This is a genomic window from Cupriavidus sp. MPR-AND1C, from assembly GCF_058809705.1.
The window spans coordinates 1-42,477 of sequence record NZ_JBXASU010000064.1; the positions used below are offsets into that span (position 1 = coordinate 1).

The 42,477-nt window shown below is 67.0% G+C and carries 40 protein-coding genes and 2 pseudogenes; 20 read left to right on the plus strand and 22 right to left on the minus strand.

Annotation, left to right across the window (positions count from 1 at the left end):
- The first annotated feature begins 13 nt into the window (after window positions 1-13).
- The 8 genes from AC1RWI_RS27015 to AC1RWI_RS27050 all read left to right on the plus strand — a co-directional run bounded on the left by AC1RWI_RS27015 (window position 14) and on the right by AC1RWI_RS27050 (window position 10,612).
- Entirely contained in the window at window positions 14-832 is an 819-nt protein-coding gene (locus tag AC1RWI_RS27015; protein WP_492869839.1) for an ABC transporter permease, read from the plus strand.
- An 11-nt stretch (window positions 833-843) separates the two neighbouring features.
- Window positions 844-1,725: an ABC transporter permease gene (locus AC1RWI_RS27020; RefSeq protein ID WP_043354726.1), complete on the plus strand. Its 882-nt coding sequence runs from the start codon at window positions 844-846 to the stop codon at window positions 1,723-1,725.
- The gene (locus tag AC1RWI_RS27025) at window positions 1,718-2,791 is read left to right on the plus strand and encodes an ABC transporter ATP-binding protein (protein ID WP_043354725.1); all 1,074 of its coding nucleotides are present in this window, start codon (window positions 1,718-1,720) and stop codon (window positions 2,789-2,791) included. Before AC1RWI_RS27020 ends, AC1RWI_RS27025 begins: the two co-directional genes overlap by 8 nt.
- Complete coding sequence (locus tag AC1RWI_RS27030; RefSeq protein ID WP_043354723.1) at window positions 2,788-3,651, plus strand: phosphodiesterase; 864 nt, start codon at window positions 2,788-2,790, stop codon at window positions 3,649-3,651. Before AC1RWI_RS27025 ends, AC1RWI_RS27030 begins: the two co-directional genes overlap by 4 nt.
- Before the next feature lie 489 nt (window positions 3,652-4,140).
- Window positions 4,141-4,803: a response regulator gene (locus tag AC1RWI_RS27035; protein ID WP_492869840.1), complete on the plus strand. Its 663-nt coding sequence runs from the start codon at window positions 4,141-4,143 to the stop codon at window positions 4,801-4,803.
- A 3-nt stretch (window positions 4,804-4,806) separates the two neighbouring features.
- The gene (locus AC1RWI_RS27040) at window positions 4,807-6,618 is read left to right on the plus strand and encodes an ATP-binding response regulator (RefSeq protein WP_492869841.1); all 1,812 of its coding nucleotides are present in this window, start codon (window positions 4,807-4,809) and stop codon (window positions 6,616-6,618) included.
- Window positions 6,619-6,827: 209 nt separating this feature from the next.
- Entirely contained in the window at window positions 6,828-8,279 is a 1,452-nt protein-coding gene (locus AC1RWI_RS27045) for an aldehyde dehydrogenase family protein (RefSeq protein ID WP_492869842.1), read from the plus strand.
- A gap of 128 nt (window positions 8,280-8,407) precedes the next feature.
- Entirely contained in the window at window positions 8,408-10,612 is a 2,205-nt protein-coding gene (locus tag AC1RWI_RS27050) for a phosphocholine-specific phospholipase C (RefSeq protein ID WP_492869843.1), read from the plus strand.
- Window positions 10,613-10,641: 29 nt separating this feature from the next.
- Here AC1RWI_RS27050 and AC1RWI_RS27055 read toward each other — a convergent pair whose 3' ends face one another.
- Both AC1RWI_RS27055 and AC1RWI_RS27060 read right to left on the minus strand, forming a co-directional pair.
- Window positions 10,642-11,274 (minus strand): CDP-alcohol phosphatidyltransferase family protein, encoded by a 633-nt coding sequence (locus AC1RWI_RS27055; protein ID WP_492869844.1) that lies wholly within the window; start codon window positions 11,272-11,274, stop codon window positions 10,642-10,644.
- A 114-nt stretch (window positions 11,275-11,388) separates the two neighbouring features.
- Window positions 11,389-12,012 (minus strand): HAD family hydrolase, encoded by a 624-nt coding sequence (locus AC1RWI_RS27060; RefSeq protein ID WP_043354713.1) that lies wholly within the window; start codon window positions 12,010-12,012, stop codon window positions 11,389-11,391.
- Between the two features lie 162 nt (window positions 12,013-12,174).
- Between AC1RWI_RS27060 and AC1RWI_RS27065 the strand changes: the two genes are divergently transcribed.
- Complete coding sequence (locus tag AC1RWI_RS27065; protein ID WP_492869845.1) at window positions 12,175-14,310, plus strand: ExeM/NucH family extracellular endonuclease; 2,136 nt, start codon at window positions 12,175-12,177, stop codon at window positions 14,308-14,310.
- Between the two features lie 49 nt (window positions 14,311-14,359).
- Window positions 14,360-14,941, plus strand: a complete 582-nt coding sequence (gene rrtA / locus AC1RWI_RS27070) for a rhombosortase (RefSeq protein ID WP_492869846.1) — start codon at window positions 14,360-14,362, stop codon at window positions 14,939-14,941.
- On the opposite strand, the gene AC1RWI_RS27075 is transcribed toward rrtA, so the two are convergent.
- A complete protein-coding gene (locus AC1RWI_RS27075) occupies window positions 14,916-15,380 on the minus strand; it encodes a DUF2127 domain-containing protein (RefSeq protein WP_043354711.1) in 465 nt (154 codons plus the stop codon). The two genes, rrtA and AC1RWI_RS27075, sit on opposite strands and share 26 nt — an antisense overlap.
- Before the next feature lie 127 nt (window positions 15,381-15,507).
- Between AC1RWI_RS27075 and AC1RWI_RS27080 the strand changes: the two genes are divergently transcribed.
- Window positions 15,508-15,735 carry a DUF3820 family protein gene (locus AC1RWI_RS27080; RefSeq protein ID WP_043354709.1) on the plus strand — a complete coding sequence of 76 codons (228 nt, stop codon included), beginning with the start codon at window positions 15,508-15,510 and terminating at the stop codon, window positions 15,733-15,735.
- 21 nt (window positions 15,736-15,756) lie between these two features.
- Here the strand turns inward: AC1RWI_RS27080 and AC1RWI_RS27085 are convergent, their stop codons facing one another.
- On the minus strand, window positions 15,757-17,250 hold the full coding sequence (locus AC1RWI_RS27085; RefSeq protein ID WP_043354707.1) for a fumarate hydratase: 1,494 nt from the start codon (window positions 17,248-17,250) through the stop codon (window positions 15,757-15,759).
- Between the two features lie 141 nt (window positions 17,251-17,391).
- A complete protein-coding gene (locus AC1RWI_RS27090) occupies window positions 17,392-18,120 on the minus strand; it encodes a GntR family transcriptional regulator (RefSeq protein ID WP_492869847.1) in 729 nt (242 codons plus the stop codon).
- 217 nt (window positions 18,121-18,337) lie between these two features.
- Between AC1RWI_RS27090 and AC1RWI_RS27095 the strand changes: the two genes are divergently transcribed.
- Together AC1RWI_RS27095 and AC1RWI_RS27100 are read left to right on the plus strand one after the other, a co-directional pair.
- A complete protein-coding gene (locus AC1RWI_RS27095) occupies window positions 18,338-19,309 on the plus strand; it encodes a tripartite tricarboxylate transporter substrate-binding protein (protein ID WP_236702211.1) in 972 nt (323 codons plus the stop codon).
- 102 nt (window positions 19,310-19,411) lie between these two features.
- Window positions 19,412-20,122, plus strand: a complete 711-nt coding sequence (locus AC1RWI_RS27100) for a GntR family transcriptional regulator (protein ID WP_043354704.1) — start codon at window positions 19,412-19,414, stop codon at window positions 20,120-20,122.
- A gap of 5 nt (window positions 20,123-20,127) precedes the next feature.
- On the opposite strand, the gene AC1RWI_RS27105 is transcribed toward AC1RWI_RS27100, so the two are convergent.
- The 12 genes from AC1RWI_RS27105 to AC1RWI_RS27160 all read right to left on the minus strand — a co-directional run bounded on the left by AC1RWI_RS27105 (window position 20,128) and on the right by AC1RWI_RS27160 (window position 33,026).
- Complete coding sequence (locus AC1RWI_RS27105) at window positions 20,128-21,468, minus strand: MFS transporter (RefSeq protein ID WP_492869848.1); 1,341 nt, start codon at window positions 21,466-21,468, stop codon at window positions 20,128-20,130.
- Window positions 21,468-22,166, minus strand: a complete 699-nt coding sequence (locus tag AC1RWI_RS27110; RefSeq protein ID WP_201777393.1) for a DUF4286 family protein — start codon at window positions 22,164-22,166, stop codon at window positions 21,468-21,470. The genes AC1RWI_RS27105 and AC1RWI_RS27110 overlap by 1 nt, the downstream gene beginning before the upstream one ends.
- A complete protein-coding gene (locus AC1RWI_RS27115) occupies window positions 22,166-22,315 on the minus strand; it encodes a hypothetical protein (protein WP_158408323.1) in 150 nt (49 codons plus the stop codon). Before AC1RWI_RS27115 ends, AC1RWI_RS27110 begins: the two co-directional genes overlap by 1 nt.
- 3 nt (window positions 22,316-22,318) lie before the next feature.
- On the minus strand, window positions 22,319-23,230 hold the full coding sequence (locus AC1RWI_RS27120) for a LysR family transcriptional regulator (protein ID WP_043354703.1): 912 nt from the start codon (window positions 23,228-23,230) through the stop codon (window positions 22,319-22,321).
- A 273-nt stretch (window positions 23,231-23,503) separates the two neighbouring features.
- Entirely contained in the window at window positions 23,504-24,364 is an 861-nt protein-coding gene (locus AC1RWI_RS27125) for an NAD-dependent protein deacetylase (RefSeq protein ID WP_043354701.1), read from the minus strand.
- Window positions 24,365-24,437: 73 nt separating this feature from the next.
- A complete protein-coding gene (locus AC1RWI_RS27130; protein WP_052495020.1) occupies window positions 24,438-24,701 on the minus strand; it encodes an oxidoreductase-like domain-containing protein in 264 nt (87 codons plus the stop codon).
- A gap of 22 nt (window positions 24,702-24,723) precedes the next feature.
- A complete protein-coding gene (locus tag AC1RWI_RS27135) occupies window positions 24,724-24,837 on the minus strand; it encodes a hypothetical protein (protein ID WP_492869849.1) in 114 nt (37 codons plus the stop codon).
- Between the two features lie 83 nt (window positions 24,838-24,920).
- Window positions 24,921-25,517 carry an SRPBCC family protein gene (locus AC1RWI_RS27140; protein ID WP_052495019.1) on the minus strand — a complete coding sequence of 199 codons (597 nt, stop codon included), beginning with the start codon at window positions 25,515-25,517 and terminating at the stop codon, window positions 24,921-24,923.
- A 187-nt stretch (window positions 25,518-25,704) separates the two neighbouring features.
- A complete protein-coding gene (locus AC1RWI_RS27145) occupies window positions 25,705-27,228 on the minus strand; it encodes an efflux transporter outer membrane subunit (RefSeq protein ID WP_043358077.1) in 1,524 nt (507 codons plus the stop codon).
- Window positions 27,229-27,263: 35 nt separating this feature from the next.
- Window positions 27,264-30,455 carry an efflux RND transporter permease subunit gene (locus AC1RWI_RS27150; protein WP_043354699.1) on the minus strand — a complete coding sequence of 1,064 codons (3,192 nt, stop codon included), beginning with the start codon at window positions 30,453-30,455 and terminating at the stop codon, window positions 27,264-27,266.
- A 223-nt stretch (window positions 30,456-30,678) separates the two neighbouring features.
- On the minus strand, window positions 30,679-31,959 hold the full coding sequence (locus AC1RWI_RS27155) for an efflux RND transporter periplasmic adaptor subunit (protein ID WP_492869850.1): 1,281 nt from the start codon (window positions 31,957-31,959) through the stop codon (window positions 30,679-30,681).
- Between the two features lie 143 nt (window positions 31,960-32,102).
- Window positions 32,103-33,026, minus strand: coding sequence for an alpha/beta hydrolase (locus tag AC1RWI_RS27160; protein WP_043354695.1), 924 nt, complete (start codon window positions 33,024-33,026; stop codon window positions 32,103-32,105).
- Window positions 33,027-33,321: 295 nt separating this feature from the next.
- On the opposite strand from AC1RWI_RS27160, the gene AC1RWI_RS27165 reads away from it, so the two are divergent.
- On the plus strand, window positions 33,322-34,278 hold the full coding sequence (locus tag AC1RWI_RS27165; RefSeq protein WP_492869851.1) for a LysR family transcriptional regulator: 957 nt from the start codon (window positions 33,322-33,324) through the stop codon (window positions 34,276-34,278).
- A 33-nt stretch (window positions 34,279-34,311) separates the two neighbouring features.
- On the opposite strand, the gene AC1RWI_RS27170 is transcribed toward AC1RWI_RS27165, so the two are convergent.
- Window positions 34,312-34,785, minus strand: coding sequence for a RidA family protein (locus AC1RWI_RS27170; RefSeq protein WP_492869852.1), 474 nt, complete (start codon window positions 34,783-34,785; stop codon window positions 34,312-34,314).
- A 160-nt stretch (window positions 34,786-34,945) separates the two neighbouring features.
- Here AC1RWI_RS27170 and AC1RWI_RS27175 point away from each other — a divergent pair, with 160 nt between their 5' ends.
- The 3 genes from AC1RWI_RS27175 to pstS all read left to right on the plus strand — a co-directional run bounded on the left by AC1RWI_RS27175 (window position 34,946) and on the right by pstS (window position 37,834).
- Entirely contained in the window at window positions 34,946-35,614 is a 669-nt protein-coding gene (locus AC1RWI_RS27175; RefSeq protein ID WP_043354690.1) for a helix-turn-helix transcriptional regulator, read from the plus strand.
- Between the two features lie 121 nt (window positions 35,615-35,735).
- Window positions 35,736-36,554 (plus strand): alpha/beta hydrolase, encoded by an 819-nt coding sequence (locus tag AC1RWI_RS27180; RefSeq protein ID WP_492869853.1) that lies wholly within the window; start codon window positions 35,736-35,738, stop codon window positions 36,552-36,554.
- 236 nt (window positions 36,555-36,790) lie between these two features.
- Entirely contained in the window at window positions 36,791-37,834 is a 1,044-nt protein-coding gene (gene pstS / locus AC1RWI_RS27185) for a phosphate ABC transporter substrate-binding protein PstS (protein WP_052495018.1), read from the plus strand.
- A 75-nt stretch (window positions 37,835-37,909) separates the two neighbouring features.
- Here the strand turns inward: pstS and AC1RWI_RS27190 are convergent, their stop codons facing one another.
- Both AC1RWI_RS27190 and AC1RWI_RS27195 read right to left on the minus strand, forming a co-directional pair.
- Window positions 37,910-38,164: a hypothetical protein gene (locus AC1RWI_RS27190; RefSeq protein ID WP_043354686.1), complete on the minus strand. Its 255-nt coding sequence runs from the start codon at window positions 38,162-38,164 to the stop codon at window positions 37,910-37,912.
- An 89-nt stretch (window positions 38,165-38,253) separates the two neighbouring features.
- Complete coding sequence (locus tag AC1RWI_RS27195) at window positions 38,254-39,030, minus strand: CDP-diacylglycerol diphosphatase (RefSeq protein WP_492869854.1); 777 nt, start codon at window positions 39,028-39,030, stop codon at window positions 38,254-38,256.
- A 462-nt stretch (window positions 39,031-39,492) separates the two neighbouring features.
- On the opposite strand from AC1RWI_RS27195, the gene AC1RWI_RS27200 reads away from it, so the two are divergent.
- Window positions 39,493-39,714 (plus strand): DUF3562 domain-containing protein, encoded by a 222-nt coding sequence (locus AC1RWI_RS27200; RefSeq protein ID WP_043354684.1) that lies wholly within the window; start codon window positions 39,493-39,495, stop codon window positions 39,712-39,714.
- Window positions 39,715-39,944: 230 nt separating this feature from the next.
- Window positions 39,945-40,073 carry a hypothetical protein gene (locus tag AC1RWI_RS27205; protein WP_269083432.1) on the plus strand — a complete coding sequence of 43 codons (129 nt, stop codon included), beginning with the start codon at window positions 39,945-39,947 and terminating at the stop codon, window positions 40,071-40,073.
- 95 nt (window positions 40,074-40,168) lie between these two features.
- Here AC1RWI_RS27205 and AC1RWI_RS27210 read toward each other — a convergent pair whose 3' ends face one another.
- Together AC1RWI_RS27210 and AC1RWI_RS27215 are read right to left on the minus strand one after the other, a co-directional pair.
- The gene (locus AC1RWI_RS27210; RefSeq protein ID WP_492869855.1) at window positions 40,169-41,197 is read right to left on the minus strand and encodes an SGNH/GDSL hydrolase family protein; all 1,029 of its coding nucleotides are present in this window, start codon (window positions 41,195-41,197) and stop codon (window positions 40,169-40,171) included.
- A 329-nt stretch (window positions 41,198-41,526) separates the two neighbouring features.
- Window positions 41,527-41,896 (minus strand): annotated as a pseudogene (locus AC1RWI_RS27215) (hypothetical protein).
- A 70-nt stretch (window positions 41,897-41,966) separates the two neighbouring features.
- Here AC1RWI_RS27215 and AC1RWI_RS27220 point away from each other — a divergent pair.
- A pseudogene (locus AC1RWI_RS27220) lies at window positions 41,967-42,404 on the plus strand (sugar phosphate isomerase/epimerase family protein); the annotation flags it as partial.
- Between the last annotated feature and the right edge of the window lie 73 nt (window positions 42,405-42,477).

The window sequence follows — 42,477 nt, forward strand, 5'->3', positions numbered from 1 at the left end:
AAACAAACCCATCATGCCTAAACGAAGCCCCCCACTCCTCCTCTTCGCCCTCCCGGCCCTGATCGTCTTCTTTGCCTTCTTCTGTCTGCCCATGGCGAAGCTGCTGGCGATCAGCGTCACGGGTGAAAAAGGCGCGAGCGTCTACTGGACCGTCATCTCAAGCGAGCGCTATCTGCACAGCCTGATGGTCACCGTGCTGCTATCGGCAACGGTCACGCTGGCCACCCTGATCATCGCCGGCATCACCGGCACCTTCCTGGAGCGCAACGCGGTGCCCGGAAAGGCGCTGCTGGTCGCCATGCTGACGTTCCCGCTCGCCTTCCCCGGCGTCGTCATCGGCTTCATGGTCATCATGCTGGGCGGGCGCAACGGCCTGCTCGCCATGGTGAGCGACTGGCTGGTGGGAGACCGCTGGACCTTTGCCTACGGCCTGGCCGGCCTGTTCGTCGGCTACCTGTACTTCTCCATCCCGCGCGTGATCCTGACGGTGATGGCAGCCGTTGCCAAGCTCGACACGTCGCTGGAAGAAGCCGCCCGCTCGCTCGGCGCGGGCCGCTGGCGCGTGGTGCGCGACGTGATGTTGCCCGCGCTGATGCCGGCCATGATTTCCAGCGGCGCGATCTGCTTCGCCACCAGCATGGGCGCCTTCGGCACCGCCTTCACGCTGGCCACGCAGCTCGATGTCTTGCCGCTGACCATCTACAACGAGTTCACCAACTACGCCAACTTCGGCATGGCCGCCGCGCTGTCCGTGCTGCTCGGCACGGTCACCTGGGCCCTGCTGGCGGTGGCGCGCTGGTTCTCGGGCGACGCCGTCGCCGCTACTGCCTGAGGCTACCCATGATGACGTCTTCCCGCCGCGGCAATGCCTACTGGCTGCAGCTCGCGCTTACCCTTCTGGTGTGCCTGTTCATGGTGGTGCCGGTGGTGCTGTCCGTGCTCGCCGGCCTCACCAACAACATCTTTGTCGGCGTGTCCAGCGGCCTCACCACGCGCTGGCTGGTAGAGGTGTGGGCGCTCTACCGCAACACCATCTTCCTGTCGCTGGGCATTGCCCTGGCGTGCCTGGCTTGCACCCTGGTGCTGGGCGTGCCCGCGGCCTACTACATGGCGCTGCGGCGCGGGCGCGTGACGCGCCTGATCGAGGAGCTGCTGATGCTGCCGGTGGCGGTGCCCGGGCTGGCCACCGCGCTTGGGCTGATCCTGCTCTATGGCGGCTGGCAGGCATTTCGCACGAGCTGGCTGTTTATCCTCGTGGGCCACGTGCTGTTTACGTTGCCGTTCATGGTGCGCTCGGTACTGGCCATCATGTCGGCCATCGATATCCGCACGCTGGAGGACGCTGCCGCCAGCCTGGGCGCAAACCGCATGCAGCGCTTCTTTACCGTGGTGCTGCCGAACTGCCGCCAGGGCATCCTGGCCGGGGCGCTGATGGTGGTAACGCTGTCGGTGGGGGAGTTCAACCTGACCTGGATGCTGCATACACCCACCACGCAGACGCTGCCCGTGGGGCTGGCCGACAGCTACGCCTCGATGCGCCTGGAGATCGGCTCGGCCTACACCATCGTGTTTTTCTTCATGATCATCCCGCTGCTGGTGCTGATGCAGGGCTTGTCCGCGCTGGGCGCGCGCGCCCGCAAGCACCAGCCGCTTGCCGACGGCGCCGACGCCAGTACGATCCCCGGCACCGATCCGCTCTCCACTTCCGAGGCCCGCCATGCATGAACCGACCACCATCACGCTGCGCCACTGCGGCAAGACCTTCGCCGACGGCACGCTGGCGCTGCAACCGCTCGACCTCGACATCGGCGCAGGCGAAACCGTGGTGCTGCTCGGCCCCTCGGGCTGCGGCAAGACCACCACACTGCGCATCATCGCCGGGCTGGAGTTCCCCGACGCCGGCGGCGTAGTCATGTTTGGCGATAATGATGTGACGCCGCTGCCGATCGAGCAGCGCGGCGTGGGCATGGTGTTCCAGAGCTACGCACTGTTCCCCAACATGACCGTGGCGGAGAACATCGCCTACGGCCTGCGCGTGCGCCGCATCGACGCGGCCGCGCGCCGCCGCCGGGTGGACGAGATGCTCGCCATGATGCACCTGGGGCCGTTTGCCGAGCGGCGCATCGACCAGCTCTCCGGCGGCCAGCGCCAGCGCGTGGCGCTGGCCCGCGCCATTGCCGTGCAGCCGCGCGTGCTGCTGCTCGATGAGCCGCTGACCGCGCTGGACGCAAAGCTGCGCGACGCCTTGCGCGCCGACATCAACCAGTTGCTGCGCAGCCTGCATATCACCGCCGTCTACGTCACCCACGACCAGGCCGAGGCGATGGCGCTGGGCGACCGCATCATCGTGATGGACCGTGGCCGCATCGCGCAGACCGGCACGCCGCAGCAGATCTACCGCGCGCCGGCCAATGCCTTCGTGGCGGATTTCATCGGCACCATGAACCGCCTGCCGGCCGTGCTGGAGGCCGATGCCTGGCGCGTGCCGGGCGGCCTGGTGCCACGCCATGGCACCGCCGCAAGCCTCGCCGCCGCGCCCTCGCCGCGCGCCGAACTGCTGTTCCGCCCCGAAGACGTGGCGCTGGCACAGGCCGAGGATGCCCACCTGGGCGGCTCAGTCGTCACCGCGCTGTTCCTGGGCAACTACACACGCTTGCTGGTCGACGTGGGCGCGCCGGCGCCGCTTGTCGTCGACACCACCCGGCGCGATGGCTGGCTCGCGGGCGACCGCGTGGGCCTGCGCCTCGATACCGGCCACCTGATCACGCTCCCCGAAGCGCTCGCCGCATGAACACCACCAACGACAACCCGGCCGGCACCTACCTGCTGGCCCACATCACCGACCTGCACATCAAGGCCGGCGGCAAGCTGTCCTACCGCATGGTAGACACCGCAGGCGCGCTGCGGCGCTGCATCGCGTCGCTGCTGGCGGCGCCGCAGCAGCCCGACTCCGTCGTCATCACCGGCGACCTGGTGGACTTCGGCACCGAGGAGGAATACCGCTTCCTGCGCGGCATCCTGCAAACGCTGCCGATGCCGGTGCGGCTCTTGCCCGGCAACCATGATCACCGCGCCACGCTGCGCCGCGTGTTTGCCGATCACGATTACCTGTTCGCCAACGGCGACGGCGACGCGCCGGTTCACTACAGTGTGGAGGCCGGGCCACTACGCCTGGTGGCCTTCGACTGCACGGTGCCGGGAAAGCCGGGCGGCCAGGTCGATCCCGCCGCGCTGCCGTGGCTAGAGGCCACGCTCGCGGCCGAGCCTGGCAGGCCCACGCTGCTGATGCTCCACCACCCGCCCTTTCACACCGGCATCGGCCACATGGACCGGCAGGGCCTGGCGGATGCCGCGCTGCTGGAGGCGGTGGTGCGCAGGCACCCGACGGTCGAGCGCGTGCTGTGCGGCCACCTGCACCGGCACATCACGCACCGCTTTGGCGGCACCATCGCCATGACGGCGCCGGGTCCCGCGCATCAGGTCACGCTCGATCTCGATCCGCAGGCGGCCTCGCGGTTTCGCATGGAGCCGCCCGGCTACCTGCTGCATCAGTGGGATCCCGCCCATGGGCTGGTCAGCCACGCGGCGGTGATCGGTGACTTTGGCGCAGACCATCCTTTCTTCGATGCCGCGGGCAAGCTGATCGACTGACCGGCCGGTCGACCAAGAAGGCAGTGGCACGTCGGCCAGCAACAGGTTGCATCCCCCAGCGGCCAGCCCATCCGGCAACACGAAACCGTGGCCGAAAAAAAACCCACTGCCGGGTGGTAGTGGGTAACAAAAGTGGTATGGGCGAGTCGCGGAAATCACCCATGCCTGCATGGTGACACCAGACGCCCGCAAACAAAATAATCCTTCCGGACTAGTGACCATCCCCGCGCCAAGCCTCCGGCGCCTGCATGCGGCAGGGCCATCTCCCCCGAGCGCCAGCGCACAGGCCATCTGCGGGGCGGTACCCTGCCAGATGCCACTGCGCCCCACCCATTCTTTCCCCTCTTTAGTGGGGAAATGGACAAGCCCACCATAATCGAGTCCAATTTGCCCTGGCGCTCGCGTAGACCGGAGCACAGCGCGTCACATTTTTCTCCACTTGTTCCATCGGCCGCAGCCTGCGCGCCGTGCGCCGGCCACCCCCAATCCATGCTCAACGCCCACCTGCTGCTCATCGACGACCACACCCTGTTCCGCACCGGCCTGCGCCTAGTGCTGGCGGACAGCCCAAGCGTGGCGAGCATCATCGAGGCGGGCTCCGTCATGGGCGCGGTGGAGGCACACCGTGCCGCCAGCGTGGATATCATCCTGCTGGACATCCAGATGCCCGGCCTCAACGGGATCGAGGGCATCAAGGTCTTGCGCCGCCACTTCTGCGCAGCACGCATCCTGATCGTGTCGGGCACCTCCGGACTGGAAACCATTCCCGCCGCCGCGCGCAAGGAAATTGCCGGCTTCCTGCCAAAATCCGCGAGCAGCGTCGAGATCGAAGACGCCATCGCCTCTTGCCTTCGCGGTGACACTTACTTCAACGCCGTCCCTGCCGGCGCCCGCTGCGGCAACCCGGATGGCCATGCCTGCGGCAATCCCTGCCAGGGCTACCAGGCCAGCTCGCTCACGCCGCGCCAGCTCGAAGTGCTGGACCAGCTCAGCCAGGGCCGCTCCAACAAGATCATTGCCCACCATCTGGGACTTTCCGAAAACACGGTGCGCGTGCACGTGGCGGCCATTCTCGATTACCTAGGCGTGGTCAGCCGGGTCGAGGCGGTGCTGGAAGCCCAGCGCCGCGGCCTGGTGCAGACGGGCAGGTAAGCCATGGCGCTTCTCCTCCCCCGCTTTGACGAACCGCGGCTGCTGGCCGCGCAAATGGAACTGATCGACCAGAGCTTCGGCATCGCCATGCTGGGCTGCGCGCTGGCGGCGTTCATCCTGGCCCTTGGACTGGTCCTCGGCGGCGGGCATCCGGGTGCGCTGCCCTGGGCGCTGACAATGGGGCTGGCCTGCGCCGCGGGACATTTCGGGCGGCGCCTGATACCCGAACGCACGGCCGAAGCCCATGCCGGGCGCTACGCGCGCGGCATGACATTGCTGCTGACGCTGATCGGCGCGCTCTGGGGGCTGGCGGCGTGGCTTTACATGGATGTGAAGACGCCCGCGACGGTGATCTGCATCCTGTCGCTGATCGCGGGCATGAGCGCGGCCGCGCTGGCGGTCTTCTCCGCCTGCCTGCCGGTTGCCGTGGGCTTCTTCATCCCGGCCATCGTGCCGGTCTGGGCAGTCTTCATCGTCACCGGCGACGTCGCTTACCTGCCCATGTTCCTCGGCGCGCCGCTTTATCTCATCGTGCTGATGATCTTTGCGCGCAACTATGCGCGCGTGGCACGGCACGGCATTGCGCTGCGCTTTGCCAACGTGGAGCTGATCTCGCAGTTGCGCGAGCAGACGGCCCGCGCGGAATATGCCCAACGCGAGGCCGAGGAAGCCAACCGCGCCAAATCGGTGTTCCTCGCCTCGGCCAGCCACGACCTGCGCCAGCCCCTGCATGCGCTCGGCTTGTTCGTGGTCACGCTGAGCCGCTCCGACCTCACCGACAAGCAGCGCCAGTTGCTCACGCACATCGAGGCTGCTTCCGGGGCCGCGCGCGAAATGCTCAACACGCTGCTGGACTTCTCCAAGGTGGACGCGGGCGTGATCACCGCCCGGCCGCGCGCCTTCCGCCTGCAGCCCTTGCTCTACAAGCTGGAGAACGAGTTTGCGCCGCAGGCCGATGGCCGCGGCCTGTTCTACCGGACCCGGGATACCACCGCCACAGTGTTCGCCGACCCGACGCTGGTCGAGCTGATCCTGCGCAACCTGATCGCCAATGCCATCCGCTACACCACCCAGGGCGGCGTGCTGGTGGCGTGCCGCCGCCGCGGCGAGCGCACCATGATCGAGGTCTGGGATACCGGGGTCGGCATTCCCATGACCCAGCATCGCGCGATCTTCAAGGAGTTCCACCAGCTGGGCAATCCGGAGCGGGACCAGCGCAAGGGCCTCGGGCTGGGCCTTGCCATCGTGGAAGGGCTGGCGCGCACCATTTCCACCCGCATCCTGCTGAACTCCCGGCCTGGTCGCGGCTCGGTCTTCCGCTTTGCCCTGCCCCTGACCGAGGACCGCGGCGAAACCCAGAGCGCCGGCCTGCATCACAAGCCAAGCCTGAAGGGGCTGCGCGTGCTGGTGATCGACGACGACCAGGAAATCCGGGTCGCCATGGCGGCGCTGCTGGAGAGCTGGCAATCGGTGTGCCTGGCCGTGGAGTCCGAGGAAGACGCGCTGGCCGCGCTTGGCAACTTCCAGCCCGACTTGCTGCTGGCCGACTATCGCCTGCGCGGCGAACGCACCGGCCAGCAAGCCATGATGGCGATCCGCGAGCGGCTAGGACAAGCCATTCCCACCGTCATCATCACCGGCGACACCGCCCCGGACCGGCTACGCAGTGTCCATGCCGGGGGCGCCGCGCTGTTGCACAAGCCAGTTGTGGCGCATCAGTTGCACACAGCCATGACGGCGCTGCTGCGCGATGCCGGCTGGCGACCGGACATTCCCCGGGGTGCCGCGGACCGGACAACATGCGCCGAAGGCTGACGGATGCGTCTGCCCACGCTTTTATCCCATCTGTATTCATGCTTTTTTCGTATTAATCAATCCGTCCTATTAATTGGACTTAGTGCCAACGCCCACCCACACTGCTTCGTGACAGCAGGCACGGGCGTCACCGGCAAGCCGTATTGCTTGCGCTAACGTGCCGCGAGGTTCACCGCCCCCAAGTCACCGACCCCAAGCGAGGAGCAACCATGAGCACGCAGCCCCAACTGCCAAGACACGACCTGCTGATCGACGGCAAGCGCCTGCCACCCGGCACCGGGGAGTATTCCACCGACATCAATCCGGCCACGGAGCTCCCGATCGCCCTGGTCGCGCAAGGCAGCGCGGCCGACGTCGACCTGGCCGTGAGCGCCGCGCGCGCCGCGCTCAAGGTCTGGTGCGGCCTGCGCGCGGCCGAGCGTGGCCGCATCCTGTACCGCTTTGCCGACCTGCTGGAAGCGAACCAGGAAGAGCTGACCGCGCTGGAAAGCCTGGATGCCGGCAAGCCGCTGGCCGCCGTGCGGCGCCAGGACATGCCGGCGGTGATCGACACCGTGCGCTATTACGCAGGCTGGGCCGACAAGATCAACGGCCAGGTGGTGCCAACCCGCCCCGGCGCGCTGACCTACACCGTGCGCGAGCCGGTGGGCGTGGTCGCCGCCATCGTGCCGTGGAATTTCCCGCTGATGATCGGCATGTGGAAGATCGCCCCCGCGCTGGCCTGCGGCTGCACCCTCATCGTCAAACCCGCCGAGATCACGCCGCTGACCGCGCTGCGCGTGGGCGAGCTGGCACTGCAGGCCGGCTTGCCGCCCGGCGTGCTCAATATCGTCACCGGCAAAGGCAGCGTCGTGGGCAATGCGCTGGTAGCCCACCCCGGCATCGACAAGGTGACGTTCACCGGCTCGCCCGGCGTGGGGCGCGGCATCATGCAAGGCGCCGCCGCCAACTTCAAGCGCGTCACGCTGGAGCTAGGCGGCAAGTCCGCCAACCTGATCTTCGCCGACGCCAATGTGGATGCCGCGGTGCGCGCCGCCGCCTCCGGCATCTTCTTCAATGCCGGGCAAGTCTGCTCGGCCGGCTCGCGCATCCTGGCGCAGCGCGAGGTCTATGACGAAGTGGTGGAAAAGCTGGCGGCGCGCGCCGCCTCGATCCGCGTGGGAGACCCCGCCGCGCCGGACACCACCATGGGGCCGCTGGTGTCGTCCACGCAGATGAAGACCGTGCTGGACTATGTGGAAATCGGCAAGCGCGAAGGCGCCATTGCCGTGACCGGCGGCGAGCGCGTGGGCGGCAAGGGCTACTACGTGCAGCCCACCGTGTTCGCCAACGTCGGGCACGAGATGCGGGTCTCGCAGGAGGAAATCTTCGGGCCGGTCGCCAGCGTGATCCGCTTCGAGGACGAAGCCGACGCCGTGCGCATCGCCAACGGCACCGCCTTCAGCCTGGCCGCGGGCGTGTGGAGCGCCGACATCGGCCGCGTGCACCAGGTGGCCGCCGAGCTCAAGGCCGGCACCGTGTGGATCAACACCTATGGCCATACCGACGTACGCCTGCCCTGGGGCGGGGCCGGCGACTCGGGGCTGGGCCGGGAGCATGGCGACGCTGCCATCGACAACTTCACCGAGCCCAAGGCGATCTGGCTGTCGCTGCGGCAATAGTGGCCAACCTGCGGCGGGGGGGGGGGCGCGCAGCCGGCGCGCCCGCGCCGCGTTAAGATGGCGGGCATGCGATAACAAGCCGTCCCGCAGCGCGTCCGATCCGCACCCAATCCGCGCCACGCCCTTTCATGCCCGACAGACGTAGATTCCTGCGTTCGGCGGCTGGCACCGTCGCCGCCGCCAGCACGCTTGGCCTGCTGCCGCCAGCCATCCGCAAGGCACTGGCCATTCCCGCCAACCATCGCGCCGGCACCCTGCGCGACGTTGAGCATATCGTGGTGCTGATGCAGGAAAACCGCGCCTTCGACCATTATTTTGGCGCAATGCGGGGCGTGCGCGGCTTTGCCGACCGCTTCCCGGTGCCGGTGGCCGATGCCCCGGGCCTTACCGGCAAGACGGTTTGGTACCAGCGCGACGAAAGCCAGCCCGGCGCGCCTGCCACGCTGGCGCCGTTCCACCTGGACACCGGGCGCCTGTTCGAGCTGATGCGCATCACCGGCACGCCCCACACCTGGTCGAACACCCAGGACGCCTGGGGCGAAGGCTGCATGCAGCACTGGCCCACCTTCAAGAATGGCCACGCCATGGGCTACTTCAGCCAGGCCGACGTGCCCTTCCAGTACGCGCTCGCCGAGGCCTTTACCGTGGCAGACGCCTATCATGCCTCGTTTCTCGGGGGCACCAATACCAACCGCTGCTTCCTGTGGAGCGGCACCAACGACCCGCTGGGCAAGGGCAACGGCCCGGCCATCGGCAACACCTACAACAAGCTGGGCGGCGGCAAGCCCGACGGCGGCTATGCCTGGACCACCTATCCCGAGCGGCTGGAAGCCGCCGGCGTGTCCTGGCAGATCTACCAGGACATGGCGAACAACTTCGCGCTCAATGCCACCGCCGGTTTCAAGCGCTATCGTGACGCCTTTCGCGGCGCGCCTGGCGCGCAGGCCACGCTCAAGGACAAGGCGCTCTCCACGCGCAGCCTGGGCCTGTTGCGCCAGGACGTGCTCGATGGCCGCCTGCCACAGGTGTCGTGGATCTGCCCCACCCGCCAGGGATCGGAGCATCCCGGGCCGTCCAGCCCGGCCCAGGGCGCCGCCTACGTCAGCGCCGTGCTCGACGCGCTTATTGCCGACCCGGCCGTGTGGAGCAAGACCGTGCTGCTGCTGATGTTCGATGAGAACGACGGCTTCTTCGACCATGTGCCGCCGCCGGCAGCGCCGTCTTACCTCTCGTGGCATGCAGACCCGGCGCAAGCTGTGCTTGCCGGGGCCTCCACGGTCGACACCCGTGGCGAGTACCACGGCCTGATCACCGGGGTGGAAGCCGACGACCATCCGCGCTACCTCCACCGGCCCTACGGCCTGGGCATGCGCGTGCCAATGGTGGCGATCTCGCCCTGGAGCAAGGGCGGCTGGGTCAACTCCGAAGTGTTCGACCATACGTCGGTGATCCGCTTCATCGAGGCCCGCTTCGGTGTGCCCGAGCCCAACATCACGCCGTGGCGCCGCGCGGTCTGCGGCGATCTCACGTCGCTATTCGATTTCGCCACGCCAAACCACGCCAGCGTCGTGGCCTCGCTGCCGGCCACCGCCGCGCTTGCCTCCCGGGCGGGCGCGCTGCCCGGCACGCGTACGCCTGCCATCCCGGCGCTTGCCGAATTGCCCAGCCAGGCCAGCGGCACGCGCCCGTCGCGAGCCCTGCCATACGCGCTGCACGCGCAGGCCCTGGCCGATGCCGGCCATGCGGCAGTACACCTGAGCTTGGCCAGCAGCGGCCAGGCAGGGGCGGTATTCCACGTCTACGACAGGCTGCACCTGGACCGTGTGCCGCGCCGCTATACCGTCGAAGCCGGCAAGCGCCTGACTGGCACTTGGGACACGCGTGCCGACGGGGGGCGCTATGACCTTTGGGTGCTCGGCCCCAATGGCTGGCACCGGCATTTCATCGGATCGGCAGGTGGCGCCAGTATCAGTACGGGCCCGGCCCCCGAGATCGAGATCGGCTACGACGTCCCCGCGCGAAGCCTGCGCATTGGCCTGCGCAATGACGCGGACCAGCCCTGCGAGTTCGTGCTTGCCACCAACGCGTACGTGGATGGCGCGGCCAGCAACGTCACCGTGCCGGCCCGCGCCAGGCACACGCTGGCGTGGCCGGTGCATGCGTCGGGCGGCTGGTACGACTTCACCGTGACGGTGGCCGCCCTGCCCGGCTACGCGCGGCGCTGCGCCGGGCGCATGGAAACGGGTGCGCCATCGGTCAGCGATCCCGCCATGGGCGGCCGTGCCATCGGGGAGCAGTGGCGGCCGCCGGAATCCTCCAGCCAGCATGCGTGAAGCACCTGCGCAGCAATGCTCGCGCGGCGCTACATCTTCGGGATGCGCAGGGTCTTGCTGATCATCAGCGAGCCGGAGAGCACGAACAGCAGCGCGAGCGGATGCAGGTCCGCAGGGCCGATCGACCACACGCCGCCGTAGAGCGCGTCGCCCACCCGGCCCTGCCACGCGCAAAAGGCCAGCACGGCGGTCAGCAGCACGCTGGTGGGAATCGGCGTGCCCTCGAAATACGCCACCTTGTCGCTGCCCTCGGACAAGGTCTCGGCGGTGACGTTGAAGCGTGCCAGCCGGCTCACGCCGCAGCAGACGAAGTAGATCAGCGCCGCCATGTCCCAGCCGCCGCGCATGCCCGCGGCGAACGCCAGCGTGGCCGGACCGACTCCGAAGGAAATGATGTCGGCGAGCGAGTCCAGCTCGCGGCCCAGCGCGGAATGCTGGTGGCGCCAGCGCGCGATGCGCCCGTCCAGCACGTCGAAAATGAAGGCCGCAGGCGCCAGCGCTGCCGCCGCCATGAAATGCGCTGGCGAGCCCGAAGCGATGTAGAACATGGCGAAAAACACCGATGCCATGCCGCAAGCGGCGTTGCCTAGTGTGAACAGATCGGCAAGATGCAACTCGCGGATCATGGAGAAATGCTTGGGACGTTCGGGTGGGAATGCCATGGCGGCGTGCTCCTGAATCCTCTGGCGCGTAAGACGCAAGACTGTCGGAATGACGGTCGGAAAACAAGGTCTGCCCGCAAGAAGCAAACCAGGCAATCGATCTGGCTGTTCTGGCTAGAAATGCAACCCTGCCGCGCGCAGCGCGCTTGCGGTCCGCGCGGCACTGGCGTGTTGCACGGCCTGCCAGCCCAGCGCGGTTGCCGCAGCCACATTGGCCGCGTTGTCATCGATGAACAGCAGCTCTCCTGGCGCGACGCCCGGCAGGCTGGCATCGATGCGCGCCTGCATGAGCCGGTAGATGGCCGGGTCGGGCTTGGCCACGCCAACCTCGCCGGACACCAGGATATCGCGGAACCATGACAGGAAATCACCGATGCGCACGGCATGCGGATAGGTTTCGCTGGACCAGTTGGTCAGCCCGAACAGCGGCACCTGCGCATCGTGCAAGCGCTGCAGCAGCGCCACGCCATCGGCCAGCGTGCCGCGCAGCATCTGCGGCCAGCGGCCATAGAACGCGCGGATCAGGCCGGCCTGCGCGGGATGCTCGGCCACCAGGGACTCGGTGGCCTCGTGCAGCGGCCTGCCGGCATCCTGGCGGATATTCCATGCCGGCGAGCACACCTCCGACAAGAACCGGGCGCGCTCCTGCGGATCCGGAATCAATTCGCGATACAGGTATTCCGGGTTCCAGTCGAACAGCACACCACCAAAATCGAACACTACGGCACGGACAGTCACGGTATCTCGTCAGCTGCGTTGAGGACAAGGCTGCATTCTCGCAGACTCTGCGCCGCGGCCAATATGAGAATTGGCTCAATCCGCGAGCCGGCCATGGGTCCTACGCTTGGCATCGGCAGTCCATCCGGACCCACATTGCGCCGATACCCTGGAGACCCATCCATGCGCCTGTTCTTGCCAAAGCCTTTCCTCCACGGCTGCCTGCCGCGCATTCTGCCGCGCTGCCTGCCACCCTGGCTGGCCTTGCTCTGCTTTACCTTGCCCGCCCATGCCGACGCGGGCTATCGCGATCAGGCGCGGGCGCTGCTGCCCCCGCCCACCGCGCAATGCGGCGCGCCAGCCACGCCGATCGCGAACCTGCGGGACGAAAGCGAGGGCACGCCGTCGATCGGGCGAAGGGTCGCGCTGGAGGCGGTGGTCACGGCCGACTACTCGGGCGCCGACGGCCTCAGCGGCTTCTTCGTGCAGCAGGCCGACGCCCAGCGCCAGCGTCGTCCAGGCGTGTCGGAGGGCATGTTCGTCCATGCGCCGCGCGCGGCTGCGCGGGCAGGCGATCTGGTGCGCGTGCTCGGCACGGTGGAGGAGCGCGCCGGCCAGATGCGGCTAAGGCTGTCCGGCCCTGCCACGGTGTGCGCGGGGGGCCAGGCGGTCACCCCGGAAACCATCACGCTGCCCACGCCGCACACGGGTTCGCTGGCGGCCTATGAGGGCATGCTGGTGCGGCTGCCGCAGACCCTCACCGTCAGCGAGACCTTCGAACTCGGCCGCTACGGCAGCGTGGTGCTCAGCCTCGGCCGCCCGCCGCTGCCCACCAACGTGGCCTTGCCCGGGGAAGCCGCCGCCGCACAGGCTGCCGCCAATGCGCTCAATCGCCTGGTGCTGGACGACGGCTACAGCCGGCAAAACCCGCCGCGCGTCATCCATCCCGCACCGGGCCTGAGCGCATCGAACACACTGCGCAGCGGGGACACCGTCGCCAATGTGCAGGGCGTGCTGGAATGGCGCGCAAACGCCTGGCGCATCCAGCCGCTCCCCGGCGCGCCGCTACCGGCGTTCCAGCCCGCCAACCCGCGCGCCGGCGCCCCGGCACGCGCCGCCCACACCGATCTGCGCGTGGCGGCGTTCAATGTCGAGAACTACTTCAACGGCGACGGCCGCGGCGCGGGCTTCGATGACCCCGGCAATCGCGGCGCAAAGACGGCCGCTGAGTTCGCCCGCCAGGAAGCCAAGATCCTGAGCGCATTGCAAGGCCTGAACGCCGACGTGATCGGCCTGATGGAAATCGAAAACAATGGCCATGGCGAGTTGAGCGCCATCCACCGGCTCGCGGGCAAGCTCGGGCCGGACTGGCGCTTCATCCATCCTGGCCGGGAGCAACTGGGCGGCGACGTCATCAAGGTCGCACTGGTCTACAACGCCAGCAAGGTGGAACCCGTCGGCACGCCGGCCACCCTGGCGCTGGGCGCGAGAACCCGCCAGCCGCTGGCCGCCACCTTCCGCCTGCCGGGCCAGCCCGCCAAGCTCACGGTGGTGGTGAACCATTTCAAGTCCAAGCGCTGCAAGGACGCGCGCGGCGTCAATGCGGACCAGCGCGATGGCCAGAGCTGCTGGAATCCCACGCGCGTGGCGGCGGCCAGCCGCATTGCCGATTGGCTGGCCACCTCGCCCACCGGCGTGCAGGACGATGGCAAGCTCGTGATTGGCGACCTCAACAGTTACGCACAGGAAGACCCGATCCGCCTGCTGGCGGAGCGCGGCTATGCGGATATGATCGCGCGCTTCGCCGAAGCCGGCACCCCCTCCTACAGCTATGTCTTTGGCGGCGAGGCCGGCTACATCGACCACGCGCTCGCCGATGCGGGGGCGGCGAGCCGCACCCTCGCGGCGCGCCATTGGCACATCAACGCCGACGAGCCGATCTCCCTGGCCTATGCGCTGGCCCACAAGAGCGAGGCACAGCAGCAATCCTTCTATGCACCCGACGCCTATCGCTCGTCCGACCACGACCCGCTGGTGGTCGACCTTGCCATGCGCGGCGATGGCGTGGCCACGGGCGGCTCAGCGGGCTCAGCGGGCTCAGCGGGCACAGCAGGCACAGACGGCAGCGCGGAAAGTACCAGCACGCACAATGGCGCCGGCGGTGGCACCGGCGCGAATGCCAGCAAGGAATCCATCGAGAAAGCGCAAGCCGGCGCTGGCGCCACGGATCCCTGGCTGCTCTGGGCGTTGGCGGGCGCCACGGCGCTCACCGCGTGGCACTGGTTTGTGCGCCGCGTCCTGCCGCGCTGGCGGGCGTGAGCCGCGAGCTTCTCCTGGGCGGCCGGCTACATCGACCACGCGCTGGCCAATGACGCCGCGGCGCGCCGCTGGCGGGTGGCTGCTGCTGGCGCTGGCGCTGGTCGCGCTCCAGGCGGCCGGGCCTGCGCTGATGCAGGCCCTGCGCTTTGACCGCGAGGCCATGCTCGCGGGCCAGGCCTGGCGCCTGCTGAGCTGCCATTTCGTGCATCTCGGCTGGGCGCATTGCCTGCTCAACGTGGCGGGCCTGCTGATGCTGGCGGCGATCCTGCCGGCGCGCATGCGCGCATGGCGGGTGGTGCCGCCATTGGCGGCCATGACAGGATTGCTGCTGCTAGCCGGCGAGCCGGAGCTGCTCCGCTATGCGGGCTTCTCCGGCATCAACTACGGGCTTGCCATGGTCGCCCTGCTGCCCCGGGCCCGCCGCGATGGCCTCGCGGCGATGCTGCTGGTCGCGCTGACGGCGCGCGCGGGCTGGCAGATCCTGGCGGGGCCCGCCGAGGACGCAGGCGCGTGGCTGGGCGGCCCGGTCGTGGCCAGCGCCCACCTGTACGGCCTGGCGGCTGGCGCATTGCTGGCCTGGCCACGCCGGGAGGCGCCCGCGACCGCTAGGCGCCGGCCGGATTGCGCCTGATGCTGTTGGCCAGGTAGGCCACGATCAGTACATTGGCAATGGCCAGCCCGACGTGAATTGCGCTGGGACGCACCACCGCCTCGTACAGTTCCACCGGAATGTAGACCGCGCCCGACCATACGCCCAGCCATTTCGCCCACACGCGCTGACGCCACAGGCCGTAGGCCTCCGTGAGACGCATGGCTGCGTACATCGCGGCAGATCCGCCAATGGCCCACAGGCGCGCGTCGCTCGGATGGGCCATCAGCGACAGGAAAATGGTCGGGTAGCGGCTCCCCGGGTTCAGGTGCAGGCGGGCGACAATGGCCTCGGCCAGCGCCTGTGCGTCCCGGTGCAGCAGCGCCACCAGGCCCAGCCCCGCCAGGATCACCAGCAGACCCTTGGCGGCCTCGAACAGGGCGATGCTTTTCAGGCCAGCGCCTGTGCCTTGCTTTGCCATCTTGCTTGTCCTCGTCAGCGGTAAGGCCAGGATCGTACCCCGGCGCGGCCGGCGGCGGCAAACCGGGCGCGGCACGCTGGTAACATCCCCCTGCCGGCGCCATCCGAGGCCCGCCTGAGGTTGCTCCATGAATCCCGAACACCTGCCACTCCTGCTCACCCGCACCATGCCCTACGGCAAGTACAAGGGCCGCGTCATCGCCAGCCTGCCGGGCACCTACCTGAACTGGTTCGCGCGCGAAGGCTTTCCGCCGGGCGAGATCGGCCAGTTGCTGGCCCTGATGCATGAACTCGACCACAACGGCCTGACCAGCCTGCTGGATCCGCTGCGCGGGCGCTATCGGCCCCAGGCGTAGCACCTGGGAGCGCTGTGGGACTTAGCCCGCAACGATCCGATGTATCGACCGCCCTGTGGCATCCACCGCCACCGTGGCCGGCATATCCTCCACCTCAAACTCATAGATGGCCTCCATCCCCAGTTCCGCAAAGGCCAGCACGCGTGCCTTGCGGATCGCCCGGGAGATCAGGTAGGCCGCGCCACCCACCGCGATCAGGTAGGCCGCGCCGTGGCGGCGGATGGCCTCGATGGCCACTGGCCCGCGCTCGGCCTTGCCGATCATCAGCAGCAAGCCCGTCTGCTCCAGCAACTGCGGCACGAACTTGTCCATGCGCGTGGCCGTGGTAGGCCCTGCCGGCCCCACCGCTTCGTCGCCAACGGCATCGACCGGACCCACGTAATAGATCGCGCGATTGCGCAGCGGCACCGGCAGCGGCTCGCCCGCATCCAGCATGGCTACCAGCCGTTTATGCGCGGCATCGCGCGCCGTCAGCAAGCGGCCGCGCAGCCGCAAGGTCTCGCCAACCTGCCACTGCGCCACCTGCGCGGCATCCAGATTGTCCAGGTCGACCACGCGCCCCGGCTTGGCGGTCAACGCGCCGGGAATGCCATCCCAGGTGTCAGCAGGAGGTGGCTCCAGCCGCGCGGGGCCTGAGCCATCAAGCTCCACCGTGACAAAACGCGTGGCCGCGCAATTGGGAATCAGCGCCACCGGCAGCGTCGCGGCGTGACACGGCAGCGCAGCTACCTTGACATCCAGCACGGTGGCCAGCCCGCCCAGCCCCTGCGCGCCGATGCCGAGCGCGTTGATGCGCTCGAACAGTGCCAGCCGCAGCCGCTCGGTGTCGTTCGCTGGCCCCTTGTCGCGCAACGCATGAATATCGATGGGGCTGAACAACGCGCGCTTGGCCGCCAGCATGGCCTGCTCCGGCGTGCCGCCCACCCCGACGCCAAGCACGCCGGGTGGGCACCAGCCGGCGCCCATCTGCGGGATGGCAGCGAGGATCCAGTCGACCAGCGAATCGCTTGGGTTGAGCGTGGCGAACTTCGCCTTGACATCGCCGCCGCCGCCCTTGGCCACCACCGTCATCTTGATGGTGTTGCCGGGCACCAGTTCCAGTTGCAGGAATCCCGGCGTGTTGTCGCCGGTGTTACGCCGCTCGCCCAGGGCCGAGCCAACCATGGTGGCGCGCAGCGGATTGGCGCTGTGCGTGTAGCCCCGGCGCACGGCGGCGTCCACCATCTGCTGCACGGACAGCAACGCGGCTCCATCGCGCGCCGCAAAGCGCACGTCCATGCCCACGGTCATGAAAACCTGCGCCACGCCGGTGTCCTGGCAGATCGGCCTGTGCGCCTCGGCGCTCATGCGGCTGTTGACCAGCAACTGCTCGATGGCATCGCGCGCCGCGCCAGCGGGTTCGGCGGCAAAGGCGCGCTTGAGCGCCTGCACGAAATCAACGGGATGGTAGTAGCTGACGTACTGTAGCGCGTCGGCAATGCTGTCGACGACGTCTTCCTGGAAGATCACGATCATGGCGGGGTGGGCGCAGCAGGCGGGACAACGGCTGCTGCCAGTCAATTATGTCTATACATAATGACACGTTCCGCCACCGGAAAGCAATCCATTGGCCGCCGTCCCCAGACGATCTTCGGGCTGGCGACGGCTAGCGACGGCTCAAGCCTGACGCTGCAGCACAGTCGAATACGTGAAGCGATCGGCCGGATGCAAGCTCACCACCACTTCGAACAACCGGTCCGACTGGTCGAAATACCGCCGCACGAATTCCAGCGCATGCGCATCGGGCGCGGTGCCCAGCACGTCCGCGAGCGCGGCGGGCACGCCCACCGCCCGCACGGTCTGGCGTACTTCCTTGACCAGGCGTCCGGTGGTTTTGCCGACCAGTTCGCTGATCAGGCTGGGATCTGTCTTGAGCAGCTTGCGGATCTTGGCGCCGTCAGCCTCCATCACGTAGACGTCGGACCATGACAACGGATGCGATGGCGCCTCGGGGTTGGTGCGCGAGGTCTCGATATGCAGCCAGCGCGAGCCCGGCTGACAGCCCAGCCGGGTGGCCAGCTCTATATCCATCACGATTTCGCGCGCACCGTGGATCTTGCGCTGCGTGGCGGCGCCATATTGCACCAGTTCGTCGATGGTGGAGAGCTTGGGCGTGTACTCGCTGCTGCGCGGCGCGGAGGCTTCCACCCGGGTGCCTGCGCGCTTTTTACGCGAGACCAGGCCTAGCTCCTGGATGCGCATCAGCGCCACCCGCACGGTGCCCCGGCTGACGCCGTGTTTCTCGGCCAGCTCCAGTTCGCCCGGCAGGCTTGACCCGACCGGATAGACCCCGCTCGTGATGTCGTGAATAAGTGCCTTGGTCAACTCGGCGTGGCGTGGCTCCATGGGTTCCCTGAATGATCGATCGATGTGCCTGAGGCGTAGCAAATGCTAGCGCCTGGCGGCCCGTAAGCCAAGCGTAAAGGGTAAACGAGGTGCGGTGCCGGCTTGACGGTCGAGTGCCACATTCCTAGAATATGTTTAAACATATTTATTAAATGAACATATAAGCAGCACCGATCATCTCAAAACAACCGAAACCACCTTGATGATGGAGACAACAATGACCAAGAAACTGGGCGCCACCCTGGCCCTGCTAGCCCTGTCCACCGCCGCGCTGGCGCAAAACTACCCCACCCGCCCAATCACGTGGATCGTGCCCTTCGCGGCCGGCGGCCCCACCGATGCGCTTGCCCGCAATATCGCGGATCGCGTCGGGCGCGATCTGGGCCAGCCGGTACTGATCGAGAACCAGGCCGGCGCCGGCGGCACCATCGGCGCGGGCAAGGCGGCAAAGGCCGCGCCCGATGGCTATACCTTCCTGGTCGGGCATATGGGCTATATGGCCGCGGCGCCGTCGCTGTACAAGAAGCTGTCGTATGACCCGGTCAAGGACTTCGAGGGCGTGTTCCGCTTCCCCGATACGCCGCTGGTGCTGCTGGTCGGCGCGAACTCGAAGTTCAAGACCGTGCAGGACCTGGTCGCCTTTGCCAGTGCCAATCCGGGCAAGCTCAACTTCGGCAACGCGGGTGTGGGTTCCACCTCGCATCTGGTCGCCGCCATGTTCGCCCAGCAGGCCAGGATCAAGGTGACCCCGGTGTCGTACAAAGGCGCCGGCCCGGCCTTGACCGATGTCATGGGCGGGCAGGTGGATGGCATGTTCGACCAAACCAACACCGCCCTGCCGCAGGTCAAGGGCGGCAAGGTCATCGCCATCGCGCAGACAGCCAAGCAACACGTGCCGCAGTTTCCCAACGTGCCCACCGTGGCGGAAACCGTGGTGCCGAACTTCGAGGCATCCACCTGGTACGGCCTGTATGCGCCGAAGGGCACGCCCAAGGACGTCATCGCCCGCAACTACGCCGCGTTCGCCAAGGCCATCGCCGACACGGAGTTTGCAAAGAAGCTGGCCGACCAGGGCATCCAGTTGCTACCGGATGCCGCCTACAAACCCGCCGCGCTAAACCAGCACACCGCGGCCGAAGTGGCCAAGTGGAAGACCGTGATCACCGCGGCGGACATCAAGCTGGATTAGGCGTGCAGCATTGGTCCAGCGCCTCGGGCCGCGCCTGCTTTTGGTAGTACGATATCGCCCTTGCACGCGTTGCCGTGTTGTCGGGAGAGAGTTTTGCCATCAGTGGATCGCCGTAGCGCCGGCACATCGCGCGCCCGGGCCAGGACCGAAGAACCATCGCAGAATGAGCTGGCCTATACCGGCCTGCGGGAGCGGCTGACCACGCTGGTCTACCGCCCCGGCGAGCATCTCAACATCTCCACCCTGGTCGACGATCTTGACCTTGGCCGCACGCCCATCAACCAGGCCCTGCACCGGCTGGCCAACGAAGGACTGGTGCAGATCCTGCCGCGCAAGGGCGTGGTGGTCTCGCCACTGTCCATCGACGATGCGCTGCACCTGATCGACGTGCGCCTGGCCAACGAAACGCTGTGCGCCAGGCTAGCTGCCGAGCGCATCACCGCCGCCGGCCTTCACACGCTCGAACGCCTGCTGAGCCAGGTGGAAGACGCTGTGGCGCAGCGCAACCTGCCCGAGGTGACCAACCTGGACCGCCTGTTCCACGAGGAAATCGCGCAGGTCTCGGGCAACCCGATCCTCATCGAAATCCTCAAGGTGCTGCACGCGCGCTCGCAGCGCTTCTGGGCCATTTCGCTGTCATCCGAAGGGCACCTGGCCGAGGTCGGCGCCGAGCACCGCGCCATCCTGAAGGCGCTGCGCGACGGCGACGGCGCGGCAGCGGCCAGCGCGGTCACGGCCCATGTGCTTTCCTTTCGCCAGGCGCTGCTGCAGGGCCGCCGCGAAACGGTCTTCGCGACGGCGCTCGAGGGCTAGCCGGATCAGCTTTCGAGCGGCTTGTTCGCGGTTTCCCGCGCCACCAGCAGCGCCACCAGCGTCAGCGCCACGGCGGCGCTGACATACAGCGAGATCGCCAGTGTCGAGCCGTACGACTTGTACAGGCTGGCGATGATCAGCGGCGCAAAGCCGCCGCCCACGATGCCCGCCAGCGTATAGGCCAGCGATGACCCGGCGTAGCGCACCCGCGTGGGGAACTGCTCGGTCACGAAGGCCGCCTGCGGGCCGTACATCATGGCGTGGATGATCAGCCCGACCACCACCGCGGCGCAGATCTGCAGCGGCTGCGCGCTGTCCATCAGGCGGAAGAACACAAAGGCCCACACCACGGCCAGCACGGCCCCGGCGATGTATACCGGGCGGCGGCCGAGCTTGTCCGACAGGCTGCCGAACAAGGGCACCGCGATGGCGTTGCACGCCGCGCCGATCATGGTCGCGCTCAGCGCCAGCGGCCGGGACAGGTGCAGCTCGCTGGTCACGTAAGTCAGCGTGAAGACCACCACCAGCGCGTAGAGCACGTCGGAGCCGATGCGCACACCGCCGGCCACCAGCAGCCGCCGCCAGTGATCCACGAACACTTCCTTGATCGGCGTCTTGGCCGTGCTCTTGCGCGCTTCCATTTCCTTGAACAGCGGGGTTTCCTCAACGCCCTTGCGCAGCCACAGCCCGAACAGCACCAGCAGCACGCTCGACAGGAACGGAACGCGCCAGCCCCACGCCTGGAAATCTTCCGGGCTCAGCCACAGCGACACCACGGCGATAAAGCCGGTGCCCAGCAGCGTGCCGCACGACGGCCCCACCTGCGTAAACGATGCGTTGCGCCCGCGCTGGTGCTGCTCGCCATGCTCCATCGACAGCAACACCGCGCCAGCCCATTCGCCGCCGATCGCCGCGCCTTGCAGGAAGCGCAGCGCCACCAGCAGGATCGGGCTCCAGATGCCCCACGACATGTAAGTGGGCAGCACGCCCATCAGCCCGGTGGCCACGCCCATCAGGATCAGCGTGGCGACCAGCACGAAGCGCCGGCCGAGCTTGTCGCCCAGATGCCCGAACAGCACGCCGCCAAGCGGGCGCGAGACATAGCCCACCGCATAGGTGGAAAACGCCAGGATCGTGCCCGTGAGCGGATCGAACGAGGGGAAGAAAACCGCGTTGAACACCAGCGCGGCCATCAGGTTATAGACCGTGAAGTCGTACCACTCCAGCGTGGTGCCGATGGTGCTGGCCGCGGCCAGCCGGCCCATGCCGGGCTTGGCGGCATGGGTGGCCGCATCGAGCGTGCCGGCTGCGCTGCGCGCGGTGGATATCGTGTTTGCGTTGGTCATCACGCCACCTCCCCGGAGAAGAGCTTCCATTTCAATGCATAGCGTGCGGCCTGCTGCGTCGATGCGCCCAGGCGCTTTGCCGCTTCCTGCAGTGCCTGCTCGCTCGCGGCTTCGGCGCTGCTCTCGATCACCAGGATGGGCAGCAATTGCCGGTCGGTCAGGCTCTCCTTGGGCAACGGCTGGCTTAGCTCGGCATCGGGCATCAGCAGGTAGGACTGGACAAAGCCGGGCTGCGCGGACAGTTGCCCGCCAACCTCGCCCGCCAGGTCGACCAGCGCCAGCGGATCCTCCGGCTGCGCCAGCGGCAGCACGGCAAGCCAGCTGCCGCTGCCCTGCCCGACCGTGGCAGTGACTTCGCTCACGCGGCGCATCGGCTGGCGCATGCGGTCCAGGTTGGCCACCGACCACGGCGTCTGGCGGCGAAAGGCCGCCTTGTAGGCTGCGCTGGTGAATGCACCGAGCGACTCGGTGCGATACAGGCCGAGATACTTGGGGCCGCCCTGCACGGCTTCATAGCGCGCGGCAGAGATGAAGCCTTCGATGCGGGCGCGCTCTTCCACGTGCTCGCGGTCGTACCATTGATTGAAATCGGCCTCGTCGGCCGCATCCACATTCGACGCGACAAACAGCATGCCCTGCGGGGCCATGCCTGCCGCGCTCTCTGTCGCCAAACTTTCGGTCGCAAACATCTCGCTCATCAAACTCTCCGGTTGCCACGCCAATACAAAGCGGTGAGCTGATGATCGGCGCGATCGCCGCGCGCGACAAACGGGTTTTTCTTCGCGTTTCCGATCAGTTTTTCTGTTCGATCCGGCTGCGTTCGCGCACCAGCCTGGCGCGCGACCATGCTTCACTCCGGCGCAAACGGTGCAGGCAGCGAACGCACGAAGCGATCCGATTCGCGGCAGGCCAGATCCGCCACCAGGCGAATCGCCTCCGACGCCGCATGGTCGAGATGGCTCACTACCAGCCGTTGATGCGGCAGCGGCACATCGCAACAGATCACGCGCAGTTCGCCGCGCTCCACCTCTTCACGCACCGGCGCCAGCGGCATCAGCGCATTGCCAAAGCCCGCCTTCACCAGCCGCACGATGGCCGCGATGGAGCTCACGCAGTGCACCTTGCCAACGGGCAGCCCGGCCTTGCGGTACAGCTCCTTGAGCGCCACGTGCGGCTGCGATCCCGGGCTCATGGTGATGGTCGGGTACTGCAGCAACGTGGCCAGTTTCCCTTCATCGGGCTGCGCCGCGCCGGGCGGCCCGACCCACCCGATCGCCATCGGCAGGCACGGCGTGCTGGTGATGCCCTCGCCCACCGCGGGGTCCGTCTGCAAGGCGATATCGATGCCGCCGGCGCGCAGGGTCTTGTGCAGGCCCTCGGTGGTCTCGGAAGTGATCTGCACCTCGATGCCCGGATAGGACGATTGCAGGTGCCGCAGGAAGTCGACCAGCCAGGTATGCACCACGCTCTCGATGGCGCCGATGCGCACCAGCCCCAGCAACTCGTGGCCGGAGCGCCCCAGCACCATGATCTCCCGCTGCAACTCCAGCAGCCGCTCGCCGTAGCCAAGCAGGCGCAGGCCCACCGGCGTGAGCCGCAGGTCCCGCGCCTCGCGCTCGAACACGCGCGCGCCAATCTCCTGCTCCAGCGAGGCAATGCGATTGGACATGGCCGCCTGCGTGATGTGCAGCTTCTCGGCCGCCGCGCGAAAGCTGCCTAGCCTCGCTACCCACATGAAGGCTTCGACAAAGCGCGTGTTCATGGCGCCGGGCCTGCACTGGCGCCGCACCCGCAGCGCCCGCAGCACCTCACCCGTGCCCCGCCACGGTGCACCCTGCTCGTCAATTCGGCTCCCGGCCAGGGCTGGCCAGCCTCGCTACTTCCATTTTGTCCGCCTTGTGAAATTTCACAGTATTAACAGCGGATTTTTATGCAATATCCGCGCCAGTGCTGTAGTGGGATTCCCTAGCTTGCTTTCATGCCGTCCGGCTGCGGCAAGCCCCCTCTGACGACGGGTGGCGGTCGCTGAGCGGGCCTATTGAGCCACGGCACCCGCGGGCAAGTCCAGCCGCCCGGCCAGGTCCGTCAGCGTCGCCGCGCACGAGGCATCCACCTTCAACGCCAGCAGCGCATCGGCACGGGTCTGGCCAAGATTGATGGCCGCCACCGGCTTGCCCAGCTTTTGCGCCGCCAGGCAGAAACGGTAACCGGAAAACACCGTGAGCGACGAGCCGATCACCAGCAAGGCATCCGACTCATCCAGCGCCTGCAGGGACACATCCACGCGCTCGCGCGGCACCGACTCCCCGAAGAACACCACATCGGGCTTGAGCACGCCGCCGCAGTGCCCGCACGCGGGAATACGCACGGCCTCGAAGCTGGCCAGCTCCAGATGCGCATCGCCATCGGAAGCCGGCAGCGCGCGCAGTTCGGCTAGCGCCGGGTTGTCCGCCTCGAGCTGCGCCTGCAGCGAGGCGCGCGGGCGGCGCGTGCCGCATTGCAGGCAGATCACGCTGCCCACATGGCCATGCAGCTCGATCACGCCGGTGCTGCCGGCGCGCTGGTGCAGGCCGTCCACGTTCTGGGTGACAAGCTGGCGCACGTAGCCAGCCGCTTGCAGCTGAGCCAGCGCGAAGTGCGCGGCGTTAGGCTGCGCATTGGCTAGCACCGGCCAGCCCAGCATGCTGCGCGCCCAGTAGCGCTGGCGCACCGCATGCGAGCGAAAGAAATCCTGCGCCTGCACGGGCGGCGTGCGCTGCCAGTTGCCCTGCGCGTCACGGTAGCCGGGAATGCCGGAATCGGTGCTGATGCCGGCCCCCGTCAGCACCAGCAGGCGCGGATGGTCCCGCACGAACGCGTGCAGGTCGGCCAGCATGTTCCGGTCGGTGACGCTCAAGGCAGGCTCCTTGTGTGGTACTTGCTTGGTGCTTGCGTGGTACGTGTCTGGTACGCGTGGCGTGCCAGCCAGGTCAGAAGCTGGGACCGCCCGCGCCGGCTTCGGCCGTCTGGCCGGCGAGCGCCAGCCAGGCCTTGAGCTCGGCACGGTACTGCTCCATGGCCGCGGCATGCAGGTCAAAGATGCAGGGATCACAGCCATTGCCGCAGCAATCATTGATATCCGGCGTGGGCGGCGCCACGGGCTTGGGCGGCAATGCCTGCGCTGCCGGCTCCGGCGTAGCCGCCGTATCTGGGGTGCGTCCTGTGGCGGACGCCAGGTTTTCTACCGACACCATCGACTCCAATTGAATTGCGCGGTCAGTATACTGCCGGCGCGCGGACCAGGTCGCGGCGAAAGCTCGCCAGCATCTGTGGCGCCTGCGCCTCCCAGCCGGCAAAGCGCTCGTGCACGGCCGGGTCCGGAAAGATCATGCGCAGCGTATTGCGATGGCCCGGCGCGCACGCGCCAGCACATCCCAGCGCAGGTTGCGCACACAGGCAGGCAACACGGCAGATCAGCCGCCCGTACCGGACGAGGGCTTGCGGGCCTCCAGCACCGCCCGCAACCGCGTCACCGCCTCGGCTGACTCGGCCTCGATGCGCTTGCGCAGCACCAGCCAGTTGGTCAGCGCAAACAGCAGGTTCGGCGCGGGGTAGCTGAATTCGCGCCGGAAGTGCGTGCCCTCCGGCGTCTGGGCGAGCGTGTAGCGGACCGCGCCCGCTTCGCGCCCATCCATAGTGCCCTGGATCATCCAGGCCGAGGATGGGCTGCGCTCGGCCGCGGTCCACACCACCTGGCCGCGCCGCCCGGCCACCAAGAAGGTTTCGGTGACCTGCTCGCCGGGCAGGAGCGAATGCCCGGCCGATGCGCCGGTCACGGCGAGCGACGATGGATGCCAGTCGGGCCAGTTGGCGGGCGTGGAAACGTAGTCGAACACCACGGCATCGGGCTGCGCGATCGTCACCTCGTTGACGATATGCGTGACGGGGCGCCACGGCCGCGGCAAGGGGAGCAACAGGACAGTCGCCGCGCACAGAAGGATCAGTAGCGCGACGAACAGGGTCCGCCGCCGTCCATGGGTCCGCCTTCTGTGGATTCGCCGCCTGCTCATGTTGGGAGCCTGGACAATCAATGCGCCGGCGGGCTGCGGTGCGGGCTGCGGCCTGCGGCCTTTCCGGCTGGGGTGGCCGCGATGCTTTTAGTGTAGTCAGATTTTTTCGCCGCGTTGACGCGGCAACGACAAAACGCGGCAACCGCGCGAGGGCGGCTGCCGCGTTTTGGAGGCCTGGCGCCTGCGCTCAGTGGTTCACGGCCAGCGGGCCGGGGCCCGCCTGCGCCACACTGGGTGCGGCATCCGGCAACGGCCCCCACCCACCGCCCAGCCGGCGTACCAGCGCCACCGTGGCGGAAGCACGCAGCCCGGCCACCTGGTTGGCATCGCGCTGCGACTGCAGCACCGTACGATCCGCGTCGATCACCGTCAGGTAGTCCACCGCGCCCGCCTCGTAGCGGCTGCGCGAGATCTTGGCCGCGCGGCGGGCGCCGCCCAGTGCGCCGTCCAATGCGCCGGCCTGCTGGCTCAGCCAGCGCACGTCCGCCAGGCTGTCTTCCACCTCGCGCATCGCGGTCAGCACGCTCTGGCGGTAGCTCGCCACCGCCTCCTCGTGCTGCGCGCGCGCCGCCGCCAGGTTGGCCTTGTTGCGGCCCCCGTCGAGGATCGGCGCGGCGATCGTGCTGCCCACCAGCGGCCCCAGCATCCACGCGCGTGACGACCACTTGAACAGGTTCGACAGGTCGTTCGACTCAAAGCCGAACAAGCCGGTGAGCGTGATGCGCGGATAGAACGCCGCCTTCGCCACGCCGATGCGCGCGTTGGCCGCCGCCATCAGGCGCTCGGCCTGGGCGATGTCGGGGCGGCGCTCCAGCAGGTCGGAGGGCAGCCCCGCCGGCACAGCGATCTGCGCAGCGTCCAGCGGGCGCGCGGCCATTGTGAAGGCGGCCGGCGGCGCGCCCGTCAGCACCGCCAGCGCGTGCTCCTGGTTGGCGCGGCGGCGCTCGATGCCGGCGAGATCCGCGCGGGCCGTACCCAGCTCGGCTTCGGCGCGCGCGGGGTCCAGATCCGTGGTCTCGCCTTCGTCGAACCGGCGCTTGAGCAGCTTGAGCGCGTCCTCACGCAAGGTGATGGTGGCGTTGAGCAGGTCGCGCTCGCTGTCCAGCGTGCGCAGCGCGAAGTAGGCTTGCGCCACGTCCGCCTGCAGCGCCAGCAGCACCGAGCGGTACAGGTCTTCAGCGGCGTCGCCCTCCGCCCGCGCCGCCTTGACGTTGTCCGCCACGCGGCCGAACAGGTCCAGCTCATAGCTGGCGATGGCGCGCGCCTTGAGCACCGTCTGCGGCTTTACCGGCGTGCCGTCGGGCAACCCCTGCGAGGCGGCCGAGGACTGGGTGCGGGTCGGGTCCAGGCCCACGCTCAACTGCGGGTACTGGTCCGCCTCGGCCACGCCGGTGAAGGCGCGGGCCTGCTTGAGGCGCGCCGCGGCGATCGCGAGATCCTGGTTGGACTCGGTGGCCGTGGCAATCAGGCGGTCGAGATCGGCGTCACCGAAGATCTTCCACCATTCGCCGCGCTGCGCGCCTTCGGCGGGCGTGGCCACCTTCCATTGCGAGCCTTCGGCTTGCGCGGCCATCGCTTCCTTGTAGGCCGGCGTGGCGGCGGTTGCGCTTTGCGGCACCTGGTAGGTCGGCGCCAGCGAGCAGCCCGCCAGGATCAGGGCCACGGCCAGCGTGGCCAGGCGCGGCAGCGCCGCGGGCAGTATCGATGTCATCTTGGATGTCAATGTTGCGTTCATGTCGATCACCCTTACTCAGCAGAGGCGATAGCCTTGTGGCTCGCCGACGGCGCGTCCGACACCGTGCGGCGCTCGCCACGGGTCGCCAGCAGGCGCAGCGCCACGTAGAACACCGGCGTCAGGAACAGCCCGAAGAAGGTCACGCCCAGCATCCCGGCGAACACCGCCACGCCCATCGCATGGCGCATCTCGGCACCCGCGCCAGTGGACACCACCAGCGGCACCACACCCATGATGAACGCGAACGACGTCATCAAGATCGGGCGCAGGCGCAGGCGGCTGGCTTCAATGGCGGCGGCCACGATGGAGCGGCCTTCATGCTCCAGCTCCCGCGCAAACTCCACGATCAGGATCGCGTTCTTCGCTGACAGCCCCACCAGCACGATGAAACCAATCTGCGTGAAGATGTTGTTGTCGCCCTTGGTCAGCCATACGCCAGTCATGGCGGCCAGCAGGCTCAGGGGCACGATCAGGATCACGGCCAGCGGCAAGGTCAGGCTTTCGTACTGCGCGGCCAGCACCAGGAACACCAGCAGCACGCACAGCGGGAAGATCCATACCCCCGCGTTGCCGGCCAGGATGTCCTGGTAGGTCAGGTCGGTCCACTCGAACTTGATGCCCTTGGGCAGCGTCTCGGCCGCAATGCGCTCGGCCGCGGCTTGCGCCTGGCCAGAGGAGAAGCCCGGGGCCGGGCCGCCGTTCATGTCGGCCGCGGTGAAGCCGTTGTAGCGGATCACGCTGTCCGGGCCAAAGCCCTGGTTGACGGTGAGCAGCGACGACAGCGGCACCATGTCGCCCGCGCTGTTGCGCGTCTTCAGTTGCAGGATGTCCTCGGCGTGGGCGCGGAACTGCGCATCCGCCTGGACCTTGACCTGGTAGGTCCGGCCAAACTTGTTGAAGTCGTTGACATAGGCCGAGCCGAGGTAAGTCTGCAGCGTGTCGAACACATCCGTCACCGGCACGCCCAGCTGCTTGGCTTTCACCCGATCCAGCTTCACATCCAGCTGTGGCACGTTGACCTGGTAGTTGGTGAAGATACCGGCCAGCTCAGGCGTGGCACGCGCCTTGGTGGTAAAGGCGTTGGTCGCGTCGAACAGCGCGTCGTAACCCAGCGCGGCACGGTCCTCGATCATCATCTTGAAGCCGCCGATGGTACCCAGGCCCTGAACCGGCGGCGGCGGGAACACGGCGATAAAGGCGTCCTGGATCGCGGCGTACTTGCCGTTGAGCTGCGCCGCGATGGCGTTGCCCGACAGTTCCTTGGTCTTGCGTTCTTCAAACGGCTTGAGCGAGACAAAGACGATGCCGGCGCTCGGGCTGTTGGTGAAGCCATTGATCGACAGGCCCGGGAAGGCAATCGCCGATTCCACGCCCGGCTGCTTGAGCGCGATGTCGGACATCTGGCGGATCACGTCTTCGGTGCGGTCCAGCGTGGCGCCGTCAGGCAGCTTGGCAAAGCTCACCAGGTACTGCTTGTCCTGCGCCGGCACAAAGCCCTTGGGCACCAGCTGGAACACACCCCAGGTCAGCGCCAGCATCACGGCGTAGACGCCGAACACCGCCGTCTTGCGCGAGATCACGCCCTTCACACCCTTGCCGTAACGATCGGCACTGGCGCCAAAGAAACGGTTGAAGCGGCCAAAGAAGCCACCCAGCACGCGATCCATGCCGCGCGAGAGCCAGTCCTTGGGCGCATCATGGCCGCGCAGCAGCAGCGCGGACAAAGCCGGCGACAGCGTCAGCGAATTGAAGGCCGAGATGATGGTCGAGATGGCAATGGTCAGCGCGAACTGCTTGTAGAACTGACCGGTCAGGCCCGTCATGAAGGCCAGCGGCACGAACACGGCGATCAGCGTCAGCGCGATCGCGATGATCGGGCCGCTCACCTCGCGCATGGCCTTGTAGGTGGCCTCTTTCGGAGATAACCCCTCGGCGATATTGCGCTCGACGTTCTCCACCACCACGATCGCATCGTCCACCACGATCCCGATGGCGAGCACCAGCCCGAACAGTGACAACGCATTGATCGAGAAGCCAAAGGCATGCATCAGCCCGAACGTCCCCACGATCGACACCGGCACGGCCAGCAGCGGAATCACCGAGGCGCGCCACGTCTGCAGGAACAGGATCACCACCAGCACCACCAGGGCGATGGCTTCGAACAACGTATGGGTCACGGCTTCGATGCTATGGCGCACGAACTGCGTCGGGTCATAGACGATGCTGTAGTCCACGCCATCGGGGAAGTTCTGCTTGAGCTCCTCCATGGTCTTGCGCACGTCGTCCGAGATCTGGATGGCGTTGGAGCCCGGGGCCTGGAAGATCGGAATGGCCACCGCGGACTTGTTGTCCAGCAGCGAGCGCAGCGCGTACTCCGACGCGCCCAGCTCGATGCGGGACACGTCCTTCAGGTAGGTCACGCCGCCATCGGGCGAGGTCGCCACGATGATGTCGCCGAAGGCCTCCACGGTTTCCAGGCGGCCCTGCGCGTTCACGGAGAGCTGCAGGTCAGCGCCCGGCAGCGCGGGCGAGGCGCCAATCACACCAGCGGCCACCTGCACGTTCTGCTCACGGATGGCCTTGACCACGTCGGCGGCCACCAGCTTGCGCTCGGCCATCTTCTCGGGGTTCAGCCACACGCGCATGGAATAGTCACCCGAGCCGAACAGCTGCACCTGGCCCACGCCCTGGATCCGCGCCAGGCGGTCCTTGACGTTGATCACCGCGTAGTTGCGCAGGTAGGTCATGTCGTAGCGGTCGTTCGGCGAGACCAGGTGGACCACCATGGTCAGGTCGGGCGAGCTTTTCACCGTGGTGATGCCCAGGCGCCGCACGTCCTCCGGCAGGCGCGGCTCGGCCTGCGCCACGCGGTTCTGCACGAGCTGCTGGGCCTTGTCCGGATCCGTGCCGAGCTTGAAGGTGACGGTCAGCGTCAGCAGGCCATCGCTATTGGCTTGCGACGACATGTAGAGCATGTCCTCGACGCCGTTGATCTGCTCCTCCAGCGGAGACGCCACGGTCGCGGCAATCACCTTGGGGTTGGCGCCCGGATACTGCGCGCGCACCACCACGGACGGCGGCACCACCTCGGGATACTCCGAGATGGGTAGCTTGAACATCGAGATGGCGCCGATCAGGAAGATCAGCACCGATAGCACGCCGGCAAAGATAGGCCGGTCGATAAAGAATTTCGAGAGATTCATCTCAGTCTCGGCAGTCTTGGCGAAAGGGCTCCCCCTGGCGGCCTGAATGGCAGGCGCCATGTGGAGCGGGGAAGCTAAAAATGGTCTGGCCTCGGGGCAGAGGTACGTTCAAAGCCGGCGCACTGTGGATGCGCCCGCCCTCTCCCCCGTCCCTCTCCCGCCATGCGGGAGAGGGGAGCAAACCCTTGACGGATTCAGCGCATGCGGCTCATGCCGGATCGGCTCAGGTCACCGGCTTTGCGTCGGCCGCCTTATCCGTGGCTTTCTCCGTGGCCGCTTGCTTGCGGTCAGCCGATTCGCCGCGTTGATCCAGTTCGCGCTTGAACGCCATATCGACCGGCTTGGGTGCGACCGTGATGCCGGGGCGCACACGCTGCAGCCCGTTGACCACGATCTTCTCGTCGGCCTTCAAACCCTGGCGGATCACGCGCAGCCCTTCATACGACGGCCCAAGCGTGACTTCTCGATAGGCCAGCTTGTTGGCGCTATCGAGCACCAGCACAAACTTCTTGCCCTGGTCGGTGCCGATCGCGCGGTCGTTGATCAGCACCACCGGGTGCGGCGAGCCACCGCCGAGCTTGATGCGCGCATACAACCCCGGCAGCAGGCGGCCGTCCGGGTTGTCGAACACGGCGCGCACACGGATGGTGCCGCTCTTGGTGTCGAGCCGGTTGTCCAGCGACTGGATACGGCCCTCGCGCGGATAGTCCTCGTCGTTGGCCAGGCCCAGGAACACCGGGAGCTTTGACTGGCCACCTTCGCCACCGGAGGCGCCTGACGCTCCGGACGCTTTGTCCGCCGTATAGCGCAGGTAGGTCTGCTCATCGAGCTCGAAGCTGGCATACACCGGCGAGACCGATACCACGGTGGTCAGCACCGGCGTGCCGGCACCGGCCGCCACCAGGTTACCCACCGTGATCTCGGCGCGCGATACGCGCCCGCTGACCGGCGCGGTGATGCGCGTATAGGTCAGGTTGAGGCGAGCCACATCCAGCGAGGCCTGCGCGGCACGCACATTGGCGATGGCTTCGCGCGAACCGTTGTCGCGCTCATCGAACTCGCGGCGCGATACCGCGTTGTCCTGCACCAGGCGCTGCGCGCGGGCCAGCTCCGTCTGCGCGTGGCCGGCACGCACTTGCGCGGCGGCCAGCGCGGCTTCGGCGCGCGCCACCTCTGCGGCATAAGGACGCGGGTCGATGGTAAACAGCGGATCGCCCTTCTTCACCAGCGCGCCTTCACGGAAGTGCACGGCGTCGATGGTGCCGCCAACGCGGGCGCGAATCTCGACCCGGTCCACCGCTTCCAGACGGCCGGAGAACTCATCCCATTCGGTGATGGTCTTGCCAAGGGCCGCTGCCACGTCCACGGTGGCGGGTGCTGCCGGGCCAGGCACGGCCTGCGCCTCGCCAGCGTGCCAGGGCTTGAAGATCGAGGTGGCCAGGCCAGCGCCGAGCACTGCGACGATGGCCAGGGCAATCATGGTGCGTCGAGTTTGCTGATTCATTTTCTTGACTCCGTATTCCGTCTGCGGGTTTTCTTCAACTGGAAAGCAAAAATAGGACGAACGCCCCCGCCGGAGCGCGCCAAGGAGGCGCGCCCGGTACGCCTGCTGCTCGCAGGCCGGCTTGGCTTGTTGGTAACGCGGGATCAGCCGGGCGGGCTGGCTCCTGTCTGGCGTTCGGCCTTGGGTGAGGCGTCGTCGTCGCCGGCAAGATGGCCTTGCAGGTAACGCGCGCCTTCGTTTATCCACACCTGACATCGGTCGTGGGACACTTCCACGCCGGCGCCACAGGCACCGGGCATGATCTGGACCTGCGCGGGCACACTCGCCGTGCACAGGCGGCTGACAAAGGCTTCGCCTTCGGCGCGCAAGGCATCTTCTTCCGCCACCTGCACAAAGGTGGGCGGCAGGCCGGCCAGCCGCGACGCCAGCGCCGGGGCCGCGTAGGGATGCACGCTGGCGGCCGGGGTCGGCAGGTAATCGCGGTAGTAGCCCGCCAGGCGCTGGAGCATTTCCAGCGGCACGCTGCGCCCGCCCTGCCCGACCGAGCACGAGGCGTGCTGCAGGCACGGATCGGTCACCGGGCGGATCAGCCACTGCGCGCGCGGCTCGGGCAAGCCGCGGTCACGCAGCATCTGCGACAGCGCGATCGCCAGGTTGCCGCCCGCCTCTTCACCCACCAGGGCAAAGCGCAGCTTGTCCACCTTCAGGCGGCGCGCATGGCGCAGCACCCATTCGGCGGTATGAAACACGTCCTCCGGCGCCGCCGGGAACGGAAAATCGGGGGCCAGCGAATACGCCGGAGTGACCACCACCGCTGGCACGGTAACCGCCAGCGAGCGCGCCAGGCGCTGGGATTTCTCCAGGCTGCCGTCCACAAAACCGCCCGCATGCAGGTAGATCAGCCACGGCAGCAACGGCGCCGCCTTACCCTCCGGATAGCCCGGCGGGTAATTCAAGCGCACCGTGATGGTGCGCCCGCAGCTCTCCACCTCATGCTCGGTCACGCGCCCCTCGGCCAGTTCGGCTGCTAAGGCTGCTGCTGCGGCTTTCGATTGCGAGGGCGACATGTCGGTCACGTGCGGCGCGAGGGCGACGCATCCATTGCATATTGCGATGCAGCGAATTATGGTGGTTGATGAAGGTGGGATAAAGCGAGGCTTTACCAATGCACTGTTTCTCCGGTGAAATAATCGGGCATGTGGCGCCAGGGAAACCCTTTGCTGTGCAAGGTCATCCATTTTGTGCTCCACTCCCGCACCTGCGCATCCGCGCAAGCCGTCATGAGCCACGCTGGGCCGCACCCCACCCGGGTACCTGCCCCGCCAGCCAGACCTGCCTGTTTCCATACCCAGGGGAGTGAACATGGATCGTCTCGTATCAATGCAGGCCTTCACCCGCGTGGTGGATGTCGGCAGCTTTGCGCGCGCAGCCGAGGCCATGGACCTGCCCAAGGCCACGCTCACCCGGCTGATCCAGAACCTGGAAACCCATCTCGGCGTGAAGCTGCTGCACCGGACCACCCGGCGCATCAGCGTGACCACCGACGGCGCCGCTTATTACGAGCGCTGCGTGCGGATCCTGGCGGACGTGGAAGAGGCCGAGCAATCCCTCACCCACCAGAACAACACGCCGCGCGGCACGCTGTGCGTGGACACCACCGCCGGGCTGGCGCAACTGGTGCTGATCCCCAAGCTGCACGAGTTTTTTGCCGCCTACCCCGAACTCAAGATGGAACTCACCATCAACGGCAAGCCCATCGACCTGCTCAAGGAAGGCGTGGACGTGGTGCTGCGCGTGGGCGACCCGGTGGACGACACCATGGTGGCGCGCCGCATCGGCCAGCTGCGGCTGGGGCTCTACGCCTCGCCGGTCTATCTCAAGCGCAACGGCACGCCCGCCCAGCCCAGCGAACTGATGCAGCACCGGGCCGTGAACTACCTGTCCAACCGCACCGGCCGCGAAGTACCGTGGCCGCTCGGGCAAGGCGAGCAGCGCACGGAAATGCTGCTGCCCTCGTCCATTTCCACCAACGATGGCGACGTCTACCTGAGCTGCGCGCTGGAAAGCCACGGCATCGCCCGCATCGCGCGCGCCATGGCCCTGCCCTATGTGGAAAGCGGCCGGCTGGTCGAAGTCCTGCCCGACTGGCCTACGGACTCGTTGCCGATCGCCGCGATGTACCCGCAGAACCGCCACCTGTCGGCCAAGGTCCGCGTGTTCGTCAACTGGGTGGCCGAACTGTTCGCGCGCCATCCGCAGTTTGGCGAGACCCAGGCAGGACAGCCTCAGCCATCGCGGCAACCCAAACTGGCAGCCTGAGCACAACACCGGCGTACTGCGCACTGGCACCGGCTACACCGCGCCGGAGGACGCGCAGGACGCGGAAGACGTTGAGCCCTCCGCCACGGCCAGCGCCTCCACCTCGAACAACATCCCATCAAGCGCCAGCCGCGGCACCGGAATCAAGGTGCACGCCGGCTTGGGCGCGTCGCCCCAGGCCCGCTCCACCGCCGCCGCCAGCACGGCCAGGCGCGCCTCATCGTGATCCACCACCAGCACGGTCAGCTTGGCCACATGGCGCAGTTGCGCGCCCGCGGCGGCCAGCGCCACGCCCAGGTTGTCGAACGCCTGGCGCACCTGCGCCTCGAAGCTGTCCGGCAGGCTGCCATCCACGCGCTCCCCACCCTGCCCGGCCACGCAGACCAGGCCCGCGCCGGGCGCGACCATCGCCACATGGGAATAACCGTTGGCGCTGGGATCATAGAGGCCAAGCGGATTGAGCATGGTGAGCTGACGCGATGCGTGTTGGGTACGAGCGGCTTGCATGGGACGGTTTCCTTGATGGACAGCACTGAGACAGCACTGAGTCAGCACTGGGACAGCGTTGAGACAGCAATCATCGGCTTGGCCGGATGCACGACAGGCTCGACATCACCGCCCGCCTGCCCTAATATCCAAGACAGTTTTTGGATATTAGGGCGCACCCATGAATTATGCAAACAATAACTTGGATAACCCTACAGGGTCTCCGGGTGATCGCATCCTGTTCCTGCTGAAGACCAAGGGCGCGGCATCGACCACGCAAATCGCCCAGGCGCTGGGCGGCACCGTCGAGGCCGCGCGCCAGCAGGTGCAGAAGCTGCTCGCCGCCGGGCTGATCGAGGGCCGCCAGCAAGGCGCCAGCGGCGCAGGCCGGCCGCGCCAGGACTGGACCCTCACCGCCAGCGGGCACGGCCGCTTTCCCGATACCCACGCGCAACTCACCATCCAGCTGATCGGATCGGTGCGGCAGTTGTTCGGCGAGCAAGGCATGGACAAGCTCATCGGCCAGCGCGAGTCCGAAACCCGCGCCCAATATCTGGCGGCCGTCGCCGGCCAGGGCGAGTTGCCGCAGCGGCTGGCCACGCTCGCCGCGCTGCGCTGCGCCGAAGGCTACATGGCGCGCCTTGAGCAAGACGGCAACGACTGGCTGCTGATCGAAGACCATTGCCCGATCTGCGCCGCTGCGCAGACCTGCCAGGGGTTCTGCCGGGCAGAGCTGCGGATCTTCCAGGAGGTCGTCGGCGCGCAAGCCACCGTCACCCGCGAAGAACATCTGCTGAGCAACGCGCGGCGCTGCGTGTATCGGGTCAGCGCCGCAGCGCAGGCGGCATAGCCGGCAAAGCTGGTGTTTGCGTGGATTGGTCATCCCCGCCACCGGTGCTATCTTGCTGCGCAGCCACAGCCGCCGTACCCCGCCAGCCAATTCGAAGTTCTAACCCCGCTGAAGACATCCCATGCCTTGCCACCAAGCAAACACGCCGGCGCGATGGCTGCGCCAGGCCACGCTCAGCCTCACGCTGCTGCTCTGCACCCTGGCTGCGCGCGCGCAGACCGCGCCACAAGTCGTTGACATCCCGACCCGCCCGGGCGTGACGCAGCGCTTCCTGTATCTGGCGCCCGCACAGCCCACGGCCGCGGTGATCCTTTACGCGGGCGGGCATGGTGGCCTGAACATCTACCCCAACGGGGGCATTGCCTGGGGTGCCGGCAATTTCCTGGTGCGCTCGCGCCAACTCTTCGCCGACAACGGCTTCGCGGTTGCCGTCATTGATGCGCCGAGCGACCGGCTGTCCTGGCCCTACCTGAGCGGCTTCCGCCTGTCCGCCGAGCATGCCGAAGACACCAAGGCCGTGATCGCCTGGATGCGCAGCCACACCAACCTGCCCGTCTGGCTGGTCGGCACCAGCCGCGGCACCCAGTCGGTGGCGTCCACCGCGATCCGGCTAGCAGATGATGGCGGCCCCGATGGCATCGTGCTGACCGCCACCATCCTGCGCGACGATCGCGGCCAACAGGTGCCGGCGATGGCCCTCGACAAGCTCAAGATTCCCGTGCTCGTGGTTCATCACGAACAAGATGGCTGCAAGCAGTGCCCGTACGACGAGGTGCAAGGTCTGATGGACAAACTGGCCAAAGCCCCCAAGGCCGGATTGATCCATTTCGCCGGCGGCAAAAGCGTTGGAGACCCGTGCGAGGCCATGTCCTACCACGGGTTCAACGGGATCGAGCCGCAAGTGGTGAAAGCGGTGGCGGGATGGATGGCGGAAAAATAAAGACTCGGCAAGCCATCATGACAGTCCGGCAACAGCATCATGACAACGCGATGACGCACCGTTGCGCCGCCCCGTCGCACGTGCAAAATGCCTTGCCGGTAACAAGGCAGCGAGTGCTAGGATAAGCCTGTGACCTCTGCGGCGGACCGCGCCGTTGCAGCGTTACTGCAGTACGTCCAATACGCGCGTACATGCGCCAAGTGCGCCGTTCACTGACATGCCCGGGAGGTTCCAAAATGACTCCGACCCTCTCTTGGCAAAACGTGAAACGCAGCGCCACGCTCACCAGTCTGCTCATCAGCCTGTTCGCCAGCTGTGCGCCTTGCGCGCACGCGGGCGATATCACCGGCGCGGGCTCCACCTTCGTCTATCCGTTGCTGGTGAAATGGGCGGCCACCTACTACACCAAGACCGGCCAGGAGGTGAACTACCAGCCCACCGGCTCGGGCAACGGCATCCGGCAGATCAAGGCAGCCAATGTCACGTTCGGCGCCTCCGACATGCCGCTCAAGCCCGATGAATTACGCGCAGCCGGGCTGGTCCAGTTTCCGCTGGTTGTCGGTGGCGTGGTGCCGATCGTCAACCTGGATGGCGTAGCCGCGGGCCAGATCCGCTTTACCGGCCAACTGCTGGCGGATATCTACCTGGGCAAGATCGCCAACTGGGCTGACCCGGCCATCGGCGCGATCAACCCCGGCATCCACTTCCCCAATCAAAAGATCCTGGTCGTGCATCGCAGCGACAGCTCCGGCACAACCTTCAACTGGGCCGACTACCTGTCCAAGGTCAGCGACGAATGGAAAGGCAGCGTGGGCTCGGGCACCACCGTCAAATGGCCGGCAGGCGTCGGCGCCAACGGCAACGAGGGCGTGGCCACCTACATCAAGAATGTCAAAGGGGCGATCGGCTATGTCGAGCTGACTTACGCACTGCAACGCAAGCTGCCCTACACGGCCGTGCGAAACCGGGACGGTGCGTTTATCGAGCCCGCGCGGGAGAGCTTCAGCGCAGCGGTGGCGTCCGCGGACTGGAGCCAGCACCCCGACTTCTATCAGGTCATCACGGACGCGCCCGGCATGCAGGCATGGCCAATTACCGGCGCCGTGTTCGTGATCATGCCAAAGTCCCCGAAGGATCCCGCCGGCGCCAGAGCCGCGCTCGCGTTCTTCCGCTGGGCACTGAATGACGGGCAGGCCGACGCCGCGGCAGAGCACTACGTGGCGCTGCCACCCGCGCTGGTCAAGCAGATCGAAGCCTACTGGGGAGAGAACCTGAAGTGAGTGCGAGCGGTGAGTTCGGGTAGCGAGTTCGGGTAGCCCTGCGCTGCAGCGGGTTCCCGGGTTCCCGGTTTCCGCTCAGTGCTCCGTATCGCCGGCGTGGGCGCTCCAGTCGATATGGTCCGAAAGATAGTGCCTGTAGGCGTACTCGACATCGGCATCGGCGTCCTCATGGGCCTGGAGCGGATTGTCCCTGCACATGGGGCAAGTGTGGCGTGATGACGCTTGCGTCTGCGTGCCCTCGGTCATGGTCACAAACCCTCTGTAACGCCCCCAGGGCAATTCCTCAACAGAAGTGACGAGGAACAGATCGCCGCGCTGATACGTTGCCATGACTGCACTCCTGCATGCTGATCGGGGACATTCATTCTAGCAACGGCTTGCGCGAGCGCAACCCCGTTCTGGCAGCCTCGAAGCCGAGGTTACTCAAGCGCCGCTGGCGCGTCTTCTTGCACGTCCTCCTGCGCCAGTTTGCACTGGCGATCCAGGAAATCGCTGGCGTGGCCGTTGCTGCCAGCCGCACGATCGACCGGCTGGTCCACGATGACAAAGCCGCCCCTGTCCGCGGCATCCGCCACATAGGTGACAAACACGCCCCGGTCCGGCACGGCTGACGCCGCCTCGCCAAGACGGTGCTTGATGAGCAGGAATGGATTGATGGACATCGCTCCCTGCGGCGAAGGCACGAAAACCGCCTGTACCGGCTTGCCCATGAACCGCAACGCCGTCCAGGTGGTGCCGATACGCGCGCGCGCACCAGCGACAAAGTCCCTGGCATCCCGGCTGATGCAGTCCAGATGGATATGCATCTGCTCCTGGCTGCGCGCCGCCTTTGCATTGATCGCCAGCCCCAGGATGCCATCGGGCAACGGCCGTGCGCGTGCCCGCCCGACAAACCGTCTCACGTCCCAGCCGAATGCCCACGGGTTCGCCGCGCCGTCCTCCCACACGCCGCGATCCTCCACGCCAGTCACCCGATGATCCGGAATGACGAGAAAGTGCGAGCGGCCGATTGCATCCTTGTAGAGCACAAAGCCTTTGTCACGGTCCACCACCACGCAATCGGGGTGCTGCGGCGCGCCGGGCGCCAGGCAGCGCGCCTGCACGTTACGCCACAGCCCGTCCTTGGCAAACATCGCAAGCAGCCCGACGTCCGCATCGGCCCAGGCGCTCGGCGCCATGCATAGCACCAGCAGCATGGCCAATCGCCGCGCCGTGGCACCAAAAACAAAAAGAGCCATCAACCTGATGGCTCCACACCCCGCGAACAAACAAGCAAAGCACACCCCATCCCCGGCATTCCTGGACGCACGGCGAGACAACAAGGCGAGAAAGTGGCCAACCGACTCGCTACGACGATCCAGGCCTGGGGCAGTCGTGGGTATTGGCATGCAGAACTTATCCACCTGAGTCGGCATAGCGTGCATTGTGCAGGACAAACATGGCAACACGATGGCGTGTTTGGCGACGCCGCATTCCTATACTCAACAATGCGCGCCACCGATTGTCAGGCGAGTGCCTGACCAAGCCCTTTCGCCCTTTCGCTCTTTCGCCCTTTCGCCCTTTCGCCCTCAAGCGACAGGCGACAGCACAGCACCGCATCACGCACCGCCGCTTCCTGCAGGGTGGCAGGCAATATGAGAACCGAATCACAATCCTCAATGATCGCCAGGATATCCGAAGCCCTGAAAGTCCCGGTGGAGGAGGTGGAGCGCGCGTATCTCGCCGCCTGGCACGAGCTTCAGGCCGACGCCAAGATTCACGACTACCTGCCACTGTTTGCCGCCAGGCGCGTGACGGAGGCGTTTCGCAGACAGCGCCAATCCGCAGCGCTGCCACCCCCGCCTGTTCCGGCATCGGCCGTGCCGCCGCGCTACGTTTAGCAGCCGAAGGGGCCGAAGTCATCGTTGGCGCGCCGCACCTGAACTAGAGCGGCGGCAGAGCGCCTTTCCTAAGACCACCGGCTTTCTGCGTACCAAACGCCGCTTTGTGCGACCTTTTCCGCTTGTCCGCGTAGCACGGACACGGACAAGCCTCCTACGCCGCACACGCTCTCCCCCACTATCGATCAGCTTCTATCGAGAGGACTCTGGCCCCCAAGCGCAGCGGCACAATGCGCGACAGCCTGCCCGCGTTCACACTGCCCACTCAGCCGCCGGCCAGTTCAGAGTTTGCGCAGATTGCCGCACGCCAGCAGGCCTGGCTCGACGAAGCCAGCCGGCAGCTCGAGCGGCTGGCCTGAGCGCAAGCACGCCCGCGTGCTGTGGGGCCATGCCTGAAAAGAGCGAACGCGCTGGAACCCGACAATTCTGCAGGCGAGTCTATCCGTCACCAGGCTCAGCGACCAAGACCGCTCCCGGCGATCTGCCGCTCCACGAACTGGGCGAACAATGCATGCAGGCGCGTCGCCGGATGAAGGTCGTCGGCGAACATGTAGGTCTGATCGGCATTGGCCGTCACGTAGGTAGCCGGCGCGCACAGCAAGGCCGTGTCGTGAGGCGTTTTCGCGGGATCGCAGGCGACGCCGGTGTTTGACACGACAAAGCCATTGGCCTGAAAGCTCGCGATGACCTGGTTCTCCCATGCATAAGAATCGATCTGGATGACCTTGCCTTGCAGGCCATCGGCCTGCAAGGCAGCGTTCAAGCTGTTGTTGAAGATTTGCGATAGCTGGGTCAGGTTTGCCCCGCCGTCGGCCGAGGCGACGCCTTTGGGCGCCAACCCGACATTCGGGACATTGACCACGACGACATGCGTGGCGCCGTTCTGGATGATCTGTCCGACAATTTGAGCCAGGGTGCTTGCCGCCGTCTGCACGGTCTGCGCCGCGGCCGGCAGTGCCCCGGCGCGAAGCACGTCGTTCGAGCCGCCCCAGACCAGCACCAGCTGATTAGCGTTGAAGCTCCCGTGTGCGGACAAGTAGCTCGAAACCTGCTGGTTGACGGGCATTTCGACGTTGCCGATCACGTCGGTAAGAAAATCGTTCAGGTTTGCCGGCGTTGCCACCGTAGCGCCGCCCTGCGCATAACCCAGGCCGCTTTGCGCATGTAACTGATGCGTGAAGTCGATCGTAAACGCCGCGCTTAGCGTGTCGCCGTAGTATTGCGCCACATCCTGTGTCCACACTTGCCCGGGATTGGTTGTGAATCGCCCCCCGCCGACGGCGCTAGCGATCGGCGCAAAGGTCCCGACGTCCGACAGGCTGTCGCCAAACGAGACAACTTGCAGAGCAATGCCGCCCGCCGGGGCGCCCGCGCCGCTGCTGTTACCCGAGCCGCCTGCCCCTCCATCCCCGCCGCATGCGGCGATCAGCGAAATCACCACGGCAAGCATTGCGGCACGCAACTTGTCATTGCTTCCTTGCATGGTTTCTCCCCCGCAGGTTGGCCGGGCAACCGCCCCCACATGGCGGGCTGATCGCCAGCCCGCAGTGCGCTGTTGCGACAAGCACCTTGTCAGGCTGACGAGTGCAAAGCGCACATTGCGGCCGCGCCGCTGATCAGCGGCCCATCAGTAGACAAGCAAAGGTCTCTGCGCGATGCAGCCCGACACATTGAGTATAGTGACCTGGACGGGTCGTGCAGTCGGTACGGTGCCGGACAGGGTGGTCGTTCGGATGTCGATCCGGCCCCGATCAGCAGGCCGGGGCCGCCCCTGGCGTGTTGCATCGCCCGGTCGCGCCAGGTTCCTCCGAATCAACGCCGAGAGACGGCTTTGCCAGGGGCTGCGGCAGCATCCAGAGCCAGCATCGCGGGCGCGATCATCGCCTGCAAGCGGGCGCGGCTGACGCCGTCTCGGGCCTGCACGGAGATGCCGTGCAGCAGCGCGCCGTATAGATCGCCGAGCGCGGCGATGTCGGTGTCCTGCCGCAGTTCACCGGTTTCCACCGCCGCATGCAGCCGGTCAATGATGCACTGCGTGCGCTGGCGGCATGGCGCGATCCGCGAAACCGCCTTCGCCTGCTTCGTATAGCGCCACCGCTTCCCGGAACAACGCTTCCTTGCTGCCGAACGCCGCGTAGATGCGCGCCGAGGCGAGGCCCAGCGCCTCGACCAGCGACGACATCGACGCGCCTTCATGCCCTCGCTCCCAGAACACGGCTTTGTCGATCAACAGACAATAGACGGTTCAATCCATGCAAACGATCAAAGGCCCAAGCCTCCGCCTCGCCCAGTTCAGCGACACACAAGCGCCGTTCGACACGCTGCCCGCCATCACCAAATGGGCCGCCGAAACAGGGTTCAAGGCATTGCAGATTCCGGCTTGGGACGAGCGCCGGTTCGACGTGAAAACCGCAGCGCCCGGAGGGCTTGATCGAAGCCGCCTTCGACGAACTCGCCAAACGCTGGTTGCCGGTGCTGAATGCCTGCGATGCGCAAGGCGTCAACCTTTGCTACGAGATCCACCCCAGTGAAGACCTGCACGACGGCGCCACCTTCGAGCGCTTCCTCGGCCTGGTTGGCGACCATCCGCTCTGCCACATGCTGTCGATCCCAGCCACTTTGTGCTGCAACAGCTGAACTACCTGGACTACATCGACTTGTACCGCGACCGCATCCGCATGTTCCACTTGATCGGCATAGGGGGCGGCGGCTAGCCGCGCCCCTGCCACACCACCTGGCATGCGGGTCCGCACCAGGCGGTTC

Coding starts and splice junctions, on each gene's coding strand:
- pstS (WP_052495018.1), top strand. CDS start 36,791: ATGACTCCGACCCTCTCTTGGCAAAACGTGAAACGCAGCGCCACGCTC.
- AC1RWI_RS27085 (WP_043354707.1), bottom strand. CDS start 17,250: ATGATCGTGATCTTCCAGGAAGACGTCGTCGACAGCATTGCCGACGCG.
- AC1RWI_RS27150 (WP_043354699.1), bottom strand. CDS start 30,455: ATGAATCTCTCGAAATTCTTTATCGACCGGCCTATCTTTGCCGGCGTG.
- AC1RWI_RS27035 (WP_492869840.1), top strand. CDS start 4,141: ATGCTCAACGCCCACCTGCTGCTCATCGACGACCACACCCTGTTCCGC.
- AC1RWI_RS27180 (WP_492869853.1), top strand. CDS start 35,736: ATGCCTTGCCACCAAGCAAACACGCCGGCGCGATGGCTGCGCCAGGCC.
- AC1RWI_RS27105 (WP_492869848.1), bottom strand. CDS start 21,468: ATGACCAACGCAAACACGATATCCACCGCGCGCAGCGCAGCCGGCACG.
- AC1RWI_RS27210 (WP_492869855.1), bottom strand. CDS start 41,197: ATGCAAGGAAGCAATGACAAGTTGCGTGCCGCAATGCTTGCCGTGGTG.
- AC1RWI_RS27140 (WP_052495019.1), bottom strand. CDS start 25,517: ATGAGCAGGCGGCGAATCCACAGAAGGCGGACCCATGGACGGCGGCGG.
- AC1RWI_RS27045 (WP_492869842.1), top strand. CDS start 6,828: ATGAGCACGCAGCCCCAACTGCCAAGACACGACCTGCTGATCGACGGC.
- AC1RWI_RS27135 (WP_492869849.1), bottom strand. CDS start 24,837: ATGATCTTTCCGGACCCGGCCGTGCACGAGCGCTTTGCCGGCTGGGAG.
- AC1RWI_RS27115 (WP_158408323.1), bottom strand. CDS start 22,315: ATGGTCGCGCGCCAGGCTGGTGCGCGAACGCAGCCGGATCGAACAGAA.
- AC1RWI_RS27080 (WP_043354709.1), top strand. CDS start 15,508: ATGAATCCCGAACACCTGCCACTCCTGCTCACCCGCACCATGCCCTAC.
- AC1RWI_RS27095 (WP_236702211.1), top strand. CDS start 18,338: ATGACCAAGAAACTGGGCGCCACCCTGGCCCTGCTAGCCCTGTCCACC.
- AC1RWI_RS27040 (WP_492869841.1), top strand. CDS start 4,807: ATGGCGCTTCTCCTCCCCCGCTTTGACGAACCGCGGCTGCTGGCCGCG.
- AC1RWI_RS27020 (WP_043354726.1), top strand. CDS start 844: ATGACGTCTTCCCGCCGCGGCAATGCCTACTGGCTGCAGCTCGCGCTT.
- AC1RWI_RS27195 (WP_492869854.1), bottom strand. CDS start 39,030: ATGCTGCTGGTGCTATGCATGGCGCCGAGCGCCTGGGCCGATGCGGAC.
- AC1RWI_RS27165 (WP_492869851.1), top strand. CDS start 33,322: ATGGATCGTCTCGTATCAATGCAGGCCTTCACCCGCGTGGTGGATGTC.
- AC1RWI_RS27190 (WP_043354686.1), bottom strand. CDS start 38,164: ATGGCAACGTATCAGCGCGGCGATCTGTTCCTCGTCACTTCTGTTGAG.
- AC1RWI_RS27130 (WP_052495020.1), bottom strand. CDS start 24,701: ATGGTGTCGGTAGAAAACCTGGCGTCCGCCACAGGACGCACCCCAGAT.
- AC1RWI_RS27065 (WP_492869845.1), top strand. CDS start 12,175: ATGCGCCTGTTCTTGCCAAAGCCTTTCCTCCACGGCTGCCTGCCGCGC.
- AC1RWI_RS27120 (WP_043354703.1), bottom strand. CDS start 23,230: ATGAACACGCGCTTTGTCGAAGCCTTCATGTGGGTAGCGAGGCTAGGC.
- AC1RWI_RS27050 (WP_492869843.1), top strand. CDS start 8,408: ATGCCCGACAGACGTAGATTCCTGCGTTCGGCGGCTGGCACCGTCGCC.
- AC1RWI_RS27205 (WP_269083432.1), top strand. CDS start 39,945: ATGCGCGACAGCCTGCCCGCGTTCACACTGCCCACTCAGCCGCCGGCC.
- AC1RWI_RS27145 (WP_043358077.1), bottom strand. CDS start 27,228: ATGACATCGATACTGCCCGCGGCGCTGCCGCGCCTGGCCACGCTGGCC.
- AC1RWI_RS27025 (WP_043354725.1), top strand. CDS start 1,718: ATGCATGAACCGACCACCATCACGCTGCGCCACTGCGGCAAGACCTTC.
- AC1RWI_RS27090 (WP_492869847.1), bottom strand. CDS start 18,120: ATGGAGCCACGCCACGCCGAGTTGACCAAGGCACTTATTCACGACATC.
- AC1RWI_RS27015 (WP_492869839.1), top strand. CDS start 14: ATGCCTAAACGAAGCCCCCCACTCCTCCTCTTCGCCCTCCCGGCCCTG.
- AC1RWI_RS27055 (WP_492869844.1), bottom strand. CDS start 11,274: ATGGCATTCCCACCCGAACGTCCCAAGCATTTCTCCATGATCCGCGAG.
- AC1RWI_RS27170 (WP_492869852.1), bottom strand. CDS start 34,785: ATGCAAGCCGCTCGTACCCAACACGCATCGCGTCAGCTCACCATGCTC.
- AC1RWI_RS27175 (WP_043354690.1), top strand. CDS start 34,946: ATGAATTATGCAAACAATAACTTGGATAACCCTACAGGGTCTCCGGGT.
- AC1RWI_RS27030 (WP_043354723.1), top strand. CDS start 2,788: ATGAACACCACCAACGACAACCCGGCCGGCACCTACCTGCTGGCCCAC.
- AC1RWI_RS27075 (WP_043354711.1), bottom strand. CDS start 15,380: ATGGCAAAGCAAGGCACAGGCGCTGGCCTGAAAAGCATCGCCCTGTTC.
- rrtA (WP_492869846.1), top strand. CDS start 14,360: ATGACGCCGCGGCGCGCCGCTGGCGGGTGGCTGCTGCTGGCGCTGGCG.
- AC1RWI_RS27200 (WP_043354684.1), top strand. CDS start 39,493: ATGATCGCCAGGATATCCGAAGCCCTGAAAGTCCCGGTGGAGGAGGTG.
- AC1RWI_RS27155 (WP_492869850.1), bottom strand. CDS start 31,959: ATGAATCAGCAAACTCGACGCACCATGATTGCCCTGGCCATCGTCGCA.
- AC1RWI_RS27110 (WP_201777393.1), bottom strand. CDS start 22,166: ATGAGCGAGATGTTTGCGACCGAAAGTTTGGCGACAGAGAGCGCGGCA.
- AC1RWI_RS27160 (WP_043354695.1), bottom strand. CDS start 33,026: ATGTCGCCCTCGCAATCGAAAGCCGCAGCAGCAGCCTTAGCAGCCGAA.